A 57,671-nucleotide genomic window follows, 5' to 3' on the forward strand; every position below is an offset into this window, starting at 1 on the left:
CTTATTCTGCTCCACTTCGCGTGAAACTGCGTCTTGTAGTAATGGACAAAGAAGCTCCAGGCACAGTTAAAGACATTAAAGAGCAAGAAGTTTACATGGGCGAAATTCCGCTCATGACCGATACCGGTACTTTTGTAATCAATGGTACAGAGCGTGTTATCGTTTCTCAGCTACACCGTAGCCCTGGTGTATTCTTTGATAACGACCGCGGTAAAACTCACTCGTCAGGTAAAGTGCTTTATAACGCACGTGTAATTCCTTACCGTGGTTCATGGTTAGACTTCGAATTTGATGCAAAAGATAACTTATATGTACGTATTGACCGTCGTCGTAAATTACCGGCGTCTATCATCCTACGTGCACTTGAGTACACGAGTGAAGAAATCCTAGATATCTTCTTCGATACTACTGCGTTTGAAATCGCTGACGGTAAAGTTCTTATGGAACTTGTGCCTTCACGTTTACGTGGTGAAACTGCCGCTTTTGATATCAAGAGCGAAGACGGTGAAGTCCTTGTTGAAAGCGGTCGTCGTGTTACGGCTCGCCACATCAAGAGCATCGAGAAAAAAGGCATTAAGCAATTAGAAGTACCACATGAGTACATCATTGGCCGTGTATTAGCGAAGAACTATGTTGATGAGTCAACAGGTGAAATCATTGCTACTGCAAATGACGAGCTAACGCTTGAAATGATGGCTGAATTGGTTAAAGCCGGTCACACGACCATTGATACACTATACATCAATGAAGTGGACAGCGGCGCTTACATGTCAAATACGTTGAATATTGACTCGTCAAGCAACCGTTTAGAAGCACTAGTAGAAATTTATCGCATGATGCGCCCAGGCGAGCCACCGACGAAAGACGCGGCTGAAGCCTTATTTGAGAACTTATTCTTCTCAGAAGAACGCTATGACTTATCAACAGTAGGTCGTATGAAGTTCAATAGCCGTGTTGGTTACGATTCAGACACAGGCCCTGGCACATTAAGCAAAGAAGACATCGTAGCGGTTATGAAAGTATTGATTGCTATTCGTAACGGTGTTGGCGATGTTGATGATATAGACCACTTAGGCAACCGTCGTATACGTAGTGTTGGCGAAATGGCTGAGAATCAATTCCGTGTAGGTTTAGTACGTGTAGAACGTGCTGTACGTGAGCGTTTAAGCTTAGGTGACCTTGATGCGGTAATGCCACAAGATCTTATTAACGCTAAGCCTATTTCGGCAGCGGTTAAAGAGTTCTTCGGCTCGTCTCAGTTATCACAGTTTATGGACCAAAATAACCCGCTATCAGAAGTAACGCATAAGCGTCGTATTTCTGCATTAGGTCCGGGCGGTCTAACTCGTGAACGCGCTGGCTTTGAAGTACGTGACGTTCACGTAACTCACTACGGTCGCGTATGTCCAATCGAGACTCCTGAGGGTCCAAACATCGGTCTAATTAACTCATTGTCTACGTATGCACGTACCAATGACTACGGTTTCTTAGAAACACCTTACCGCAAAGTGGTAGACGGTGTAGTAACTGATGAAGTTGATTACCTATCAGCCATTGAGGAAGGTCAGTTTGTTATCGCACAGGCGAACTCAAACTTAACTGAAACCAATGAGTTTGTAGATGAACTTATTCCATGTCGTCACAAAGGTGAATCAACCTTTATGGGTCGCATGGACCAGCAATATATGGATGTATCACCACAACAGGTGATCTCTGTAGCGGCAGCACTTATCCCGTTCCTAGAACACGATGATGCTAACCGTGCATTGATGGGTTCAAACATGCAACGTCAAGCAGTACCAACATTGAAAGCGGACAAACCGTTAGTAGGTACAGGTATTGAGTTAACACTAGCAAAAGATTCTGGTGTAACGATTGTTGCTAAACGTGGTGGTGAAGTAATGTATGCCGACGCAAGTCGCATCGTTGTTAATGTACATGAAGAAGAGCGCATCCCTGGTGAAGCGGGCATCGACATCTACAACTTAACCAAGTACACACGTTCTAACCAAAATACATGTATTAACCAAAAGCCGACTTGTATGGTTGGTGAACCGGTTACTCGTGGCGATGTGTTAGCAGATGGTCCTTCGACTGACTTAGGTGACTTAGCCCTTGGTCAAAACCTTCGCGTGGCATTCATGCCATGGAACGGTTACAACTTCGAGGATTCAATCTTACTATCAGAGCGCGTAGTTGAAGAAGATCGTCTAACGACTATCCACATTCAAGAACTACAGTGTATCGCCCGTGATACTAAATTAGGCTCAGAAGAGATCACAGCAGATATCCCGAACGTGGGTGAATCTGCACTAGGCAAGCTTGATGAATCAGGCGTTGTATATATTGGTGCTGAAGTTAAAGGCGGCGATATCCTAGTAGGTAAAGTGACTCCGAAAGGCGAAACGCAATTAACACCAGAAGAGAAGCTACTACGTGCTATCTTCGGTGAAAAAGCGTCTGACGTTAAAGACAGCTCTTTACGTGTACCTAACTCTGTAACTGGTACTGTAATCGACGTACAAGTTTTCACCCGTGATGGTGTTGAAAAAGATAAGCGTGCGTTAGAAGTTGAAGACATGCAGCTTCGCGAAGCGAAGAAAGACTTCAACGAAGAGTTCCGTATTCTAGAAGCTGGTGTTTTAGAGCGTGCTCGCAAGTTACTTGTGGCAGCTGGCTTCGATGAAGACAACTTAGCGTCACTGAATGCTGAAAAGTTACTAACTCAAAGCCTTGCTGAAGAAGACAAGCAAGCTGAACTTGAGCAACTAGCTGCACAGTACGATGAGCTTAAAGCTGAATACGATAAGAAGTTTGAAAACAAACGTCGTAAAATTACTCAAGGTGATGACTTAGCGCCAGGTGTACTTAAAATTGTTAAAGTATACTTAGCTGTTAAACGTCGTATCCAACCGGGTGATAAAATGGCGGGTCGTCACGGTAACAAAGGTGTTATCTCGACTATCGTACCAGTAGAAGATATGCCATACGATGACAAAGGTCGTACGGTAGATATCGTACTAAATCCACTAGGTGTACCATCGCGAATGAACATCGGTCAGATCCTTGAAACACATATGGGTCTAGCTGCACGCGGTATTGGTGAGCGCTTAGAAGAAATGATGAAAGAGCAACGCGAGCTTCATGAGCTACGTGAATTCATCAAACAAGCTTATGAGATCGGTGAATCTCGTCAGGTTGTGGATATCGCTAGTTTCTCTGATGACGAAATTCGTCGTTTAGCTGAAAACTTGAAAGGTGGTTTACCGATTGCTACTCCTGCATTTGATGGCGCGAAAGAAGACGAAATCAAAGACATGCTAGAGCTAGGCGGCTACCCTAGAAGTGGTCAGGTTACACTTTATGATGGCCGTACTGGCGATCAGTTTGAACGTCAAGTAACAGTAGGTTACATGTACATGCTTAAACTTAACCACTTGGTTGATGATAAGATGCACGCGCGTTCTACTGGTTCTTACAGCCTTGTTACTCAGCAGCCGCTGGGTGGTAAAGCACAGTTCGGTGGCCAGCGTTTTGGTGAGATGGAAGTATGGGCACTTGAAGCTTACGGTGCTGCTTACACTCTACAAGAAATGCTAACAGTGAAATCGGATGACGTGAACGGTCGTACTAAGATGTATAAAAACATCGTTGATGGTAACCATAAAATGGAACCAGGTATGCCAGAATCGTTCAACGTATTGTTGAAAGAAATCCGCTCACTGGGTATCAACATCGAGTTGGAAGAAAATTAAGCCAATTAGATGCTGCAGTGAACGCTGCAGCATCTGTTATGGCTGAATAGAATGTAGGGACGAGAACATCCGTCCTCAAGATTAACTCCGACAGGAGAGCTAAGGTGAAAGACTTACTTAAGTTTCTGAAGCAACAAAATAAGACCGAAGAATTCGATGCAATTCGCATTGGTCTTGCTTCACCAGACATGGTTCGTTCATGGTCATACGGTGAAGTAAAGAAACCTGAGACTATTAACTACCGTACTTTCAAGCCTGAGCGCGATGGCTTATTCTGTGCCCGTATTTTCGGCCCAGTGAAAGATTATGAGTGTTTATGTGGTAAATATAAACGCCTTAAACACCGTGGTGTGATCTGTGAAAAGTGTGGCGTTGAAGTAACACTCACTAAAGTGCGTCGTGACCGTATGGGTCATATAGAGCTGGCAAGTCCAGTTGCGCATATATGGTTTTTAAAATCATTACCGTCACGTATCGGCTTAATGCTTGATATGACGCTTCGTGATATTGAACGTGTTCTTTACTTCGAATCATTCGTAGTAACTGAACCTGGTATGACAACGCTTGAGCGTGGTCAGCTATTAGGTGAAGAAGAATACCTAGATGCACTTGAAGAGCACGGCGATGAGTTTGAAGCGAAGATGGGTGCTGAAGCAGTATTAGACTTGCTTCGTGAACTCGATCTTGCTCAATTAATTGCAGAGATGCGTGAAGAGTTACCAACAATTAACTCTGAAACTAAGCGTAAAAAGATCACTAAACGTCTTAAGTTAATGGAATCGTTCCACCAATCAGGTAATAATCCTGAGTGGATGATCATGACAGTACTTCCAGTATTGCCACCTGACTTACGTCCATTAGTACCACTAGACGGTGGCCGCTTTGCGACATCTGATCTAAATGATCTTTACCGTCGTGTTATTAACCGTAATAACCGTCTTAAGCGTCTACTAGATTTAGCTGCACCAGATATTATCGTACGCAACGAAAAACGTATGTTACAAGAAGCGGTTGATGCGCTACTTGATAACGGTCGTCGTGGTCGTGCAATTACAGGTTCTAACAAACGTCCACTTAAATCGCTTGCTGATATGATCAAAGGTAAGCAAGGTCGTTTCCGTCAGAACTTACTTGGTAAGCGTGTAGATTACTCTGGCCGTTCTGTAATCACGGTTGGTCCTACACTTAAGCTTCATCAGTGTGGTCTTCCTAAGAAGATGGCACTTGAGTTATTCAAACCATTCATCTATGGCAAATTAGAACGTCGCGGCATGGCTACGACAATCAAAGCAGCTAAAAAGATGGTTGAGCGTGAAGTAGCGGAAGTATGGGATGTACTAGACGAAGTAATTCGTGAACATCCAGTATTACTTAACCGTGCACCAACACTTCACCGTTTGGGTATCCAAGCGTTTGAACCTGTGCTTATCGAAGGTAAAGCGATTCATTTGCATCCATTAGTATGTGCGGCTTACAACGCCGACTTCGATGGTGACCAAATGGCGGTACACGTACCGCTAACAATTGAAGCGCAGCTAGAAGCTCGTGCGTTAATGATGTCTACAAACAACATCTTATCGCCTGCTAATGGTGAGCCAATCATCGTTCCTTCACAGGACGTTGTATTGGGTCTTTATTACATGACGCGTGACCGCATTAACGCCAAAGGCGAAGGCACCGTATTTAAAGATCCTAAAGAAGCAGAAAAAGCATACCGCAGTGGTAATGCCGACCTTCACGCAAAAGTGAAAGTACGTATTAGCCAATCAGTAGCTAATGAAGATGGTGTTGTAGAAGATTCAATTACTATCATTGATACTACAGTGGGTCGTGCAATTCTGTCTCTTATTTTACCTAAAGGCATGCCGTTTGAGTCAATCAACCAAGCTCTAGGTAAAAAGCAAATTTCTAGCTTATTAAATGAGTGTTACCGTCGTCTTGGTCTGAAAGATACAGTAGTTTTTGCTGACCAAGTAATGTACACCGGTTTCCACTACGCAATGAAGTCAGGCGTTTCAATTGGTATCGATGACTTAGTTATCCCACCAGTTAAAGCGTCAATCATTGAAGCAGCAGAAGCTGAAGTAACTGAAATCAACCAACAATTCCAATCAGGTCTTGTAACGGCTGGTGAAAAGTACAACAAAGTTATCGATATCTGGTCACGTGTAAATGAAAACCTATCACGTGAAATGATGGCTAACTTGTCAAAAGACACCGTAGTGAATGCGCAAGGTGAAGAAGAAGAGCAACCGTCATTTAACTCAGTGTTTATGATGGCCGACTCAGGTGCTCGTGGTAGTGCCGCTCAGATCCGTCAGCTAGCAGGTATGCGTGGTCTAATGGCACGTCCAGATGGTTCAATCATCGAGACGCCAATCACGGCTAACTTCCGTGAAGGTCTAAACGTACTTCAGTACTTCATCTCAACGCACGGTGCGCGTAAAGGTCTTGCCGATACAGCACTGAAAACAGCGAACTCGGGTTACCTAACGCGTCGTCTAGTAGACGTTGCACAAGATTTGGTAATCAATGAAGACGATTGTGGCACAGAAGATGGCTTAACAATGAAACCGCTTATTGAAGGTGGTGACGTTGTAGAAGCACTTCGCGAACGTGTATTAGGTCGTGTTGTTGCTGAAGATGTTGTAATTCCAGGTACTAATACAGTACTTGTAGAACGTAATATCATGCTTGACGAAAAACTGTGTGACCTTTTAGAAGAGCACTCAGTTGATGAAGTTCGTGTACGTTCAGTTATCACCTGTGATAACGACTTTGGTGTTTGTGCTAAGTGTTATGGTCGTGACCTAGCACGTGGTCATATCATCAACGCGGGTGAATCAGTGGGTGTTATCGCGGCACAATCAATCGGTGAGCCGGGTACACAGCTTACGATGCGTACATTCCACATCGGTGGTGCGGCATCAAGAGCGTCTGCTGAAAATAATGTACAAGTTAAAACTAACGGTACATTAAAACTTCACAACGCTAAGTATGTATTAAATACAGACGGTAAGATTGTTATTACCTCACGCTCTACCGAAATCACTATCATTGATAGCTATGGTCGTGAGAAAGAGCGTTATAAAGTACCTTACGGTGCGGTATTAACAGTGCAAGACAATGCAGAAGTTCAAGGTAACGACATTGTTGCTACTTGGGACCCGCATAGTCACCCAATCGTTCTTGAGCATAAATCAAAAGTATCGTTCAGCGATATCGATGATTCAAATACTGAAGCACAGACTGACGAACTAACGGGTTTAACTCGTGTAGTTGTTAAAGATCTTGCTAAAGCGAATGCGAAAGAGCCGAAACTTATCATTGAAAGTGATGAGCGTGGCTTGCAAGAAACGCGTCTTCCTTCATTCACTACGATTGAAGTAACAGACGGCGCGACTGCAAACCCAGGTGACGTATTAGCACGTATTCCGCAAGAAGGTTCGAAAACTCGTGATATCACGGGTGGTCTACCACGCGTAGCCGACTTATTTGAAGCGCGTAAGCCGAAAGATCCAGCTATCTTAGCTGAAATCACCGGTACGATTAGCTTCGGTAAAGAGACTAAAGGTAAGAAACGTTTAGTTATTACTCCAGCTGAAGGCGATCATTACGAAGAAATGATTCCTAAGTGGCGTCAACTTAACGTGTTTGAAGGTGAGCAAGTGTCTAAAGGTGAAGTTATCGCCGATGGTCCAGAGTCACCGCATGACATCTTACGCCTACGTGGTGTGACACATGTTGCTAACTACATTGTTAACGAAGTGCAAGAGGTTTACCGTTTGCAGGGCGTTAAGATCAATGATAAGCACATTGAAACTATTATTCGTCAAATGCTACGTAAATGTATCATTCTAGACGGTGGTGATACTGAGTTCTTAGCCGGTGAGCAAATTGAAGTGGCACGCGTTAATATCGCAAACCGCGACCTTGAAGCTCAAGGTAAGATCCCAGCTAAGTTTGAAATCCAGTTAATGGGTATCACTAAAGCATCACTAGCGACAGAATCTTTCATCTCAGCAGCCTCGTTCCAGGAGACAACTCGTGTCCTAACAGAAGCCGCTGTAAATGGTAAGAGCGATGAGTTACGCGGTCTGAAAGAAAACGTAATTGTGGGTCGATTGATCCCAGCCGGTACCGGTTTTGCGTATCATCAAGATCGTATGGCTCGTCGTAAGCAAAAAGACGTTGTTGAAGAGCAAACGGTAAGTGCAGAAGAGGCGACTCAAGCACTGACTGATGCCTTAAACGCGGATTTATCTGGAAATCAATAAACCGAATCTAATCAATAGATTAGAGTTTAGCAAGGTAGTTATCTACTGCCTTGCGAGCGGTTTAGGTTGACAGGTCAATCTTTGCTCATTAAAATTCCGCCACCCATTTACTTGCACGTTTAATACATGCTCGTAAAACAAGGGCGGATTTTTTATTTTTTTCAGTAGTAATTTTAATTTCAGGAGCTATTTAAATGGCAACTATTAACCAGCTAGTGCGTAAGCCACGTCGTAGCAAGGTTACTAAAAGTAACTCAGCTGCGCTTAAAGCGTGTCCGCAAAAGCGTGGTGTATGTACTCGCGTATATACAACTACACCTAAGAAACCAAACTCGGCGTTACGTAAAGTAGCTCGTGTACGTTTAACTAACGGTTTCGAAGTAACTTCATACATCGGTGGTGAAGGTCATAACCTTCAAGAGCACAGTGTAATCCTAATCCGTGGTGGTCGTGTTAAAGATTTACCAGGTGTGCGTTTCCACACTGTACGTGGTGCACTTGACTGTGCAGGCGTAAGCGACCGTCGTCAAGCTCGTTCTAAATACGGTGCAAAACGCCCTAAAGGCTAATTGTATTCCGTTAGTAAGGCCAAGCACTAAATATTATTAATTATTGTTTTGGGTTATTGTTCCAAAAGGACAAACCTGAATAAACCGGAGATACAAAATGCCTAGAAGACGCGTAATAGGTCAACGTAAAATTCTTCCAGATCCTAAGTTCGGATCGGAACTTCTTGCAAAATTCGTTAACATCGTAATGTTAGACGGCAAGAAATCTACTGCTGAAAAAATCGTTTATGGTGCGCTAGACGTGGCTGCTGAGAAATCAGGCAAGTCGCACCTAGAAATCTTTGAAACTGCACTTGATAACATCCGTCCACAGGTAGAGGTTAAATCTCGCCGTGTTGGTGGTTCAACTTATCAAGTACCAGTTGAAGTACGTCCAGTACGTCGCAACGCATTAGGTATGCGTTGGTTAGTAGACGCTGCACGTAAGCGTGGCGAAAAATCTATGGGCTTACGTTTAGCTCAAGAAATCGTTGACGCTGCTGATAACAAAGGCACTGCGGTTAAGAAACGTGAAGACGTTCACCGTATGGCTGAAGCGAATAAAGCATTCGCTCATTACCGTTGGTAATCTGTCCTTAACCTTTAAGAGGATTTTATGGCACGTACAACTCCACTTGAGCGTTACCGCAATATCGGTATTTGTGCTCACGTAGATGCAGGCAAAACCACCACAACAGAACGTGTTCTGTTCTACACAGGTCTTTCTCATAAGATCGGTGAAGTGCATGATGGCGCTGCAACTATGGATTGGATGGAGCAGGAACAAGAGCGTGGTATCACAATCACTTCTGCTGCAACAACGTGTTTCTGGAAAGGGATGGACGCTCAATTTGACGACCATCGCATCAATATTATTGATACCCCAGGGCACGTAGATTTCACTATCGAAGTAGAGCGTTCTTTACGTGTACTAGATGGTGCGGTAGTTGTTCTTTGTGCTTCATCGGGTGTACAGCCGCAAACTGAGACAGTTTGGCGTCAAGCGAACAAGTACGAAGTTCCGAGAATGATCTTCGTAAATAAAATGGATCGCACGGGCGCTGACTTCTTAACGGTTGTAAGCCAGGTGAAATCTCGTCTTGGAGCAACGCCTGTTCCAGTCCAGCTGCCTATTGGCGCTGAAGACGACTTTAAAGGTGTTATTGACCTTATTAAAATGAAAGCCATTAACTGGAATGATAAAGACCAGGGTATGACTTTCTCTTATGAGGCAATACCGGCAGAACTTCAGGAACTAGCCGAAGAATGGCGCTCTCACTTAGTTGAAAGCGCTGCTGAAGCTACTGAAGAACTAATGGATAAATACTTAGAAGGTGAAGAGTTAAGCGAAGCAGAAATTAAAAATGCTTTGCGTCAACGCACATTAGCGAACGAAATTGTTCCCATGACGTGTGGTAGTGCATTTAAAAACAAAGGTGTTCAAGCTGTGCTTGATTGCGTTGTTGAATATATGCCATCACCAACACAAGTGAAACAAATCCAAGGTATCTTAGAAAATGGTACTGAGGAAGAGCGTCCTGCTGATGATAAAGCGCCGTTTGCTGCTCTTGCATTCAAGATTGCAACAGACCCGTTTGTTGGCACTTTAACCTTTTTCCGTGTTTACTCTGGTACTGTTAAACAGGGTGACGCGGTATATAACCCAGTAAAAAGTAAGCGTGAGCGTCTTGGTCGTATCGTTCAGATGCATTCAAACTCACGTGAAGAGATCAAAGAAGTCCACGCAGGCGACATCGCGGCGGCTATTGGTCTCAAAGACGTAACAACAGGTGAAACACTGTGTGATCCGAACTCTATTATTACGCTTGAGCGTATGGAGTTCCCAGAACCAGTTATCTCTGTTGCGGTTGAGCCTCGCACAATCGCTGACCAGGATAAAATGGGTATCGCGCTAGGAAAACTAGCTGCAGAAGATCCATCTTTCCGCGTACAAACTGACGAAGAATCAGGCCAGACTATTATCTCTGGCATGGGTGAACTTCACCTTGATATCATTGTCGACCGTATGAAACGTGAATTCAGTGTTGAATGTAACGTTGGTAAGCCGCAGGTTGCATACCGAGAAGCTATTCGTTCAACTGTTGAAGTTGAAGGAAAGTTTGTACGTCAATCAGGTGGTCGTGGTCAATATGGTCACGTCTGGCTTAAACTTGAACCGATGGATATTTCGGATGATGAAGCCCCAATTTACGAGTTCGTAAACGAAACCGTAGGTGGCTCAGTGCCGAAAGAATACATCCCTGCGGTAGACAAAGGTATCCAAGAGCAAATGGCTCAAGGTGTACTGGCAGGCTACCCATTACTTGGTGTTAAAGCGACTTTATATGATGGTTCATTCCATGATGTAGATTCGAATGAAATGGCATTTAAAATAGCAGGTTCACTGGCTATGAGACAAGGTGCGCTAGATGCAAACCCTGCACTTTTAGAACCAGTAATGAAGGTTGAAGTACTCACTCCTGAAGCAAACATGGGTGATGTAGTTGGCGACCTAAACCGTCGTCGCGGCATGATCGAAGGCATGGAAGATGCACTTGGTGGCCTTAAGCAAATTAATGCTGTGGTACCACTATCTGAAATGTTCGGTTATGCGACTGCTTTACGATCTGCAACACAGGGCCGTGCCTCATACTCTATGGAGTTTTTGAAGTACGCTGAAGCCTCTAAGCAGGTTGCAGATACAATAATTTCAGCTCGCGCTGTTATATGATTTTAGCTTGTCTGGCTCAATACTGAGTCAGGCTTTAATTTCTTTATTAGGAATTTTTTAAGATGGCAAAAGAAAAGTTTGAACGCGTAAAACCGCACGTAAACGTTGGTACAATCGGCCACGTTGACCACGGTAAAACTACACTAACTGCAGCAATCACTAACGTACTTGCAAAAGTATACGGCGGTGTTGCTAAAGATTTCGCATCAATCGATAACGCTCCAGAAGAGCGCGAGCGTGGTATCACAATCTCAACTTCACACGTTGAGTACGATACACCTACTCGTCACTACGCACACGTAGATTGTCCTGGTCACGCCGATTATGTTAAAAACATGATCACTGGTGCTGCTCAAATGGACGGCGCTATCTTAGTAGTTGCTGCGACTGATGGCCCTATGCCACAAACTCGTGAGCACATCCTACTTTCTCGCCAAGTTGGCGTTCCTTACATCGTTGTGTTCATGAACAAATGTGACATGGTTGATGATGAAGAGCTACTTGAGCTAGTAGAAATGGAAGTTCGTGAACTTCTTTCTGAATACGACTTCCCAGGTGATGACTTACCACTAATTCAAGGTTCTGCACTTAAAGCACTTGAAGGCGAAGAGCAATGGGAAGCTAAAATCGTAGAGCTTGCAGAAGCACTAGATTCTTACATTCCAGAGCCAGAGCGTGACATCGATAAGCCATTCATCATGCCTATCGAAGACGTTTTCTCAATCCAAGGTCGTGGTACTGTTGTAACTGGCCGTGTTGAAGCTGGTATCATCAACGTGAATGACGAAGTTGAAATCGTTGGTATCAAAGAGACGACTAAGTCTACTTGTACTGGTGTTGAGATGTTCCGTAAGCTTCTTGACGAAGGTCGTGCTGGTGAGAACATTGGTGCACTTCTACGTGGTACTAAGCGTGAAGACGTTGAACGTGGTCAAGTACTAGCTAAGCCTGGTTCAATCAACCCACACACAACATTCACTTCAGAAGTATACGTACTTTCTAAAGATGAAGGTGGTCGTCATACTCCATTCTTCAAAGGTTACCGTCCACAGTTCTACTTCCGTACAACTGACGTAACAGGTGACGTACAGTTACCAGAAGGCGTAGAAATGGTAATGCCTGGTGATAACGTTAAGATGACAGTAACTCTAATCGCGCCAATCGCGATGGACGAAGGTCTTCGTTTCGCTATCCGTGAAGGTGGCCGTACTGTTGGTGCTGGTGTTGTTGCAACTATCGTTGAGTAATCAACTGTTGTAATGCGTTAAGCATTAAAAAAACCCGAGCTTAGCCTCGGGTTTTTTAATGCCTGTAATTTATGTAATGTGAAGGTGGCTCTCTTACCTTAGGCATCGGTGCTTTGTTGCAATTATCGTTGAGTAATCAACTGTTGTAATGCATTAAGCATTAAAAAAACCCGAGCTTAGTCTCGGGTTTTTTAATGCTTGAAGAAAAGTGATTAGCTATCAGCTTTTAGCTGCTCGGTGCTAGTGTCAGCTAAGTAGCCTGAGTTAGTATCAACCCCGAGTAGAAGCCAGCGTTTTAAGAACCTCTGAATATCTATAATTTTATGTTTGAGCGGTGTTTTTTTATAGGAGGGAATATGACTATACGCTAAAACTCAGTAAAGGCATGTCTATTCATTGAATAGCTATCGACTCATACAGACTATTAGCCTAAGCTAAAAATAGCTTAAATTTACAACAGGAAATGGGCGATGAATAATAAAAATAATTATCCGCAAGGTATATTTTGCTGGGCTGAACTGTGTACTCATAATTGGAAAGATGGAAAAGCTTTTTATACCTCGTTGTTTGAATGGGGGAATGACGACCAGCCAATTGGCGAAGATGAATATTACACAATGCTTCAAAAGCAAGGTGACGATATTGCTGCCATGTACCAAATGCCTAAAGAGCAAGTGGACGATTCCACACCTAGCTACTGGCTTACCTATATTGCAGTAGATGATGTTGATACATGTGCAATTAAGGCGCAAAAGCTAGGCGCGCAAATTATAGCAGGCCCTCACAATGTTATGAATGCAGGGCGGATGTTAATGCTTAAAGACCCAACCGGCGCCATAGTGGCGTTATGGCAAGGTAAAGAGCACATAGGATGTCAGCGCCCTTGTGAGCTCGGCACGCCTTATTGGCACGAAATGGCAACGCGTGATAGCGAAGCGAGCCGTCACTTTTACTGCGAATTACTAGGTTGGCAAAGTGAAATAAAGCCTATGGAAGGTATGGATTACACCTTGTTCTTAGTTGCAGGTAAGCCTGTAGCGGGCATGCTACAAATGAATAATGAGTGGCCAGAAGACGTGCCTCCCCATTGGATGATTTACTTTGCCGTGGATAACTGCGATAGCTATGTAAACAAAGCGGCGATCCTTGGAGGGCAAGTGTGCGTACCTGCTACAGATATCCCTGATGTAGGGCGTTTTAGTGTTATTTGCGATCCTCAAGGGGCTGTTTTTTCTATGATTGAATCGGCAATGGATGATATTAAAGCTTAGTAATTAGCAATGCTTAGGATTAATTTTAGGCTTTAGTATGGTTATTTAGTCGCAGTAATTATGTGCTTTTTTGCTATAATGGCGGTAATTACACCGCCAGTCAGCAAGAGAGTCCAATGGAACTTGAACAAGATAGCAATTTAACCCTCCCTTTATTTATTCTAGATGAGACACTAAGTACGCGTGACTTAGCGCAGCCTGACGTGGAAATTTCAGTTATTTTAAGTGATGAGCTACTGACTCAGCTATGCCAAAATCCCAGTGCTGACAGTAGTATTGGCATAAGCATTACAGACTATGAATTGAATATCATCAATTCAAGCTTTTCAAGTGTAGTGCAAAGCGAACATAACGCTCAACTAACGCTTACTCAAGGCCCTCTATTAAGCGCTGTAGTGACTACAGTTGATGAGCTGACATTCGTATCACCTCAAGTTGATATGATGCCCACGTTCGATTTGGGCGATGAGGCAGAGTAATGAAAAAGATCATTATAAGTACATTTGTACTGATTATTTTAAGTGGCTGTGCCTACCTAGGAAATGCTCATTATAACGAACTGTTTGGTCCCGAAAAAACACAAGCGCGTATTGTTGACGCTAATAGTGGTGATGGCGCCGAATTTCTTCAACATGTAAAGCCTGTAATAGATACTCGCTGCGTGGTTTGCCATGGTTGTTATGATGCGCCTTGCCAGTTGAAGTTGTCGTCTCCTGAGGGAATAGATAGAGGGCTAAGTAAAGAGCTGGTGTACGACGGTACTCGGTTGTTAGCCTCAACGCCGAGCCGATTATTATTTGATGCAACCACCACTGAGCAATGGCGTGAAAAAGAGTTTAGCCCGGTATTAAACGAGCGAGCACAAAATGAAGAAGCCAATTTAGCCGGTAGTGTGTTATTTAACACGCTGGTATTAAAGCAAAGTTCACCTTTGCCAGAAGATGAAGTATTAGATGAACGCTTTGATTTTTCGCTTAGTCGCAACCAAAGTTGTGCGACCATGGGTGAATTTGACCAATTAGCGGATGAGCAACCGCATGCGGGTATGCCTTATGGCTTACCAGGGGTGTCGGCTGCTGAATTTCAGCATCTACAAAATTGGATTAAAAAAGGTGGGAAAATGGCGCATATCAAGCCGCCATCAGCTGCTGAGCTTGCAAAGGTAAAAAACTGGGAAGCATTTTTAAATCAAGATGGTTTGAAGTATCAGTTATCAGCGCGTTATATTTATGAACATTGGTTTTTAGCGCACATCTATTTTAGTGATGCGCAATCACCAAACTTTTTTAAGTTGGTGCGTTCAAGTACTCCTCCTGGGGAAGATATTAAGTTAATTAGCGCTCGTCGCCCTTATGATAACCCAAATGTTGAGCGTGTTTATTATCGACTGCTTCACGACCGTTCTACTATTTTGTCAAAAACGCATTTGCCACTTAAGTTAACGGATGAGAAGTTAACGCGCTTATATCAGCAGTTCATCGCACCAAAATACACTGTATCTAGCTTACCAAGCTATGAGCCAGCACTTGCATCGAACCCATTTAAAACTTTTGAAGCACTGCCTATTGATGCTAAGTATCAATTTATGCTCGATGAAGCTGAGTTAATTATTATGGGCTTCATTAAAGGACCTGTTTGCCGTGGTCAAATAGCACTGAACGTGATTAATGACCATTTTTGGGTGGCATTTGCCGATCCTGAAAAAGTGGCGACTCCAGAGGTTGGTAAAATGCTAATGCAACATGAAGACGCATTAGAGTTACCAGCAGCCGAGGAGAGTAATGCGTTACCTATTTCTAACTGGGTAAAATACTCAGTTCGCGAAAAACGCTATTTAAAAGCCAAGGTAGAGCTAGCTAATAAAATGTTCAAAAATGGCGAGCACTTAACTACTGATTTACTGTGGAAAGGGGAAGGGCATAACCAAAATGCGGCGCTGACAATTTTTCGCCATTTTGATAGTGCAACAGTTGTAAAAGGGCTTGTTGGCCAGCAACCTAAAACGATGTGGGTACTTGATTATGCATTGTTTGAGCGTATTCACTACTTACTAGTGGCAGGCTTTGATGTGTATGGCAATATTGGCCATCAATTGATAACACGTTTATATATGGATTTTTTACGCTTGGAAGGTGAGCAAAACTTTCTTGCGTTATTACCAGAGTCACAACGCGAAGCTATTAAGCAAAGCTGGTATCGTAAATCACCGCCAAGTCTATCGACCTTTTTCGAAAATAACCGTGAGTTTAGTCAGCCCAGCGGTATTAGTTACCAAACTGATAAGCCACAATCAGAGTTATATGGATTAATTAAACAAACGCTTGAGGCGGTATTAAGTCCTCGTTATGACTATAAAAAAGTACCCGCACCATTAAGTGCAATTAACACCATGCCCGCTAAAGCAATTAACTTACTCCCGCAGCTATCGTATGTGTTAGTAAAAGAGCAAGATGAGCACAAGGCTTATACGATTATTCATCATAACGCGCATTATAATATTTCGAGCTTATTAAACGAAGACGGCCAGCGTGCTTATGAAGAAGATACCGTGACAATTGTGCCAGGTTTTATTGGTGATTACCCATCAGCAATTTGGTATTTAAATAACCCGCAACAAGTTGCTGCATTTGCAGAGCAGCTACCGCTTATGCAAGTAGAGGCGGATTATCGGGCTTTAAAGTCTAAGTTTGCGATTCGTCGAACGCACCCTCAGTTTTGGCAATACAGCGATATATTACATCACGTTGCCCGCCAGTATCGAGGGGTTGAATTTGGTATGTTTGATTATAACCGCTTAGAAAATCGTTAATGATATTGTAAGTAGCCCAGCTTTTTAGTTGGGCTTTTTTATATCTAATAATTAGTGAATTAACTGATTAACTTGCTACAGTTAGACTAAAGTGAAAATAAAAAGCAGCTTGGTTTATGTTTAATATTGTAAAGAGTATTCGCACGCGTTATCGGTGGGCATTAATTGCTATTGCCTTGCTGATCAGCGTATCCGCACTACTCATGCAATACGTCTTTTCTGTGCAAAAATACGATGCGAAAATTATCAATATAGCGGGTAAGCAACGTATGCTGTCACAAAAAATAGCGTGGCATAGTAATGCGCTAATTAATCAAACAGCTAACAAAGAACAGCACCTGAAATCGTTAGCCCACTCACTTGGGCTATTCGAGCAAGGACATACTTTTTTACTCACTAAAAATAAGCAAGGTGAGGCGATTTATTTAAATGCTGCTTTAGTTGATTTATATTATGCCGCCCCAGGTAACCTAGATGCCGAGGTATCTAGTTTTATAAAACAAGCAAAAAAATTACTGACCCAACAAGAACAAGTGAATCCCGTGATGTTTTCTGTGGGCGAGATTGAAGCATTATTAAAAAAATTAGACACCGCGGTGAGCTTATTTGAGCAGCAAGCGGTGACAAAGGTTAATTGGGTAGCCAATATTGAGCTGTTGTGTTGGTTTTTGACTCTAGCGTTATTGCTTCTAGAGTTAAGATTTGTGTTTATGCCAATGGAAAGGCAAGTTTTGCAGACTCTGCTTGAGTATCAACAACAAAAAGAATTTGCCGAGCAAGTCAGTCAGAATAAAGAGCATTTTATCGCACGCGCCAGTCATGAGTTTAGAACCCCGTTACAGGGATTAATTAGTTCTATAAATGAATTAACCATTCCCAGCTCGCAACAACAAATTCAGCGTCAAGCTCAGTATTGTTCTGTTAGGCTGCTAGCGATGTTAGATGAACTTCAAGATTTGCAAGCGCTTAGTTTAAATCGCTGGTCGTTAAAGCCAACCTCAGACAACCTACTAACAACTTTAAACAAAATACTGGCTGTGTATCAATATGGCTGTACTGAGAAAGGGTTAAAGCTAATTACCGAGTTAGCGCCGAGCTTAGATTGCGCGGTGATTGTAGATCACGCACGCCTACAGCAAATTGTTTCTGAACTACTTAATAACGCATTAAAGTTTACTGAGCAAGGAGAGGTCACCGTCATTGCTACGCTCAATAACCATCAGTTAGAGTTAAGCATAAAAGACAGTGGCTGTGGCTTTAGCCACCCGGTTGATCAGCTCGAATTAGATAACAATCAACAAAGTAACCATTTTCAAGGCCTCAGAACAGGGCTTACCCGCGTGCAATATATTGTTAATGCGCTTAATGGCGACATTCGTTTTGAGAATAATCATCCACAAGGCGCCATTGTATTTTTAAGCCTACCATTAGAGATGGACACAAGCGAAACTATGCCAACGCGCTTGCCTGATGATCTTAAGTGTTTAGTGGTTGAAGATAACCCGCTCAACATGTTGGTACTAACAAAGTTATTAAGCTCTTTGAACATACAGGTTGAATCGGCTGAAAATGGCAAAGTCGCTTGTGAAATGGCGGCTGAAAATAGCTATGATGTTATATTTATGGATTTAAATATGCCGGTTATGGATGGCTTTGAAGCTACAAAGCTGCTGCATGAAAAAGACAAAACACGACCCATTATTGTGGTTACCGCAAACACTTCTGATAGTGATATAGCTCGCGCTAAAGCTTGTGGAGCAATAAGTCATATTCATAAACCTATAGATCAGCAAAGTATAATAGCGGCACTAAACGATGCTCTTCTAACAGAGGTTGATTAAATCTCACTTGCCTAATTGTTATTTTGTACGTTAATTTGAATTTTTAAGCCTTATTTTGGGATCTAGTGTGCGCTCAATTTTACTTCAGCAATTTAATGGTTATTTATCCACCGGTGGCAGTAATCGCTATTATATTAAAGATTTAACTTGGCAAGTAAAACAGGGGGAGCACTGGGTATTGCTTGGCGGCAATGGCGCCGGTAAATCTGCGCTTGGGGCTACGCTTATTGGTGAAGCCAAGCAACAAAGTGGGCAACGTCATAGTACTTTTAACAATCTACAGTTGGTTTCAAGTGATTTACAAAAGCAGTTATTGAGCGCTAATCGCAAAAGTGATAAACCACAAAAAGTAACCGATATACTCTTTTCTGAACCTGAAATAAATAGCGATTTATGCCAACAGCTAATTACGGCTCTTAATTTTGATGCCTTACTTAATCATAATTTTACCGATTTATCGACCGGTGAAACACGTAAATTATTATTGATTAAAGCACTGTCTGCTAACAGTGATTTAGTTGTGCTTGATGAACCATTTGATGGCTTAGACACTAAATCGTCTGGGCAGTTAAACCGCCTATTAAAGCAACTAAGTACGCACACTTGCTTTGTGTTTGTACTAAACCGTGTTGATGAAATTCCTGCGTTTGTTGATCACTTTGCTTATGTGAGCAAGGGTCTTTTACAACATAGCTTAGCAAAACCGTGCGCAGCAAAACGAGCCGATTTGTTTAAGTTACTGCATTTAGAACATACACCTATAACTATTCCAGATTCAACCGAACCCGCTTTTATTTCAAATGTAAACGCGCCACTCGTTAAGCTTACTGATGCGCATGTACGTTATGGTGAACAGACTATTTTTGAGAACTTAAACTGGACAATTAAGCAACACCAACATTGGCAACTTATCGGCAAGAATGGCTCAGGAAAAACCTGTTTATTAAATTTAATCACCGGTGATAACCCTCAGTGTTATAACAATGAGATTGAGGTGTTTGGTTTTAAGCGTGGAACAGGAGAGAGTATTTGGGATATAAAACAGCATATTGGTTATATCTCTAATACCTTGCATTTACAGTATAGAGTGAGTATTTCGGCGCTCAATACTGTTATCTCTGGGTTTTTCGATAGTATTGGTTTATATCAACAAGCCAGCGAGTTACAAATGCGGTTAGCGAAACAGTGGCTGGCATTAATTGGCCTAAGCGATAAAGCAAATTGCGCTTTTACTCAACTATCGTATGGCGATCAGCGCTTATTACTTATTGTACGCGCAATGGTCAAACACCCCGCCTTAGTTATTTTAGATGAGCCATGTTTAGGGCTTGATGAGGCAAATCGTCAACGCGTTTTACTGCTGATAGAAAAGGTGTGTGCGGCAAAAACGAGTACCGTTATTTATGTAAACCATCATGCAGCAGATACCATTAAAGGGATTGAACACACCCTAAAAATGGAAGATTTTAAACCAACTTACTATGAACAGCATACGGCTCATAGTGAGTCGATTATATAAGCTTGTTTATAACTGAGTCACCGTGAATCCTTGGTCACGCAGTTGTTTAATTAAGCCATGTTGCTCAAGTAAATGCAGAGCACCTACAGCTATAAAAATATTGCCTTGTTCAAGTTTTGGGGTGAGCTGAGTGACCCAATTATTATTACGCTCAATTAGCATCACTTGTTCGCTTTGTTGGCCGTATTGGCTGTTATCAAAACTGGTGTGGTAGTAGCTGGTTAGGGTTTTCATATCGCCCTGTTTCCATGCATTTACTAGAGAAATAAAGTAGGTATTAATATCACTGAGTTGTTCAAAGGTTTCTGCCATCATAGCGTTGCTTAATGACTCTAACCCATTAAACATTTGTAGTTGCTGCTCTATGGTTTCAAGCTCTGCAATTTTAATATTATGCTGTTGGGCATAATCTAATATTTGCTTATCAATGCCATTTTTATCTGAATATCCTGCGTTTTGAAACTCAATTTGCATCATGGTTAACATCACAGCCCAAGGTTTAAAGCTGTTGAACATGGCAATATCAATCGACTTTTTAGCAAAGTAGTCTTTCAGGAGTTGATAATTTTCTGTCGACAGCTCACTCTGTAGTGTGTGCCCGTTATTAAGCAGCATATACGGCATAGAGCGTTGCTGCATTTGTAAAGGTGATAGCTTACTAATATCCACTTCAACAACCACTTGCTTGCTGTTATCCAGTGCGTGAGTCACTTTTTGTGGTAGCCCTTTCATGCTGGCATCACCTACATGCACGGTGCCAAATAAATACGAACTAGCGCCTTGTTTTTCTATTTTGAATAGAGCAGGAGCTGCATAGCCATTGACACTAAATGCTAAAAAAACGAACGTTATCAATAAATGACTGATACGCAATGACACTTTCATAAAAAATCCTAGCCATGTTTAAGTTGTTTTATAAATACTAACTTAGTTTACTATATAGGTAACGTAAAAGTGCCAGATCAAAAGCGCTATTGATACCAATTATTGCTGTAGGCCATGTTGCCAAAATTAGTCAAAGCGCGTTCACTTTGTTATGAACTCAAGGCGATTCGTGAAAAGCTTCATAGACTGAGAAAAAACACCACCATGACCTACGGCAGCACTAATGCTTTTTTTACTTTGGCAAATTAAGCCCATAAAACAGACCACCAAAGCAGAACGGTGATGAGCATGGCGATAAAGACACTGGCAGAAGCGATGTCTTTAGCTAGGCCTGATAGTTCATGATATTCGCTACCGATGCGATCAACCACCACTTCGACTGCGGTATTGACCAACTCAGCAAATAACACAAACAATAAGCTGGCAATTAATATTAACTTGCTACTTAAAGTAATTTCTTGCAAGCAGGCAAATACGCCTAGCAAACTAAATAAAACCAACTCTTGCTGAAAAGCAGCCTCAAATCGGCTCATCCATTTTAGGCCGTTAAATGTATGGCTTAAGGTAAAAATTAGGCGCATTAGGCCTTGGCGTTTTATAACGGTTTTATTATTCATATTTTAGCTTCGCTATGGTTAATCGTTTGACATGACGCGAGTAAATCTTCAGAGGTTTGGTAGGTTTTACTCACAACACCGGTTAAGTTTAAAAGGGTATGAAAAATAGCATCGTGTGATTGCGCTAAAGTGCTATTTAAATTGTTGAGACACTTGGCTGTAATGCGCTGATTATGATCATCAGCCCAGATGTAAAGAGGCACATGGGTTTGAGTTGTTGGTGCAAATGCATAGGGAAAGCCATGTAAGTACGCACCATTTTCACCGAGCGACTCGCCATGGTCCGACACATACAGTAATTGCTTATCAATATTGGCTGGTAGTGCCTTTAACTGTTCAATAACTTGAGCGTTGATAAAATCACTATAAGCAATTGTATTATCGTAGGTGTTAACCAGTTCTTCAGCGTTACAGTTCTGAATATCGCTGCGGTCGCAGGTTGGACTAAACTGTTTAAATTTTTCAGGGTAGCGCTTAAAGTAAGTAGGGCCATGTGAACCCATCATATGCAGCACTATAAGCGTATTAGCCTGACTCAAGTTAGCAAGCTTGTGCTTTAGTGGGGCTAGCAACGCTTCATCAAAACAGTATTTACCATCACATAGTCCGGATGCTTTGCTATCAATATTAATGGTAGGTACGCGCGAGCAGACGTTTTTACAGCCACTGTTATTATCAACCCACAAGACATCTGCGCCTGCTTGTTGTATCAAATCAATCACGTTTTGCTGATTATCACTGTCTAAACGAGAAAAATTGGCATGAGTTTGCAGTGAAAACATACACGGTACTGACACTGCTGTGGCCGTGCCACACGACGATACATTATCGAAATAAGTGACATTATGTTTTTGTGTGTATTGGTTGGTATTGCGCTCATAGCCTTGGTAGGAAAAATTTTCAGCTCGTGCGGTTTCACCTACTACTATGACAGTAACTCGTGTTGTACTTGGCGATGCTAAAGTTGGTGTGGTATCAATATTTTTAAATTTAATATCGCTGTAAAGCAACTGGTCACGTGCATACTTATAGCCACTAGAAAGGTATTGAAATGGAATGATTTCTTTTTTCAATATACGGTTATTTCGACCTGTTGCCGCATAATCGGCGTAAAAGTTTACTACCACTAAAGCAATCAAAGCACCGCATGCTAGTAACAGTTTAATACGACTGAGTATTTCTTTGTGTGGGCGGGCACAGTTTACGTTTATACGACTCAAAACAAAGGCAGGTAATGCGCCAAAAAGCAGTAAAAAGCCAACAAGTTGCAAGTTTAAATAGCTTAACGCTTCACTAGAGTCCGTCTCTGCTGCGTTTTGTATCATTGAGTAATCAAATACCACTCCATAGTTTAATGAGCCGTAAAGTGCGGCACTTGAGAGCACGAGTAGTAAGTAGTTGATGGGTTTTAATAGCCCTCGAACAGACACCAAAGAAAAAAAAATAACTAATAAACACACAAGTAGTAGCGGTACAGAAAATAGAAATAACCACGAAAATGTGTGCAGCGAAGTAATAGCGCTAAACGCACCATGCATAAATGGAATATTAATGATTAAGCCGTAATAGCATGCCATTAAAATAACAAATGCATTAGCGCTGCAGTTAAAGTAAAAGCGCTTTTTGGTGTTTGCTTGCGATTGCTTACTGAGTTTGAAAATTGAATTCATAACACATCTCTTTTTAGTGAACGTTGTTATGCTAGGACGTCACACTTAAGAAACGCTTAAGAAGTCAATTTATTTTATTTTATGAGCTATAAAATACAGCGGTTTGCTAAAAATTAATCAAACCATAATTCACCGTTATAAGAATAGTGAATTTCCTGAGTTGAAATGAAGGGATAAAAAATTCACTTTGTTTAGGTTGTTTGAATTTTAAAACCTAGGCCGGCGTGTTTTTATAATTATTTTGGATTGAATTTGATGTTGACTTAGTGCCCTGAGCGCGGTACTAATATAAAAAGACAGCGAAACAAGAGTTTCGTAATTACAGAAATTAAATGGTATTAAATTTTATGCTTAACAATGCACTTAACCTAGTCCTGATTATTATCGTGGTGATTATTCCCGCGAGGGCTTCGTAGTGCTTTAAAAAACTAAGCATTGAAAAGCCCTCCGCACTTAACCGTCCGGGGGGCTTTTTAGTTTTAAGATTAAATTTTAACGGGTTGTCACACAGGAATGAGGATTTACTAATGACAGGCGCAGAACTAACAATTGATTTACTCGCCAAGCACGGCGTAGATGAAGTATTTGGCTACCCAGGTGGTGCTATTATGCCCATTTACGATGCCTTGTATGGTGCGCCTGTAAAACATTACCTCACTCGCCATGAACAAGGTGCAGGATTTGCTGCTGTGGGCTATGCACGCAGTACTGGCCGCTTAGGTGTATGTTTAGCAACATCAGGTCCGGGGGCTACTAACTTAATTACCGCATTGGCTGATGCCATGATGGACTCAGTGCCTTTACTTGCCATCACCGGGCAAGTACCAACCGCAGCTATTGGTTCTGACGCCTTTCAAGAAATAGACGTGTTGGGTATGTCGCTTTCATGTACAAAACATAGTTATATGGTTGAGCGAGCAGAAGATTTAGCCGAAATATTACAAGAGGCGATGCATTTAGCACAAAGCGGTCGACCTGGCCCTGTTTTGGTTGATATCCCCAAAGACATTCAAATGGCGCAAGTACCTTTTAAACCTTGGTTAGCGGTAGATGAATATTTGCCTCAACTAGATCTAAATCAAGTCGCTATTGCTAACCAATTACTCAGTGAAGCCAAGCAGCCTGTTGCCTATGTTGGGGGCGGGGTCCATGCCGCTGATGCGCAAGCGCAGTTAATGCAATTTTTAAATAAAACGCAAATGCCAGCGGTTTCAACCCTTAAAGCATTGGGCAGTGTATTACCTGATTACGAATATGATTTAGGCATGCTAGGTATGCATGGCGGTCAAGCGGCTAATTTAGCGGTGCAAGAATGTGATGTATTAGTGTGTATTGGCGCACGCTTTGATGACCGTGTAACGGGCAATTTAGCTAAGTTTGCTGCAAAAGCAAACGTAATTCATTTAGATATAGATGCAGCCGAGGTCGGAAAACGTAAACCCGCAAAAGCGTCATTAATTGCTGATTTAAAAACTTCTCTCCCTGCACTTGAGTGCGTGGTTACACCAAAAGCGTGGTGCGATCATAGTAAACAAATGAAGGTCAAACACGCGTGGCGCTACGACTACCCTGGTGAAAAAGTATTTGCTCCTTACTTACTTAATCAACTTAGCCAGCGTATGCCAAGCACTAGTGTGGTGTGTTGTGATGTAGGCCAGCACCAAATGTGGGTAGCTCAGCACATGAAGTTTAGCCACCCTTGCAACCATTTGAGCAGTGGTGGTGCAGGCACTATGGGATTTGGTTTACCCGCGGCTATAGGTGCACAGATAGCGCGTAAAGATGACTTTGTGATCACCGTTTCAGGCGATGGTTCAATCATGATGAACATTCAAGAGCTTGCCACTATTCGCCGTAATAATTTACCAGTAAAAATACTGATACTTGATAACCAGCGCTTAGGAATGGTGCGCCAATGGCAAGAACTATTTTTTGAAGGGCGTTACAGCGAAACTAACCTATCAGACAACCCTGACTTTGTACAACTTGCTGCTGTGTTTGGCATTCCTGGGCAAACTATTACCCATGCCAACCAAGTGGATGATGCAATCACTGCCTTATTAAATAGCGATGGACCCTATATTGTTCATGCTTGTATCGATGATAAAGAAAACGTATGGCCACTTGTTCCGCCTGGAGCTGCCAACGATGAAATGATGACGGAGAAAGCACAATGAAACACAACTTAACTATTGCCTTAAAAAGTCAAAGTGTCGCAATCGAGCGCTTTTTACGTGTGGTGCGTCATCGTGGTTTTGACTTGACTCACTTACAGCTCAATATGGACGATGGTCAATATAATATGGCAATGACGGTTGATAGTGATAAACCAATTTACTTGCTTACTAGCCAGTTAAATAAATTGGTTGATGTGAAACATGTGACGCTACAAAGCTTACAGCAACAGGCTGTATAAAATAAATTTAACGAATTTTACGAATAACCGATTATTTGGTTATTCATCAATTTTTAGAATGAGGAATGCCCGCATTAATTGCGGCAAACACTGAGGTAACTATGGCTAAATTAAGAAGTGCAACCACCACTGAAGGGCGAAAACGCGCAGGCGCAAGAGCATTATGGCGTGCAACAGGCATGACTGATACCGACTTTGGTAAGCCAATTATTGCTGTTGTGAACTCATTTACGCAATTTGTACCGGGGCACGTACATCTTAATCAGCTTAGTGAACTGATGGCTGAAACCATTACTCAGGCCGGTGGTGTACCAAAAGAATTTAATACCATTGCTATCGATGACGGTATTGCCATGGGTCACGGCGGTATGCTTTATTCACTGCCATCGCGCGATTTAATTGCCGACTCGGTAGAGTACATGGTGAACGGCCATTGTGCCGATGCGATGATTTGTATTTCTAACTGCGACAAAATCACCCCTGGAATGATGTTAGCGGCGCTGCGTTTAAATATACCCGTTATTTTTGTATCGGGCGGCCCAATGGAAGCAGGTAAAACCAAGTTAGCGAATATCGATATTAAGCTCGATTTGGTTGATGCTATGGTTAAAGGCGCTGATGAATCGGTAAGTGATGCCGACTCTGAGCAAGTTGAGCGATCTGCATGCCCTACCTGTGGGTCGTGTTCAGGGATGTTTACCGCCAATTCTATGAACTGTTTATTAGAAGCAATTGGCCTTGCGCTGCCTGGTAACGGGACCACGCTTGCGACCCATAAAGACCGCAAACAACTATATGTTGAAGCAGGCGCCCGTATTGTTGATTTATGCCGTGAGTATTATCAAAAAGATAACCAAGACGTACTGCCTCGTGCCATTGCTAATAAAACCGCATTTATGAACTCTATGGTGGTTGATATTGCTATGGGCGGTTCATCAAATACGGTATTGCATTTACTCGCAGCAGCGCAAGAAGCCGGCGTTGATTTTGATATGTCACACATTGATGAGCTTTCACGAAAAACCCCGTTTTTATGTAAAGTTGCTCCAGCTACCGCGCAATACCACATTGAAGATGTACACCGCGCTGGTGGCATGATGGCCATAGTACGTGAGCTTGGAAAAGCAGGACTGGTTGATTTATCGGTTAACCATGTTGCTGGTATGACAATGGGTGAGCTGGTTAAAAAATGGGATGCAACCGATCCGAACAACGAAGCCGCGCAAAAGTTTTACCGTGCTGGCCCTGCAGGTATTCGAACTACCAAAGCAATGAGCCAAGATTGCCGTTGGGATGAAGGTGACAACGACCGTGAAAACGGCTGTATCCGCAGTGTTGAACATGCATTTCGTCAAGATGGCGGCCTGGCGGTACTTGCCGGTAACTTAGCGGTTGATGGCTGTATTGTTAAAAGTGCGGGGGTTGTCGATGAAATGCTGCACTTTGAAGGTACTGCGGTTGTGTATGAGTCACAAGATGATTCTGTAGAAGGGATTTTAAATGGCGAGGTAAAAGCCGGCGATGTGGTGGTTATTCGCTACGAAGGGCCTAAAGGCGGCCCTGGTATGCAAGAAATGCTATACCCAACTAGCTATTTAAAATCAAAAGGTTTGGCAGAGCAGTGTGCATTAATTACTGATGGGCGTTTTTCAGGTGGCACGTCGGGTTTATCGATTGGGCATGTATCGCCAGAAGCTGCCAGCGGTGGCGCAATTGCTTATGTTGAAAACGGCGATAAAATTATCATCGATATTGCCACCCGAGAAATTACGCTGGCGTTAAGCGATGAAGAGCTTGAAGCTCGCAAGCAAAAACAACTGGCTCGTGGTAAACAAGCGTATAAACCGCTTAATCGTGATCGTTATGTATCATCTGCGCTTAAAGCGTATGCGCTACTTGCAACTAGTGCCGATAAAGGCGCAGTTCGCGATTTAGCCAAACTGGAGGAGCTTAGCTAGGTATGGTTTCTCAAGAACTCGATTATTTTCGCGCGATTATCCAAGCCAATATGGAGCCTTTAGCTAAGGTGACTGAGGTAAGTGAAATGGCCGAATTGAGTACACGATTAGGTAATCATGTTTGGTTAAAACGTGAAGACCAGCAACCCGTGTACTCGTTTAAATTACGCGGTGCTTTTAATAAATTAAATAAGCTGCCTAAAGGCTCGGTTGTGATCACCGCATCCGCAGGTAACCATGCCCAGGGTGTGGCACTAAGTGCCTCACACTTAGGGCACAAAGCCACCATTGTGATGCCCGTGACCACACCTGAGATAAAGGTTAATGCGGTAAGGGCATTGGGTGGTGAAGTCGTATTGCATGGCCATCAATTTGATGCCGCAAAAGCGTATGCGCTGGAATTAACTGAGCAGCGAAACGGCGTATTTGTACCGCCATTTGATGACCCTGATGTGATTGTTGGTCAAGGTACGGTTGCCCGTGAATTAATGCAACAGCTCAGCGATTTAGATGTGGTATTTATTCCTGTTGGCGGCGGCGGCTTGCTGGCAGGTATGGCGGTATATATTAAGTCGCTGCGCCCCGATATCAAAGTGATAGGGGTTGAGGCGAATGAAAGCGCCTGCTTAAAAGCTGCTTTAGCAGCAGGCGAGCCGGTAGAGCTCGATCGCGTTGGCAGTTTTGCCGATGGTGTTGCCGTTAAAATAATTGGTAGCGAAACATTCAGACTGGCACAAAAGTTTTGTGATGAAGTAGTTACCGTATCAGACGATGAAATATGTGCAGCCATGCAAGATATTTTTGTATCAACCCGTGCTATAGCTGAGCCTTCAGGAGCGCTTGCAACTGCAGGGCTTAAAAAATGGTCTCAGCAGTCGGGTTTAAAGGGGTTAAATTTAGCCGCTATTTTGTCTGGTGCTAATTTAAACTTTGACCGCTTACGTTATGTGGCTGAGCGCACTGCGCTGGGTGAGAAAAACGAAGCTTTATTAGCCGTGACCATTGATGAAAAGCGCGGTAGTTTTAAACAGTTTTGTGCATCTTTAGGTGGGCGTGCTATTACCGAGTTTAACTATCGTTATGCGGGGCCTGGCGAGGCGCAAATTTTTGTTGGTATTGCACTGCGCCAAGGGTTAGCAGAACTTGAAGAGCTTAAACAAAGTCTAACAGATAACAAATATACCTTTTGCGATTTGTCAGATAACGAATTAGCAAAGCTGCATGTACGCTATATGGTTGGCGGTAAAGCGCCAGAGCAGTTACATGAACGCTTACTAAGGTTTGAGTTTCCAGAGTACCCAGGCGCATTGGCGCGCTTTTTAGATACGCTGGGTAGTAACTGGAATATCACTTTATTTCACTACCGCAATCATGGCGGGTCAATGGGGAATGTATTAGCAGGCTTTGCTATTGAACCAAGCCAATATGAGATGTTTAATGAGCACTTAAATCGGCTAGGTTACAGTGTCCAAGACGAAACCGATAATCCCTGTTTTACTCAGTTTTTAACTACCCAACCTCAAGCAGAAAAGCTTGAAAAAATCGCTCTAGCCTAACTCTATCCTAAGCAAGCATCTTATCCCGATGCTTGCTTTATTAGCTGTTTTACATATAGTTATAATTAATTATCATGTTTATGGAAGCCTGCTTTGCTACTTAAAGGAATAATAATTAGCATCTGCTTTTTTTGTAGCCAGTTAATGGCGCAGGAATCAGTCACGTTACAATTAAAGTGGACGCACCAATTTCAATTTGCTGGCTATTACATGGCCAAACAAAAAGGCTTTTATAATGAGGCCGGTTTAGACGTCAATATAGTTCCTGCCGATCCAAAACGGCCAAATAGTTTTGGTGCGGTAGAGCGAGGAGAGGCGCAATTTGGTGTAGCACATTCAGGTATATTAGAACGCCGTATTGCCGGTGAACCCTTTGTAGCCATGGCTGCCATATTACAGTTTTCTCCTTACTGTTGGATGGTAAAAGAAACTTCAGATATTTTTCATGCTCGTGATTTTATTAACAAGCGTGTAAGTGAAGTCAGCAAAGAGAGTAATTCTGAGTTACTAACTATGCTTAAGCGCAGTGGTATTGATACCGAAAAACTGGCTGTTTACAAAGGCGATGAATTACAACAAGCATGGATGGAAAATAAATTAGATGCCATAGAAGTGTATGTTACCGACCTACCTTATCATATGGATCAGCAAGGGGTTGCTCATAGGCTTATATGTCCACAACGTTATGGGATGGATGTATATGCGGATATTTTATTTACCAGCGATAGTATGGTTAAGTATCACCCCGATACGGTAGAAAAGTTTTATCAAGCAAGTTTAAAAGGGTGGCGCTACGCGGTAATGAATATGGATGAAGCCATTGCCATAACCCAACAGTTTTATGCGCCTGAACGCAGTTTTCATCAACTGGCATATGAGGCTGAGGTACTTAAAGACTATATTGCTCCACCGAGTACTACTGTGGGTAATATGTCGATGGCTAAATGGCGTTTAATTGCTGACTTATATGAGATTGATCAAACAAAGTTTGATGAAGTAAAAGCTGATTTTATTTATAAATATAAAAAGCAAGAAACACTGCAGCTTTCTTGGATGCTGATTGCGGCTATTATAATAAGCATTATTTCTATCCCCCTCTATTTACGTTTAATGTTTAAATCGCGCTAGTGGATTACTTACTCCATTCCCTTGCTCTGCGAGGTTAAAAAAATAACTGCTTAATCAGGTGCTATTGTGCTGGTATAATTAAGCGTCTTTTTTATATCCTAAGCTGTTATGACCTTAACTGAGCAATTTTCTGCCCTAGACTCTTTGCTAATGAATACTCGCTTGTATTGGCAGTGTACTGCATTTGATTTTGACGCTTTACCTTGGCCTGAATTACATGCTCCTTTGAGCGCTTTATCCGATCAGGCGGTTGCTGAATTAGACTCTGATCAAGAACAGCTCTATCAGTTTTTTTCATCCTATATTCCTGCTGTTGAGCAACTTAGCCGATTAGTGTCATTGCCTGCCATTACTAACACTCGGAAGGAATACCCGTTTTGGATCAGTAATGGTATTAAAGGTCGAAAGTTTACTCAGCTACAAGATTTTGTTGGCGCATTGCCCACTAGTAATCAGCCTGTATTAGAGTGGTGTGCAGGTAAAGGCCATTTAGGGCGAATGTTAGCTTTTAATGGTGCGCAGAGTGTACACAGCGTTGAGCTACAATCTCATTTGTGTGAACAAGGGAAAAAAAGTGCACAGCAGCAGGGACTTGCAATACAATTTAGCCAAGCCGATGTACTTAAGGATAGCATTCAGGATTTTTTTAGCCCACACACTCATGCTGTCGCTTTGCATGCCTGCGGTGCGTTACACCAAACTTTTATGCATCAAGCCAGTGCAGCAAAAGTACCACAAATTAGCTTTTCACCTTGTTGCTATCATTTATTTACTGATAATAATTACCAAGCGATGAGCGAGCATGCTCAGCAAAGTCGATTAAACTTAACTCACAGAGATTTAAAGCTCGCCCTGCAAGAAACTGTTACAGCTCCTTCGCGAGTAGGCAAAGTGCGAAAAACAGAAGTGGAGTGGCGACTCGGATTTGATGCCTTAAGAAAGTCACTTACTGGTGAGTTAGGGTATGTCAGCGTCCCTTCAGTGAATAAAGCGATATTTTCAGATTCGTTTGCAGCATTTTGTAACTGGGCGGCAGACAAAAAAGCCTTAAAACTACCAAAAGATATTGATTACAATAAGTTTTTGTTGATTGGTCAGGCGCGAAAAAAAGTAACAGAGCGAGTTGAACTGGTTCGACATGTGTTTAGAAGAGCAATAGAAGTTTGGCTTGTGCTCGATCGTGCTTTATATTTGCAGCAGCAAGGCTATGACGTCAGTGTTAATACATTTTGTGAGAAGCAATTAACACCCCGTAATATTTTAATTTTAGCCAGTTTAAAAACGCCCTCAACCTAAAAGAGATGTAATGAGAAATTTAAATAACTTACTAGAAAATAATAAACGCTGGGCATCTAGAACGAGCGAAGCGAACCCTGAATTTTTCAAAATTTTATCGATGCAACAAAACCCAGAGTACTTATGGATAGGTTGCTCTGATTCACGGGTGCCAGCTAATCAAATTGTTGATTTATTACCGGGTGAGTTATTTGTGCACCGTAATGTTGCCAACGTGGTTGTACATACCGATCATAATTGTTTATCGGTTATGCAGTACGCGGTCGAAGTATTAAAAGTAAAACATATTATGGTTGTTGGCCACTACGGTTGTGGTGGTGTGCAAGCGGTACTAAACGAGGACCGCTTTGGCTTTATTGATAACTGGCTCCGCCACGTTGGAGATGTAAAAGAAAAACACCTAGAGCAACTTAATGCTCTGCCAGAAAAACAACGGCTGGATCGTTTAATAGAGCTTAATGTGATTGAGCAAGTGCGTAACGTATCTCGCACTAGCATTGTTCAAGATGCATGGCTAAGAGGTCAAGAACTCACGGTTCATGGTTGGGTATATGGCTTAGAAAATGGTCATTTGCATGACTTAGAATCGGTAGTTAGTTGTGCTGAAGAAGAGTGTGAAAGCTATAAAAAAGCAGTACACCATGTACTAAATAAATCTGCGGACAGTCACCTTTAATATGGCCAAAACGGCGCTAATAATCGGCAGTACCGGCTTAGTTGGCAGCCAGTTATTACAACAGCTGTTAGCATCTTCTAGCTATTCGCAGGTAGTGAGCTTATCGCGCCGCCAATTAGATTTTTCTCATCCTAAATTAATTAGCCATATTATTGATTTTGAAAATTTGACGCATCATGTTGAATTGTTCAAAGGTGACGTGTTCTTTTCTTGCTTAGGGACTACATTAAAGCAAGCGGGCAGTGTGGCTGCACAACGTAAAGTTGATTTTGAATACCAATTTATTTGTGCGCAAATGGCGGCCAATAACGCTGTTCCGCATTATTGCTTGGTATCGTCAAGTGGCGCAAATGCGAATAGTATGAGCCGTTATTTAAAAATAAAAGGAGAGCTTGAGCAGCAGGTGAAGCAGCTTGGCTTTGCACGCTTGAGTATATTGCAACCGTCTTTATTAGTCGGCGAGCGCTCAGAGCTTAGAATTGCAGAAAAGTTCGGTGAGGTGGTACTTCCGCTGCTAACGCGTTTTGGTATCTTTAAACGGTATAGACCCATTACTGGTGAGCAAGTAGCTAATAAATTGCTGAGGGTAAGCATAGAGCAGCAACAAGCAACGGGTTATTATGTGCTGGACGAGCTATTTGAATAACTGAGTAGCGCCATAAAGCAGGTTCGTCTATGGCGTTATATTTATTATTCAGCGTCTGTTTTTGCCGATAATTGCTGTTCAAGTATCGCTACTTTTGCTTCTAATTCAGTTAGCTTTTCACGTGTGCGGATCAGCACTTGGCTTTGAATATCAAACTCTTCACGGCTTACAAAGTCCATTTCGGCAAGCTTATTTTGTAACACTTGCTTAGTTTTACCTTCAAGTGTATCAGCCAGGTTTTTTACACCTTGTGGCATGTTATTAGTGATCTGTTTCGCAATTTCTTCAAGTTTTGCTGGGTTAATCATAGTCGTCCCTTGCCTGTTGCCTAAAATGATAATAACTAATATTACCTTATTGGCTAGGCGTATTGTAGTGATTACGTTAAAATTGCCCGTCTTTTTGCAATCAGCTGGTCGTTATGAAACTCAATCCTAAACAAGATGAAGCGGTAAAGTACATTAGTGGTCCTTGCTTAGTATTAGCCGGCGCAGGCTCGGGTAAAACGCGAGTTATCACCAACAAAATTGCTTACTTAGTACAAAAATGTGAGTATCAAGCGCGTAATATTGCGGCGGTTACCTTTACCAATAAAGCGGCTAAAGAAATGCGCGAGCGGGTTTTGCAAACCTTGGGAAAACAAGAGTCTAAAGGTTTATGGGTGTCTACCTTTCATACACTAGGACTTGAGATCATTAAAAAAGAGTTAAAAACATTGGGTTTTAAACCCGGTTTTTCGTTGTTTGACGACCAAGATACTAATCAATTACTCGGTGATTTAACCGAAGACGAGCTTAAAAAAGACAAAGACTTACTAAATCTACTTAAAATGCAAATTGGTAGTTGGAAGAATGAGCTTATTTTACCAGAACAAGCTATTCGCGAAGCCAGAGAGCCGCAAAAGGCATTGTTTGCTCAGTTGTATGCGCGTTACCAAAATCAATTAAGAGCGTATAACGCGCTGGATTTTGATGATTTAATTATGATCCCCACGCTGCTTTTAAGTAGTAATGCCACATCACGCGAGCGATGGCAGCAGCGTTTTCGTTATTTACTGGTGGATGAATATCAAGATACCAATACCAGCCAATATCAATTAGTGAAATTACTGGTAGGCGAACGAGCACGCTTTACTGTGGTGGGAGATGACGATCAGTCAATTTACTCTTGGCGTGGTGCTCGTCCACAAAACTTGGTGTTATTAAGTAAAGATTACCCTGGGCTTCGATTAATAAAACTAGAACAGAACTATCGTAGTGCTGGGCGCATTCTTAAAGCGGCCAATATCTTAATTGCAAATAACCCCCATGAGTTTGAAAAAAAGCTCTTTAGTGAGTTGGGCTATGGTGAGCAAATTAAAGTCATTGGCTGTCGTGATGAAGAACATGAATCAGAACGTGTGGTCGCAGAGATTATTTCTCATAAATTTATGAAACGCACCAGCTATAAAGATTACGCTATTTTGTACCGGGGTAACCATCAAGCGCGGGGCTTTGAAAAGTCGTTAATGAGTAACCGAATCCCGTATAAAATTAGTGGTGGAATGTCGTTTTTTTCACGTTCTGAAATTAAAGATATCATGGCTTACTTACGTCTTTTAGTGAATCAAGATGATGACAATGCTTTTTTAAGAATTGTGAATACCCCACGTCGTGAAATTGGTACAGTCACGCTTGAAAAGCTTGGCACCTTAGCTAATGAAAAACACCAAAGCTTATTTGCGACCTGCTTTGATAACGACTTAGGATACAGACTAAAAGGACGTGGTTTAAATGCATTAGCTGGGTTTGCCCGTTGGGTGGTTGAGCTTTCAGATAACGCAGTGCGCAGTGATACACTGGAGGCGGTGAAGGATTTAGTACGTAATATTAATTACGAAGCTTACTTGTATGAATCATCGCCTAGTGCCAAAGCTGCTGAAATGCGGATGAAAAATGTGTCCGAGCTGTATCGCTGGATAACAGACATGTTAACAGGCGATGCCGATAATCCGCCAATGACACTGGCTGAAGTAGTTAGTAAATTGACCCTTCGGGACATGCTAGAGCGAAACGAAGAAGAAGATGAAGCTGATGCCGTACAATTATTAACTTTGCATGCCTCAAAAGGACTCGAGTACCCCTATGTATTTATGGTCGGTATGGAAGAAGGATTGTTACCACACCAAGTAAGCATTGATGAAGATAATGTGGATGAAGAGCGCCGCCTTGCCTATGTAGGTATTACCCGCGCGCAACAAGAGCTGACTTTAACCTATGCTAAAATCCGCCGTCAGTTTGGTGAAACATCACAAACAGAGCTCAGTCGATTTGTGCAAGAGTTACCGCAAGATGACTTAGCCTTTGAAAACAAAAAAGCGCCTAACACCCAAGCTGAACGTATGGAAAAAGGCCAAGCTCGGGTTGCAAATTTAAGAGCAATGCTGAAAAAGCCACAATAAGGTGTGTTTAGCGCTATTTTAATTCTGAGTTTTTAAGTGTAGCTGGTATAGCGCTGGTTAGTGGGTGCTGTTTAGCAACGAATAGGTTTATGCCGTGTTTATCTAAAAGAGCTCTAAAGTTTAATATTGATGGGCCTTTAGCTATCACTTTTATCTGTTTAAGCTTAGTAATAGCCAACACCCCCTGCAACTGTAAATCGTAGCTTTCTTGTTGTAATACTCGTTTACTGAAGGTGGAGCTAAGGAGTAAATAATCACACTCTATTTCAGTCACCAAATTAAGCTCGCATTTGTCTTTTGCGAAATTGTTTAAGCCAATCGAATGACCGAGTTTTTTAAGCTGTTTTAAGTTCTCTAATTGCTGTGCGCTGGCATAACGCAGCTCCTGCTCATCAAACAACAAGCAAAGCTGTTCATTGTTTACCGGTTGTTTTAGTGTCGCTTTTAGTAAAGAAAATTCATGCTCTTCTAACAGTAAACTGGAGCAAGGCAATAGCGCAACGGCTATCTCTGCATTTTGTGCTTGTTGGTAAGCTTGTTGGATGAGTTGTAGTTCAACTTTGGTATGTTGTTCTTTATCATTCGCAAATTTCTTTAAAATATCAAAACTGGTAAAGCCAAGGACTGGGTGTTCACCAAAAGCCTCAAATAACGATGCACTCTGATAATGCTCATCCAAGGTGATAATATCTGAGCTACGAAACGTCATAGGCAATACATCAAGGTGATGCAATGTTTGTGACTCATGTTGCAACATAGGCTCAGTGAGCAGTGGATGAAATAACTCAAAGCGGTTTTTACCTGAATTTTTAGCATAATACATAGCAGCATCGGCGTCGCGAATGATTTCATCGGTATGTTTATAGCTTTGCTTTGAATAGGTTATCCCAATACTGGCGCCACTTTGTACACACACGCCTTTAGTACAAAACGGCTTTTGCATAATTTTTATAATGCGATTGGCAACATCTTCTGCCTGATTTGGCTCAGTTAAATGGGTTAGTAATACTACAAACTCATCTCCGCCTAGACGGGCTAATAAGTCATGCTCACGAATACATTGTGAGAATAGTTTACTAACACTAATTAAAAACTCATCGCCGGCATGATGCCCGAGCTGATCATTGATATCTTTAAACTTATCAAGGTCAATAAACAATACAGCAAAGTGCTCATTTGGATTGCGTTGATAATATTGCAGGGTTTTTTCTAGTTGAGTTAAAAATAAATTCCGATTTGGTAAGCCTGTTAGTGAGTCATGGTGAGCATCGTGATAAAGCTGTTGTTCTATTTTTTTACGTTCATCAATTTGCATTTGCAAATGTAAATTTGCTTGGCTCAATTCTTTAGTTTTTTCATTAACTCGTGAGGCAAGTTCTTGGTGGCTCTTTTTTAGTGCCTGTGAAGCTAATTTTGTTTGTAATACCGTGGCAATTTGATGCGATACAAAGGTGATTAGCTCTGCATCATCATGTGTAAAAAGGTGTTCATTATTATAAGCTTGGCAAACAATTAATCCTATAACGCCTTGCGAAGTTTTTAGCGGAGCGCCTAGCCAGCTGGTGGCTCTCTTGGATTCATCAATTGGTTTTTCACGCTCTACAATGCCACTATTTAATAACTCTTGAGCTCTTTTCGGATGAATTATTTGTGTTTCTTCGGTGCTTATAACCAGTTCACTGTAGCCTTTTGCAAAGCGCCGTGGTTGAGTGCTGCCTTGGAATTCATCGACACTGTAGGGAAAACTGATCCAACCTGATTCTTTATCATACAAGGCAATATAAAGGTTTTTTGCGTAAGTAATGGTTTTTATTATTTCGTGTATTTGAAAATAAGCATCATCTAAATTTTTGGCTTGGGTTGTCAGCTCTGAAATTTTGAATAATATTTGCTGGCGTTGCAGGGCACCTTTTCGCTGTTGTATTTCAACATTTAAAGCGTCATTACTTTGCGTTAATGCTCGGGTTCTTAATTTTACTTCTGATTCGAGTAACTCTCGTTTTTTAACCCGTTCAATTGCGGTGGCTAAATAGAGTGACATGGCCTCAAGCAGGTTTATTTGTTGCGAACTGTAACCTTGTTCTGTGTCGTAACTTTGCGCGGCTAACACACCAATAATGTTTCTTTCTTGATAAACAGGAACGCCTACCCAGTGTTCTGCAGGTGTACCCAATGCTTTAAATAAGCCTTGCTGGGCAGCATCATGCATTTGCTGTTTGGTAAAGTAAGTGGTTTTCCCTTGCTTGAAGACATAACCCGTTGCGCCTTCTTCAAAATTATTATCTCGATTAAGTGGTACTGCAATGCCATCTTTTTCATCAGAAAAATAAGATAATTCTAACTGTTGTGACTGGGGATCAACCAGCACCACATAAAAGCTTTTACTCGGAACATACTTTTGTAAAATGTCATGAATAGCAGGGTAAAGTAAGGTTAGCTCGGCAACAGTACTTGCTTGCTCTGATAATTGTATCAGGGCATTGTGGAGGTGGTAGGCATGTTTGTACTTTTTTAATAGTGCTTTTAGTCGTTTATTTTGGCGCACTACGCTATTAGGTACAATAAGTTTATCTTCCAATGATGTTTAACCAGTTATAATTTTTTGTATAGTTATTAATCATTATAGTTCCACTTTTAACATTTTGCGTCAAGTAGATATTTTTCTTAATTATGTAGCTAAAACTCATGAATTAGAAACAAAAAAGGCTTACTAAAACGTAAACCTTTTATTTAAAGCATTTTGATTTGGCTAATTTTAGTTAGCGGTCATGAAATCGATTGCTGCGCTTATTTCATCATCAGAACAATCCATACACGTTCCACGCGGTGGCATGGCATTAAAGCCATTGATCGCATGATCTAATAAGGTGTCTTTTCCTTTAGCGATACGAGGAGCCCAATCGTCAGCTGATTTAGGAGCGCCTAAAGCACCTGTGCCGTGACAAGCAAAACAGGCTGCTTGATATACTTGCTCGCCTGAACGAGGACCTGTTGGTGCAGCAACCGCTACTTTCTCACCTTCAAGGTAAACAGCACCAATAGGCGCTAAACGTTTTTTAATTGCATCTTCAGTCATAGAGTTATCATATGGCTGTGCGTATGCGGTGGTTGCTAGCACAAGTAATGCTGCAGCTGATAGTTTTTTCATTTTGCCTTGCCCACTTCAATTTGAACGTGATCAATCACGATTTTAAATGACGGAATTTAGACCAATTATAACTCCACTCAGTGATTTATAAAATGCTCAGAGTCGATTTTATTTATAAATACGACTAATGATTGTCTTAACTCAATAAATTACCTAAATAAAACGGGATCATTAGACATCTAAATGCGATCAGAACCCTAATAATTAGCTAATGGCCAATACGTTACGTACTAGTTTTTCGATTCCTGCATCGGCATCCATAATTGATTGTGCCAACATATAAGCAGGTGTTGTAACCAGCTTATTATTTTTATCAATAACAATATCATCCACTTTACACTCAATATGCTCAGCGCCTAATGTGGTTAAAGCATCGGCCGTGTCGCTATCATTACCAATAGTGAGCTGTGGTTTATTATAAATGAATGGCAATAAAGCGGGTGCAATACACATATAACCGGTGGCTTTATTTGCTTTTGCAAATGCTTTACAAGCGCTCAGTACTTCGTCATTTACTTTCGCGTTAGTGCCATTAATAGCAAAGTCAGATAAGTTTTTAGCTACACCAAAGCCGCCAGGAATAATTAAAGCGTCAAATTGTGTAATGTCTAATTCAGCGAGTGACTTTATATTGCCACGGGTGATTCGAGCCGATTCCACTAATACATTACGCGACTCTGCCATTTCTTCACCAGTAATGTGATTAAGAGTATGGTACTGCGTAATATCGGGTGCAAAACACTGATATTTCGCGTTGTTTTTTTCAATGTGTAATAAAGTAAGCACTACTTCATTAATTTCACTGCCATCAAATACGCCACAACCTGCTAAAATTACCGCTATATTTTTCATATTATTTTGCTCCATTGAAGTCATTTTAATAAAGTTTAACACGACGAATCAGCCTATCTAAAAATTTATTTGCTGGTTTTTTAGCCGCAAAGTAAGTTGTTATGCGCTATATGCCATTTGATAACTAGTAAGGGTAAAAAAAATTATAAAGGATCGCTATGATCTTTGATCCATTATGCTAGAATGCTCATCCAGTTATTTAAATGGACGTAAATAATCAAAGTGGGTTACAACACCAGTAACGGTTTAAATGCCTTTTCCACATTGATAGAAGAATAATAAAAAAGAACCTCGAATTATCTTTTTTTAAACAAAACAATAAATTACAAACTAATCTAAGCATTTTGCTATGTTTCGGATGGATAGTTTGTGGGTGTTATCTACATAGTTATCCACAAGTTGCTAAAAATGTAGCGCCCTTAATCACATTAATTCACAGTCGTTTTATTTACTGCCTTATGGCATGCTTATACTTATATTACTTTTTTGTATTTAGGATCCAATTTTACCATGGCTCAGATCCCCGAAAACCCGCTTATTCTTGTTGATGGCTCTTCATATTTGTTTCGTGCTTATCATTCGCCACCTCATTTAACTAATTCTAAAGGTGAAGCCACTGGCGCCATTTATGGCGTGGTAAACATGTTGAAAAGTTTGATCAAACAATACGATCCTTCACATATGGTAGTGGTGTTTGATGCCAAAGGTAAAACTTTTAGAAATGACATGTACAGCGAGTATAAAGCGAATCGTCCGCCAATGCCTGATGATCTGCGTACCCAAATAGCGCCGCTACATAGCATTATTAAAGCGATGGGCTTTCCATTAATTAGTATTGAAGGTGTAGAAGCCGATGACGTGATTGGTACATTTGCGCGCATTGCTTCTGAGCAACAACGCCATGTATTAGTATCAACTGGTGATAAAGATATGGCACAGTTGGTTAATGAGCATGTCACCTTGATCAATACCATGACCGACAGTATTTCAGATCCCGACACTGTGGTTGAAAAGTTTGGTGTTGGACCTGAGCTTATTATCGATTATTTAGCCTTAATGGGCGATAAAGTAGATAATATTCCTGGTGTTGAAGGGTGCGGGCCTAAAACTGCGGTTAAATGGTTACAAAAGTACGGATCGCTTCAGGGCGTAATTGATAATGCTGCTGATATCAAAGGTAAAATAGGTGAAAAGCTTGCAAAAGCGATTGATCATTTACCATTGAGCTATGAACTTGCCACTATTAAGTGTGATGTGGAGGTTGAATCCGATCTTGATACTTTTAAATTGCAAACACCGAATAAAGACGAATTAATTGCCTTATACGGTGAGTGTGAATTCCGTCGCTGGCTAGCTGAATTACTAGACAATCCAAAAGATGCTGACACACATTTAGCGGTCCCAACCCAAGAGAATGAGTTGCCAAAAGTTGAAGATGCGCACTATGAAACGATTTTAACTGAGGCCCAATTTAATACATTGATAGAGCAGCTCAATGAAGCTGAGCTATTTGCTTTTGATACTGAAACAACCAGTTTAGAGTATATGAAAGCGCAGTTGGTAGGGATGAGTTTCGCAGTAAAAGCAGGGGAAGCCGCCTACTTACCGGTTGCACATGATTACCCAGGTGCGCCTGAACAGCTAAGCCTTGAATTTGTGATGCAAAAGCTTGGGCCAATATTAGCTGACGAAAATAAAGCTAAAGTTGGTCAAAATTTAAAATACGATAAAAGTGTGCTTGCCAATGCTGGCTATGAATTAAATGGTATTAAGTTTGATACTATGTTGGAGTCTTATGTTTTTAACAGCGTAGGTACTCGTCATGATATGGACTCATTAGCACTTAAATATTTAGGCCACAAAAATATTAGCTTTGAAGACATTGCAGGTAAAGGTAAAAAGCAGCTCACGTTCAATCAAATCGAACTTGAAAAAGCGGCGCCTTATGCCGCAGAAGATGCCGATATTACTTTGCGTTTACACCAAGTACTATGGCCGAAACTTGAAGCGGATGAAAAGCTTAAATCGGTGTTTGAAAATATAGAAATGCCACTAGTAAGCGTTATTTCTGACATTGAGCGCACCGGTGTTGCTATCGACAGCAACATGTTGGCCACGCACAGCCAACGTTTAGGTGAACGATTACTTGAGCTTGAAAAAGAAGCGTTTGAAATCGCAGGCGAACCGTTTAACTTAAGCTCGCCAAAGCAATTACAAGTACTGTTATTTGAAAAGCTAGAATTGCCCGTTATCAAAAAAACACCCAAAGGCGCGCCTTCTACAGCAGAAGAAGTACTGCAAGAATTAGCACACGATTACCCATTGCCTAAAGTGATTATTGAGCATCGCGGTTTATCTAAGCTTAAATCAACTTACACAGATAAATTGCCACTGATCGTGAATGAGCAAACCAAGCGTGTGCATACTTCTTATCATCAAGCGGTAACAGCAACGGGTCGATTAAGTTCAAGCGATCCTAACCTACAAAATATTCCTATTCGTTCAGAAGAAGGGCGCCGTATTCGTGAAGCCTTTATTGCTGCTGATGGATATAAAATTGTGGCGGCCGATTACAGCCAAATAGAGCTGCGTATTATGGCGCATCTTTCACAAGATAAAGGGTTGCTCAATGCCTTTGCAAATGGCTTAGATGTGCATAGCGCTACAGCTGCTGAGGTATTTGGAGTTGAGCTTGAAGAGATTACATCTGATATGCGCCGTAAAGCTAAAGCCGTTAACTTTGGCTTAATTTATGGCATGTCGGCATTTGGTTTGGCACGTCAACTTGATGTACCACGCCATGAAGCGCAGCATTATATTGATAAATATTTTGAGCGTTTCCCAGGTGTTTTAGAATACATGGAAACAACCCGTGAAAAAGCAGCAGAAAATGGTTACGTAGAAACTATTTTTGGCCGCCGTTTACATTTACCAGAAATAAATGCCCGCAATGGAGCACGCCGCAAAGGCGCTGAGCGCGCAGCAATTAATGCCCCTATGCAAGGCACTGCTGCTGATATTATTAAAAAAGCCATGTTAACAGTACATGCATGGGTTAATCAGCAAGCGCCTAATACGGTTAAGCTACTTATGCAGGTACACGATGAATTGGTATTTGAGATTAAAACAGAGTGCACTGAGCAATACACTCAGCAAATTTGTGAGCTGATGTCACAAGCGGCACAGCTAGATGTACCACTTATAGTTGAAGCTGACGAAGGTGATAACTGGGAACAAGCGCACTAATTTAGTATGCCAAGGATGACTTGTCTTAGGTAAACACAACAGTTAAAAAGAATTATTTAAAAGCGCCAATAGGCGCTTTTCTTTTAGCTTGCAGGTTAAAAGAAAGTTAAATTAAACAGCAGTTTGTATTAAATCGTTAGAGGTTCGTCAATTCGCTTCGAATATCGATAATATGCTTGTATTTTTACGCTTGCTTTTGGTAAAGTGCCGCCCGTCCTCATCCTGTAGGACATCCTGTTGATGATGCATCGTAAGATGCAACGTATTGATAGCTTCTCCCCAGTTTGCTATATCGGCCTATCATATATTTGATGGGCCGTTTTTTTATAGCTTTACTCCTAAGCGTTAAATTTATTCTCTAATTGCACTTAGCGTTTCAAGTGATACCATCAGTTTACTGTGCGTTTTCTTTTTAACTCAGCGTATTAGTGATTTTCAATTTGACTGATCAAAGTATTATTTTTTCGGGTATAAATCTTTTATTTTAGGAGTGCATTATGTTTAAAACATTAGCTGTAGCAGGTTTATCTTTATCATGTTTACTAGTTTCAGGTGTTGCATCGGCAAACTGGCAGTTACTCAATGATAAAAGCCAATTAAGTTTTGTCTCAATTAAAAAAAATAGCATTGCTGAGGCAAGCCATTTTACTCAGTTATCAGGGCAATTGAGTGAGCAAGGTCAGTTTAGCGTAAATGTTGATTTAACCTCAGCTGAAACGTTTATTCCTATTCGTAACGAGCGCCTAAGCAAAATTTTGTTTGAATCTGACACTTTTGCAAATGCAGTATTAACCGCTGACTTATCTGATAAATTGTCACTTATTAAGCAGCCTGGGCAGTACGTATTAAAAGGTGTTAGCGCCGAGCTAGACTTTCACGGTCATAAAAAGCCACTTGCAGTTGATGTACTTGTTAGTAGTGCGGAAAACGGGGATTTAAGCGTAGCATCATTCAAGCCTATTATTATTAATAGCGATGACTTTAAAGTCACCGAAGGGATAATGCAGTTACAAAAACTAGCCGGCTTACCTTCGATTGCTACTGCGGTACCGGTTACTTTTGCACTGACCTTTAAAAAACAGTGATTTCTCTTAACGAACTTAGTAAGCAACTAAGCGAGCCAAGTAAACCTTTTGAACAATGGCAGCCTGCTCATTGCGGGCAATTGCCACTGCTGATTGACGTGCAAGGTAAATGGTTTTATGCGGGTAGTGAAATTACCCGCCAAGCCATGATAAAGCTGTTTGCTAGTGTGTTGTGTCGCGAAGATGGACAGTTTTATTTAAAAACGCCAGTAGAGAAAATTGCGATTGAGGTTAAGGATGCGCCATTTATTATTGTAAGTTGGCATCGTGAGTCGACATCTGATGGTGATGTTATTTGTTGTATTGATAACCTACAGCGTACCTGGCTACTAAGTCGTGCTGAGCCGCTATATATTAATAATTACAAAGGCGCTGCAGTGCCTTATATGCAATTACCCTATGGTTGTTTTGCGCGAGTTGCCAGAAATGTGTTTTATCAGTGGGCTGAAATAGCCGAAACAGATGAGCTCGGCTATTTTATTACCTCCGCGAATGAGCGGTTTTATTTAGGGTAATTACTCTGTGTCAGCAGGTGGAATTGCTACGATTGGACCTAAGTACCACTCATCTAACTTTTTAGCGACTTCTGGTAAGCCTGTGCCTTTAAGTGATGAAAATGCATGAACTGTTATATCGCCATCTAATTCACTCAATTCACGACGAACACTAAGTACCTGTGATTTACGTGGACCTTGCTTGAGCTTATCTGCTTTAGTTAATAGTGCCAATACTGGAATTTCACTACCTACAGCCCAATTAATTAAATCACGGTCTAAATCTTTTAATGGATGACGAATATCCATCAACACCACAATACCTTTTAAGCTTTGACGTTTTTGTAGGTATTCGCCTAGCGACTTTTGCCATTTCTTTTTCATTTCAATTGGCACTTTCGCAAAGCCATAACCTGGTAAGTCAATTAGGCGCATGTCATCGACATCGGCAAGTTCAAATGTGTTGATCAGCTGAGTACGGCCAGGTGTTTTACTAGTACGTGCTAACTTTTGATCGGTAAGGGCATTAAGCGCACTTGATTTACCTGCATTTGAGCGACCGGCAAACGCGACTTCAATTCCCGTATCAGCAGGTAATTTAGTGATGTCTGGCGCGCTTGTAACAAAAGACGCAGTGTTATACTTGATACGAGATTTGAGCACAGGCTCTCCTAAAACTAAAAAAAATAACATTGGGTAAACCAAATTCACCCGTGGCGCGTATTTTATACTATAAAGTAGCTATTAAAAAGTGTATTTGAGCATGTAAAACCGTTGCTGATGGTACATTTTAACTGGCTTAGCGATTAATTTTACTCAAAACCCTATAATTTATAGGTTTAATGTGTGTAGAAAACGTGCCAGAGAATTTAATATCGTGTAGAATATAAAAATCACAACATCCATATTGTAGATGATACAGGGTCGGAAACAGAGAATTCACCATGAAAAAAATAGCACTATCTTTAACTATATTGCTTGGTGCGTTGTCAGCAAGCAACGCAACAGCATTTGATGGCGATGTAAACGCAGGTAAAGAAAAATCAGCAACGTGTGCGGCTTGTCACGGCCCAGACGGTAATGCGCCGGTTAACATCTACCCAAAAATTGCAGGCCAACACGCAGATTACATATACAAACAACTTACTGAATTTAAATTAGGTATGACTTCGGGCGGTAAAGAAGGTCGAATGAATCCAGTAATGAGCGGTATGGCAATGCCATTGAGCGATCAAGATATGAAAGACTTATCTGCTTATTTTGCTTCTTTGAATATGTCTGAAGGTGCTACACCTAAAGATGTTCAAGAAACAGGCGCTATGTTGTACAAAGCGGGTGACGCTGAACGCGGAATTCCATCATGTGCGGCTTGTCATGGTCCACGTGGTAATGGCTCTTCATTAGCTAAATTCCCAAAAATTTCTTTTCAACATCCTGAATACATCAAGTCACAACTTGAACAGTTCAGAGATGGCACTCGTAATAACGACCTAAATGGTGTTATGCAAGATATTGCTCAGAAATTAACTGATAAAGACATTGAAACATTATCTAAATACCTAGGTGGTCTACACTAAAGTCGTATTTATTTAGATATTGTTAACATAATACAATGTTAAATAGACAAAAAGCAGCTTTGGCTGCTTTTTTTGTTTCTGAAATGACCGATAAAGCCCCTTCACTTGTAAGACATTGACCATACTTTAATGTAAGAAAAGTCTCATTTTATTTTTATTTTTTAAGTTAACTTATTGTAATTTATAATTTTTAACGTCTTTTGTTATGTTTTACATAAGAAAAAAGATATAAATTAGTTGTAACAAAATTATTAACGAGTAAATTAACCCCTGTCGCAACAATAATAACAAATAGGAAAACGTTATAAGGATCGTAGCGCGGCACGACTGAATAGCACATTGAGAGTGCTACTAAAGGAAATAACAAAAAAGTGTCAGGAAAGACCGAAAATAATAAAAACTCATGGAAGTTTAATAATAAAAACAAAATGGAATGCTACACGGAAGATAAATAATAATAATACGGATAAAGAAATAATAATAAAAATAATAAAGACTAAAAAGTCGAAGGGAGAAGTGTCCATATAATGGCGCTCAGATTAGCAGGCGGTAGAGATGTTTTCTCTACCGCCTTTTTATTTGTCCTGTTACAATACCCCCCGTTTAAAAAAAGCATCTAAATATGCTTTGGCGTATATATAGAGAAACCCAACCTCTAAAACGCAAACCGAATTCTTCTGGCTAGGCCAGCATCGCGATGCCCATTGAGTTGCGCCTCGCTCAAAACCTCTTAAGTGAGACGATCAAGATATGAGTAGAAAGAAAAAGTCACGTAAAATTCCATCAAATGGACCCGTTCGTTTAAGCCAAGATAAGCTTAAAGAAATGCGTGCATTGAAAGAGCAACGTGTAAAAAAAACCAAAGGCGCTAAGCCTGGTTCACGTAATGCACCTGATGCATTGAGTAATGACACTCAAAAAACAGGTTCGGCTGCTAAAGACAAACGTGTTGGTAGTAAAAAAGCAGTACCATTAGTTGCCCCAGCCGCTGAACCAAAAGTCGAAATGAAACGTAACCTTAAGCCTGTAGCAGAGCTTAAAAAGGCGATTGAGCCTGAGTTAACGCCTGAGCAAGAATTAGAGGCGCTTGAAAATGATGAGCGCTTGCTTAAATTAGTTGAGCGTCATGAGCAAGGTGAAATGCTAACGGGTAAAGATGCTAAATACTTTAATAGCCGTATAGCGCGTCACCAAGTGCTGTGTAAGTTATTAGGCATTGAAGATGAAGAAGAATTTGAAGATGACTTCAGTGATGAAGAAAGTAATTCAGATTTTGATCAATACCTATCAAACGACCTAGCTAATGAATGGCTAGATGACGACGAAGATAAGTAATAAGGATACGCAATGAGTACAGCAGTGATCTTAGCCTTAGTTGTAGGTGCTGCTATTATAGCGGGCTTGGCATTTTATGCGGGTCAGTTGCTCTACAAGCTAAATGTGCAAAAAAAGCTAATTAGCAAACAACAGGCAGAGCAACAGCAAAAACTTAAGCAGTCGCGTTTAAAACGTAATGCAAAGCTAGCCGATAGTATTCATTTAATTGCACGTGCGATGAATGAAAAGCAATGTGATTACTCTGAGGGCTGTTTACGTATTTGGGTGCTGATGTCGCAATATAGTTTTGATACTGAGCGTGACTTAACAACTGCATACCCAGGCATTTATAAAATGTACGACGTGGTAAAAGAAATGCCAACTCACGATTCGCGCAAAAAGTACGCTAAAAAAGAAATTTTTAAGCAAGATACCGCACGCTGGCGCGCAGAAGAATCACTGAGTGATGAAATTGAAGCTGACTGTAAAAAAATTATTGTTGAATTTAAAGCAGCCCAAGGCAGCGAAAACGTGGTTTTTAACTAGCACTTAAATTTTACAGCATAAAAAAAGCAGACCTAGGTCTGCTTTTTTTATGCGCGCTATTTTTTAAATTATATAACCCGTGAGAAGCGAGTGGCATTTATTTGTTTTTGTAAGTGCGCATCAAAGCACATACAAATAATACGAATAAATAAATTCCCTTTTGGTGTTACGCTAATTAGGTTGTTTTCTATTGTTACCATTTCATCGGCAATTAATGGTGCGAGTGCCTCTAAGGCATCTTTAAAGTAGTCATTAAAGCTGATTTTATGCCTGTTCGCGAATACGCTCATATCAAGCTCAAACTGGCAAATAAGTTGTTTAATTGCATCCGCTCGAATAAGGTCATCTTGGGTTAAATGCATGCCTTTATTAATGGCACTGCCTGCTTGCTCATCGATTGTTTGGTAATAGTGTTTTAGCTCTTTCTTATTTTGTAGTATGGCTGTGCCTATTTGCGATATTGACGAGACCCCTAAGCCTAGTAAATCACATTCTCCATGGGTAGTGTAACCTTGAAAGTTACGATGAAGTTGGCCGCTATTTTGAGCAATAGCCAATTCATTATCAACTTTTGCAAAGTGATCCATACCTATAAATTGATAGCCCGCCTGTGTCATTTGCTCTAGGGTATTTTTGAACATAGTGAGCTTATTATGGGCACTGGGTAAATCAGCATCTTTTATTTTACGTTGAGCGGCAAAACGATCAGGTAAATGAGCGTAGTTAAATACTGAAACACGGTCGGGGTCTAAAGCAATCAGTTGCTCAATAGTTTGCTTAAAACTCTCAGGTGTTTGTAATGGCAGTCCATAAATCATATCTGCATTAATTGATTTAAAGCCTAATTGTTTTGCTTGGGTAATTAACTGCTTTACCTCATCAACATGTTGAGGGCGGTTAACAGCTAGCTGAACTTGATCATTAAAATCTTGAATACCAAATGACACACGATTAAATCCCATCTCGCTTAAGTCAATCAGCATATTGTCAGCCAGTGAGCGAGGGTCTATTTCTATACCGCGCTCACAGGTATCGCTAAAGTTAAAGTGTTGCTCTAGTAGCTTTACTAAGCGAGTCATTTGGGCTGCGGTCAAAAAGGTTGGAGTACCGCCTCCTAAATGTAATTGCTCAACCCGATAGTCTTGAAATAGCGGCGCTTGTGCCACGATTTCTTTAGCTAAAAAATCTAGGTAGGTATCAGCTTTAGATTGATGGCGAGTAATGACTTTATTACAGCCACAGTAATAGCAAAGCTGGCTACAAAAAGGAATGTGAATATATAAAGACAAAGCACGGGTTTGCGATGATTCAATAGCGCTAATCAAATCTTGTTGCTGATAGCCGTCAGCTAACGAAAGTGCAGTCGGGTAAGACGTGTAACGCGGGCCCGATACATTGTATTTGTTTATTAAAGTTTGATCCCATTGAGGAAGTTTAATCATCACGCGCACCTTATCTTTTTAGTTGCTGCGTATTGTAAAAAAGGAAAGGGGAAGGGGTTTTGATCTACAACAAAAAAAGATGCCGTAGCATCTTTTTAGTATGTAACGTGGCTGCGTTACATTATGGCGTCTTTTAAATACTGAAATAGCTCTTTGTAGCCTCTCGCAGGCTTTTCTGCTTTTACTTCTTTGGCCGCATTACGCACCAGTTGGCGCATTTTTTGGCGCTCAAGAGCTGGGTATTGTTCAATTGTTTCGTTGATTAAGTCATCGCCTTGCTCAATTAAATCACTGCGCAGCTGCTCAATCTTTTTGATCATAACCTCTGCTTGGTTATTTTTATTAAGCATTACATCAATGATCGCTTTAATTTCTTCAATATTTTCTACTGTACGAAGGGTTTTTGCTATGTAATTTAAGTGGCGGCGGTAGGCATCACTTTTATTACTAATTTTATCGGCAACAACCATTGCTTCTTTTAAATCATCATTAAGCGGTAAGCGTTCGCGCTGCTTTTTACCCATTTTGGCAATTTCAGACCCTAACTGATGAAACTCCTGCGCTTCGCGCTTAAGTTCACTTTTTGATACATATATAATTTCTTCTTCAATTTCAGCAGGCTTGCCTTTTTTCTTCGCCATGGGGTGCTCTTAAGTAAAAATAACTTTATCTATTATACGCGATTCTTTTAGTGATTAATATTAGCTGATGTGGTGCAGTGAGTGTGTTAGCATTTAAATATAAAAAATGTGTGCAACATGGCCTTCAGGGCTCAGGACAGAATTTATGAAAAGCCAACACCAAGATCCAATATATTCGCAAATTTCTCAAGTAAAAGATGCCGTTTCTGAAGTACTCGAACATGCTAAAAAGCTAGGCGCTACTGCTGCAGAAGCTGCTATGTCAAGCACATCAGGGCTGTCGGTAAGTACGCGCATGGGCGAGGTAGAAACCATTGAGTTTAATCAAGACGGTGGTTTAGGCATTAGCGTGTATGTTGGTAATAACAAAGGCTCCGCCTCTACGGCTGATTTAAATCCAAAAACATTGCGAACTGTGGTCGAAAAAGCCATAGATATTGCTAAATTCACTTCAGACGATCCGTGCAATGGTATTGCTGATAAAGAATTACTTGAGTTTTCGCCTAAAGATTTAGATTTATTTCATCCTTGGGATGTAAGCCCTGAGCAAGGAATTGATTTATGTCATGCTGCTGAGCAAGCCGCATTAAATGCGGATGAGCGAATTGTAAATTCTGATGGTGCTAGCTTTTCTTCACACCAAGGGCTGCGAGTGTATGGCAATAGTCATGGTTTAATTGCAGGCTACCCAAGAACACGCCATAGCATAAGCACTATGGTAATAGGCAAAGAGGGTGAGCATATGCAGCGCGACTCAGCCTACACAATTTCTCGCGATCAAGCAGGGCTAAAAGATGCTGCAAGTGTTGGGCTTGAAGCCGCTGCAGAAACCCTAGCTAAACTAAACAGTCGAAAACTAGGTACCATGAAAGTGCCGGTTATTTTTAGAGCCGATATTGCTAACTCATTGTTTGGCCATTTAGTGTCTGCAATCGGCGGTGGCGCACTGTATCGTAAATCCAGTTTTTTACTGGATAGCTTAGGTACACAAGTGTTCAGCAAAACCGTTAATATTTCAGAGCGCCCACACTTACTAAAAGGGTTAGCATCATCACCTTTTGATAGCGAAGGGGTTAAAACTCTAGACAGAGAAATAATACACGGTGGTGAATTGCAAACATATTTATTAGCGAGCTACGCAGCGCGTAAAATGAATATGACGCCAACAGGCCATGCCGGTGGTATTCATAACTGGTTGGTTGAGCAAACCCATCAGGACTTAGCTACACTATTGAAAACCATGGGCACGGGTTTGTTAGTCACTGAACTTATGGGGCAGGGTGTAAATACCGTGACTGGTGACTACTCTCGTGGTGCAGCTGGTTTTTGGGTTGAAAATGGTGAAATACAGTACCCAGTAAGTGAAATAACTATTGCTGGTAACTTAAGAGATATATTTAAAGGTATTTCAGCTATTGGTGGCGATATAGAGCGACGTGGTGGTATTCAAACGGGCTCAGTGCTGATTGAGCAAATGCAAATTGCGGGTGCTTAATACCCATCCACAATAATACTTAATTCAGCGAATTGGTATACACCCACTTTGTTTGCTTAAATTAAGCTTAATTTAAGCAAACTTTCCTTTGAGGTTTTTAAGGTGTGATATGGCTAAAGATAGATATGCGCCAAAACCATTAACCGACATCATGGCCGGGCTAAACAACCGTTTAGCAGCCTATGCGGGAAAAAGCCAAGCATTGGATACACAGCAACAGCTGTTACGCGATTTTTTAGGGCCTAAGCTAGGCGATAAATGTCGAGTAAGTAATTATCGTGACGGCACACTGATGATAGAAGCTGTTTCAGCTCCTATTGCTCTTAGGCTTAATTATTTAAAAATGGATATACAGTCTCATTTTAGAGCCGCAGGTATGGCAGAGCTTGGACAAATAAAAATTACCGCCAATCCACAAGCAACTCAACGATTAAGTAATCGTCCTAAAGCGACAGATAGCCAAGCGACTAACTCTCTTAAAATGAGTGAGCAAACGGCTGATTATTTGAATGCGATCGCCGATTCTGCTCCTCCTTCATTAAAAGAAAAGCTGCAGCGCTTAGCATTACATGGCAAAAGTAAGCCCTAGCTAGCCCTCATGCTAGGCTCTTTTTCACGCTTTGAACAAACGCAAAATACTTTGTTACATATTCGATTTTATTGTTATTTAAATCAGGTTTATTATGCTTAGCTAGTGCTTCCTAAATTAGGTTGTAGCTGATGCGTATTTCATTAAGCAGGTAATAGACTGCATCCTATTGTTGTTTTTTTGAGTTATCAAATCTTAATGAAATGCGTATTTATTCTAATTAATATACGGAATTCTTATGAAAAAAATAACAATGACTGCCGCCAGTATTGCATTGGCGTTAGGTTTGGTTGGCTGCGGCGAAAAGCCACAACAAATGAAAGCAGAATCAACCACAGTAACTGCACCGGTGGCGGCTCCTGGTGCGCTAGGTGTTGATTTACAAAATATGGATAAAAGTGTTCGTGCACAGGATGATTTTTATTACCATGTTAATGGTCAATGGTTAGCAAAAACTGAGATTCCAGGTGACAAGTCTAACTATGGGTCGTTCTCACAGTTATATGATGAATCGCAAAAAGCAATGAAAACAGTGCTTGAAAACGCCAGTGCTAATAGTAGTGCAAAACCAGGTTCAGATGAATATAAGATTGGTGCATTTTATTCTAGCTATATGGCTGAAAATGCTCGTGAAGAGTTAGGTATTTTGCCACTTGAGCCAGCTATTAAAAGCATTGATACAGTGAAAGATAAAGCCGCGTTGGTCACACTGATGGCACAGCTACAAGTTAAAGGTGGCGATCTTCCTTTTGGCTGGTATGTTAATAATGACGCTAAAAACTCAAGTGAAAATGCGCTTTATGCCTATCAAGCGGGACTTGGTTTACCTGACCGCGACTACTATTTAAAAGATGATGAAAAATTCACAAAAATTCGCGCGGCTTATCAAACGTATATCACCGATATTTTAGCTAAAGCTGGCGTTAATAATGCCGCTGATGCAGCCAAAGCGATATTAGCACTTGAAACGACACTTGCTGATGCACAGTGGAGCCGAGTGCAAAGCCGTGATGCAACTAAGTCATACAATAAAATGACGGTAGCTGAAGCTAACTCGCTAATGGGTGAGTTTGATTTAAATGCCTATTTCGAAGCAGTTGGCGTTGATGCTCAAGAGTTAATTGTGCGCCAACCAAGTTACTTTGAAAAATTTGCAGAGATTTTCAACAATACTGACTTAGCTGTTTGGCAAAACTATTTAAAATTCCATTTTGTTAGTAATTACGCGCAGCTACTTAATAAAGATTTAGTGGATTTGAAGTTTAATTTTTACAGCACCACGTTGCGTGGTGTTGAAGAGCAAGCACCACTTTGGAAGCAAGCCGTTGATGCATCAAACAGTGTGCTGGGTGAAATTTTAGGTAAAGTCTACGTTAAAGAAAACTTCCCGCCAGAAGCAAAAGCACGTATGGAAGAGTTAGTTGATAATGTGATTAAAGGCTATTCAGTGGCAATTGAAAACCTTGAGTGGATGAGCCCTGAAACAAAAGTGGCGGCGCAAGAAAAACTCAATAAGTTTACCCCTAAAATTGGTTACCCAGATAAATGGAAAGATTACTCAGATTTAGCGATTAACCCTGATGAACTGGTAGGTAACTATATTCGCTACAGTGAATGGGCTTATGCAGATATGATTGCTAAATTAGGTAAGCCAGTTGATCGATCTGAGTGGCATATGACGCCACAAACAGTGAATGCTTACTACAATCCAGTGAATAACGAAATAGTATTCCCTGCGGCGATTCTGCAGCCTCCTTTCTTTAATTTAGAAGCGGATGATGCTGTTAACTATGGTGCTATTGGTGCGGTTATTGGCCATGAGTTAGGCCATGGCTTTGACGACCAAGGGGCAAAATACGACGGTGATGGCAATTTACGTAATTGGTGGAGCGAGTCAGACCTTAAGCAGTTTGAACAGCGAAGTGCTGCCCTAGTTGCACAGTATAATCAATATAAACCGTTTGAAGATGCCAGCGTTAATGGTGAGCTGACACTGGGTGAAAACATTGGTGATTTAGGCGGCTTAACCGTCGCTTATAAAGCGTATCAGCTATCGCTGGGTGATTCGAAAGCGCCCATTATTGAAGGTTATACGGGTGACCAACGCTTCTTTATGGGATGGTCGCAAATTTGGCGTCGTAAATACCGTGATGAGGCATTACGTAATCGTTTAATGACCGATTCACATTCACCTAGTCATTATCGCGTAATTGGTATTTTGTCGAACATGCCAGAATTTTACCAAGCGTTTGATGTTAAAGAGGGCGATAAAATGTATATCAAGCCTGAAGATCGCGTAAAAATTTGGTAATTTGAGCTTAAACTAATCGCAAAATAAAAAGCCAGTGAGCATGATGCTCACTGGCTTTTTAGTTACTTATATACTTGATGATAAAACTAGCTATATTTCGTTTTTATGGCGCTGATTATCTCAACATTAGCAGCAGGAAAATCATAGTTATCAAGTTCGTCTATGCTGACCCATTCGCTTGGTTGTCCTTCTGCGCCATGAGCTTGACCATTAAAGTTACTGACCACATGCACATTAAGTCGTACGCATTTATCGCCATAGTCATGCTCTATAATGATAAGTTCGCTTGAACTATGAATAGTCAGCCCTACTTCTTCTAGCAGTTCACGTTTTAGGGCTTGAAATACACTTTCTCCAGCTTCAACTTTGCCACCAGGAAACTCCCATAACCCACCTTGATGTTGCTCATCTGCACGTTTACAAATAAACAAATTGTTATTTTTTTTAATTACACCCACAGCAACATTGATGATTACTTTAGTCATTACCTCTCCCTTAAATAGCATAAAAAAAGCGACGCAAGCGTCGCTTTTTATCTAACGTAACAAAGTGGTGTTATTTTAATTTACCACAACATTGTTTGTATTTTTGACCTGAACCACATGGACATGGATCGTTACGGCCAACTTTTGGCTCGCTACGCGCCATAACCTGAGCGCTTTGCGGTGCTTCACCACCTACGTGTTCTGCTTCTTCATGTTGATATTCGCGAGGGGCATTTTCACTTTTACGGTGTTGCTCTTCTACTTTTTCAACATCTTCTTCAGCGCGAACTTGCACTTTACTTAAAATACCGACCACATCGACTTTTAAGTTTTCTAGCATTTCAGAGAATAACTCAAACGACTCACGTTTGTATTCTTGCTTAGGATTCTTTTGTGCGTAACCACGTAAGTGAATACCTTGGCGTAAGTGATCCATTGCAGCAAGGTGGTCTTTCCAATGTTGGTCAAGACTTTGAAGCATAATGGCTTTTTCAAACTGACGAAGTACAGAATCGCCGACCATTTCTTCTTTTTGCTTGTAAGCTTGTTCAACCGCTTCTTCAATACGCTCACGAAGTTTTTCTTCGTACAGTTTATTGTCATCAGCTAACCACTGAGTAATTGGTAACTCAATTAGGAAATCTTGCTTTAAGCGCTCTTCAAGCCCTGGGACATCCCACATTTCAGCTAAGCTTTGTGGGGCAATGTATTGATCAATTACACCCGCGAGCACATCACCACGGATAGCGGTAATCGTTTCTGAAATATCACCTTCTTCAAGCAATTCGTTACGTTGAGAGTAAACAACACGACGTTGATCGTTTGCTACATCATCGTACTCAAGTAGCTGTTTACGCACATCAAAGTTACGTGCTTCTACTTTACGCTGGGCGTTTTCGATTGCGCGGTTAACCCATGGGTGTTCAATGGCTTCGCCGCGTTGCATACCTAGTTTACGCATCATGTTGGTCATGCGCTCACCGGCAAAAATACGCATTAACGCATCATCCATCGATAGGTAGAAACGGCTTGAACCGGCATCACCTTGACGGCCAGAACGACCACGTAATTGGTTATCAATACGACGTGATTCATGACGCTCTGTACCAATAATGTGTAAACCGCCGGCATCAATTACTGCGTCATGGCGAATCTTCCATGCGGCTTTAATTTCGGCAATTTGTTCGTCAGTTGGGTTTTCAAGTTTTTCAACTTCACTATTCCAATTACCACCAAGTACAATATCGGTACCACGACCGGCCATGTTGGTGGCAATGGTGACTGTGCCTGGTAAGCCCGCATCAGAAACAATGTCTGCTTCTTGTGCGTGGAATTTAGCATTAAGTACATTGTGCTTAATTTTTTCTTTGCGTAAAAACTGCGACAAGTACTCAGAGCTTTCAATTGAGATAGTACCTACAAGTACTGGCTGACCACGTTCTTGACAGTCTTTAATGTCTGCTAAAATGGCTTCGTACTTTTCTTCTTGCGTTAGGTACACCAAATCTGCGCGATCATCACGGATCATTGGCTTATTGGTTGGCATAACAACTGTGTCTAAACCGTAGATAGACTGAAACTCAAACGCTTCTGTATCGGCTGTGCCAGTCATACCTGCTAGCGTTTCGTACAAGCGGAAGTAATTTTGGAACGTAATAGAAGCTAACGTTTGGTTCTCGTTTTGAATTTTCACACCTTCTTTTGCTTCTACAGCTTGGTGTAAACCTTCTGACCAACGGCGTCCTTCCATAGAGCGACCTGTGTGCTCATCAATAATGATAACTTCGTTTTCTTTAATAACGTAGTCAACATCTTTTTGGTAAAGCTTGTGCGCACGAAGAGCTGCATAAACGTGACTGAGTAGCGTGATGCTCGCTGCTGAGTACAGTGAATCACCTTCTTCAATTAAGCCGCGCTCTGTAAGTAGCTCTTCAACTTTTATTTGCCCACGCTCAGTTAGGTGAACTTGCTTAGATTTTTCATCGATAGTGAAATCGCCATCACCTTCAATCCCTTCCTCATCTTCTTTTTCTTGTAGTTCAAGTAAAGGAACAATGGTATTTATTTCAGTGTAAAGCTCTGAGCTGTCTTCAGCTGGGCCTGAAATAATAAGCGGCGTTCGCGCTTCATCAATTAGGATTGAATCCACTTCATCCACTACGGCATAAAATAATGGGCGTTGAACGCGCTCATCAATGCTAAATGCCATGTTGTCACGTAGGTAGTCAAAACCAAACTCGTTATTGGTACCGTAAGTGATGTCAGCTGCATAAGCTTGTTTTTTCTGTTGTGGCATCATGCCCGGAACATTACAACCAACGGTTAAGCCTAAAAACTCAAATAGTGGACGGTTGGTTTCAGCATCACGCTTAGCCAAGTAGTCATTTACGGTAATGACATGAACGCCTTTACCTGTTAAGCCATTTAAATATGCTGGAAGTGTCGCGGTTAGGGTTTTACCTTCACCAGTACGCATTTCTGCAATACGGCCTTGTTGTAAAACCATACCACCTAATAATTGCACGTCGAAGTGACGCATACCGTTTACACGCTTTGACGCCTCACGTACCACAGCAAATGCTTCTGGTAGAATATCGCTTAGGCTTTGTCCGTTATCGTAACGTTCTCTAAACTCAGCTGTTTTAGCTTTTAAATCTTCATCTGAAAGCGCTTCTAGTTGCGTTTCAAGTGCATTGATCAGTGCGACCGTCTTTCTTAGGTTTTTAATAGTGCGGTCATTGCGACTACCAAAAATCTTGGTAAATAAATTAGATATCATGATAAAACCGTTACAATGTGTTTTTTTGCTAGCCGTGCATCGGCTAACCCATTTTTTACAATTGATAATTAATGTATTCTTTGAATTAACCTTTAGGACACATTAATTAGCAATTTTGTATTAAGCTGCTTAAAAAGCACTGTTTATTACCTGCGCTACTATACCAGACTCTGCTAAACATCAAACTACCTCAATAAAAAGATCTTCATTTAAAACAGAAAAATGAGATCTCGCTCATAAAAATAGCATTATGTAGCTAAAGTTGATTAGAAATGCCTTAAAGATATGGTGTTGAATAAATTAAAAACAAGAGCAAAGCGCTTAAATTTCACCCTTAAATGCCTTGTTTGTCGCTATCGTTTTTTAATCCTTAAATTG

Annotated in this window: 41 protein-coding genes (1 of these 41 cut by a window edge); 29 read left to right on the forward strand and 12 right to left on the reverse strand. The window is 41.2% G+C overall.

What is annotated here, in order from left to right; translation table 11 throughout:
• From rpoB to PUND_RS01240, 11 genes are all read left to right on the forward strand, one after another.
• Positions 1 to 3,755 carry the 3' portion of a DNA-directed RNA polymerase subunit beta gene (rpoB, locus tag PUND_RS01190; RefSeq protein ID WP_010392125.1) on the forward strand. The gene continues 271 nt to the left of window position 1, outside the view, so only the last 3,755 of its 4,026 coding nucleotides appear in the window; the start codon falls outside the window, past its left edge; the stop codon is at positions 3,753 to 3,755.
• Between the two features lie 104 nt (positions 3,756 to 3,859).
• Entirely contained in the window at positions 3,860 to 8,032 is a 4,173-nt protein-coding gene (rpoC, locus tag PUND_RS01195; RefSeq protein WP_010392126.1) for a DNA-directed RNA polymerase subunit beta', read from the forward strand.
• A 194-nt stretch (positions 8,033 to 8,226) separates the two neighbouring features.
• Positions 8,227 to 8,601: a 30S ribosomal protein S12 gene (gene rpsL / locus PUND_RS01200; protein ID WP_002958885.1), complete on the forward strand. Its 375-nt coding sequence runs from the start codon at positions 8,227 to 8,229 to the stop codon at positions 8,599 to 8,601.
• A 97-nt stretch (positions 8,602 to 8,698) separates the two neighbouring features.
• Positions 8,699 to 9,169, forward strand: a complete 471-nt coding sequence (gene rpsG, locus PUND_RS01205) for a 30S ribosomal protein S7 (protein ID WP_010392135.1) — start codon at positions 8,699 to 8,701, stop codon at positions 9,167 to 9,169.
• A gap of 27 nt (positions 9,170 to 9,196) precedes the next feature.
• Complete coding sequence (gene fusA, locus PUND_RS01210; protein ID WP_010392137.1) at positions 9,197 to 11,311, forward strand: elongation factor G; 2,115 nt, start codon at positions 9,197 to 9,199, stop codon at positions 11,309 to 11,311.
• Between the two features lie 62 nt (positions 11,312 to 11,373).
• Entirely contained in the window at positions 11,374 to 12,558 is a 1,185-nt protein-coding gene (gene tuf / locus PUND_RS01215; RefSeq protein WP_109875886.1) for an elongation factor Tu, read from the forward strand.
• A gap of 470 nt (positions 12,559 to 13,028) precedes the next feature.
• Entirely contained in the window at positions 13,029 to 13,829 is an 801-nt protein-coding gene (locus PUND_RS01220; protein WP_010390335.1) for a VOC family protein, read from the forward strand.
• A gap of 116 nt (positions 13,830 to 13,945) precedes the next feature.
• The gene (locus PUND_RS01225; protein ID WP_010390337.1) at positions 13,946 to 14,308 is read left to right on the forward strand and encodes a hypothetical protein; all 363 of its coding nucleotides are present in this window, start codon (positions 13,946 to 13,948) and stop codon (positions 14,306 to 14,308) included.
• Positions 14,308 to 16,638, forward strand: a complete 2,331-nt coding sequence (locus PUND_RS01230) for a fatty acid cis/trans isomerase (protein ID WP_010390339.1) — start codon at positions 14,308 to 14,310, stop codon at positions 16,636 to 16,638. Before PUND_RS01225 ends, PUND_RS01230 begins: the two co-directional genes overlap by 1 nt.
• Before the next feature lie 116 nt (positions 16,639 to 16,754).
• On the forward strand, positions 16,755 to 18,479 hold the full coding sequence (locus PUND_RS01235) for a response regulator (protein ID WP_010390342.1): 1,725 nt from the start codon (positions 16,755 to 16,757) through the stop codon (positions 18,477 to 18,479).
• A gap of 67 nt (positions 18,480 to 18,546) precedes the next feature.
• Positions 18,547 to 19,998 (forward strand): ATP-binding cassette domain-containing protein, encoded by a 1,452-nt coding sequence (locus PUND_RS01240; RefSeq protein WP_010390344.1) that lies wholly within the window; start codon positions 18,547 to 18,549, stop codon positions 19,996 to 19,998.
• 6 nt (positions 19,999 to 20,004) lie between these two features.
• Here the strand turns inward: PUND_RS01240 and PUND_RS01245 are convergent, their stop codons facing one another.
• The 3 genes from PUND_RS01245 to PUND_RS01255 all read right to left on the reverse strand — a co-directional run bounded on the left by PUND_RS01245 (position 20,005) and on the right by PUND_RS01255 (position 23,170).
• Positions 20,005 to 20,883 carry a TraB/GumN family protein gene (locus PUND_RS01245; protein WP_010390345.1) on the reverse strand — a complete coding sequence of 293 codons (879 nt, stop codon included), beginning with the start codon at positions 20,881 to 20,883 and terminating at the stop codon, positions 20,005 to 20,007.
• A 245-nt stretch (positions 20,884 to 21,128) separates the two neighbouring features.
• Positions 21,129 to 21,500: a diacylglycerol kinase gene (locus PUND_RS01250; protein ID WP_010390346.1), complete on the reverse strand. Its 372-nt coding sequence runs from the start codon at positions 21,498 to 21,500 to the stop codon at positions 21,129 to 21,131.
• On the reverse strand, positions 21,497 to 23,170 hold the full coding sequence (locus PUND_RS01255) for a phosphoethanolamine transferase (protein WP_010390347.1): 1,674 nt from the start codon (positions 23,168 to 23,170) through the stop codon (positions 21,497 to 21,499). Before PUND_RS01255 ends, PUND_RS01250 begins: the two co-directional genes overlap by 4 nt.
• 527 nt (positions 23,171 to 23,697) lie before the next feature.
• On the opposite strand from PUND_RS01255, the gene ilvG reads away from it, so the two are divergent.
• From ilvG to PUND_RS01295, 8 genes are all read left to right on the forward strand, one after another.
• Positions 23,698 to 25,347: an acetolactate synthase 2 catalytic subunit gene (gene ilvG, locus PUND_RS01260; RefSeq protein WP_010390348.1), complete on the forward strand. Its 1,650-nt coding sequence runs from the start codon at positions 23,698 to 23,700 to the stop codon at positions 25,345 to 25,347.
• The gene (gene ilvM / locus PUND_RS01265; RefSeq protein WP_008112745.1) at positions 25,344 to 25,586 is read left to right on the forward strand and encodes an acetolactate synthase 2 small subunit; all 243 of its coding nucleotides are present in this window, start codon (positions 25,344 to 25,346) and stop codon (positions 25,584 to 25,586) included. The genes ilvG and ilvM overlap by 4 nt, the downstream gene beginning before the upstream one ends.
• 101 nt (positions 25,587 to 25,687) lie before the next feature.
• Positions 25,688 to 27,544 (forward strand): dihydroxy-acid dehydratase, encoded by a 1,857-nt coding sequence (gene ilvD, locus PUND_RS01270; protein ID WP_010390349.1) that lies wholly within the window; start codon positions 25,688 to 25,690, stop codon positions 27,542 to 27,544.
• A 2-nt stretch (positions 27,545 to 27,546) separates the two neighbouring features.
• On the forward strand, positions 27,547 to 29,100 hold the full coding sequence (ilvA, locus tag PUND_RS01275; RefSeq protein ID WP_010390351.1) for a threonine ammonia-lyase, biosynthetic: 1,554 nt from the start codon (positions 27,547 to 27,549) through the stop codon (positions 29,098 to 29,100).
• A gap of 144 nt (positions 29,101 to 29,244) precedes the next feature.
• Positions 29,245 to 30,228: an ABC transporter substrate-binding protein gene (locus PUND_RS01280; RefSeq protein ID WP_010390353.1), complete on the forward strand. Its 984-nt coding sequence runs from the start codon at positions 29,245 to 29,247 to the stop codon at positions 30,226 to 30,228.
• Between the two features lie 108 nt (positions 30,229 to 30,336).
• Complete coding sequence (locus tag PUND_RS01285) at positions 30,337 to 31,524, forward strand: methyltransferase (protein ID WP_010390355.1); 1,188 nt, start codon at positions 30,337 to 30,339, stop codon at positions 31,522 to 31,524.
• Positions 31,525 to 31,534: 10 nt separating this feature from the next.
• Positions 31,535 to 32,200, forward strand: coding sequence for a carbonate dehydratase (can, locus tag PUND_RS01290; protein ID WP_008112739.1), 666 nt, complete (start codon positions 31,535 to 31,537; stop codon positions 32,198 to 32,200).
• 1 nt (position 32,201) lies between these two features.
• The gene (locus PUND_RS01295; protein WP_010390357.1) at positions 32,202 to 32,846 is read left to right on the forward strand and encodes a Rossmann-fold NAD(P)-binding domain-containing protein; all 645 of its coding nucleotides are present in this window, start codon (positions 32,202 to 32,204) and stop codon (positions 32,844 to 32,846) included.
• A gap of 44 nt (positions 32,847 to 32,890) precedes the next feature.
• Here PUND_RS01295 and ubiK read toward each other — a convergent pair whose 3' ends face one another.
• On the reverse strand, positions 32,891 to 33,154 hold the full coding sequence (ubiK, locus tag PUND_RS01300; RefSeq protein WP_008112735.1) for a ubiquinone biosynthesis accessory factor UbiK: 264 nt from the start codon (positions 33,152 to 33,154) through the stop codon (positions 32,891 to 32,893).
• Between the two features lie 113 nt (positions 33,155 to 33,267).
• On the opposite strand from ubiK, the gene rep reads away from it, so the two are divergent.
• A complete protein-coding gene (gene rep / locus PUND_RS01305) occupies positions 33,268 to 35,286 on the forward strand; it encodes a DNA helicase Rep (RefSeq protein WP_010390360.1) in 2,019 nt (672 codons plus the stop codon).
• A gap of 13 nt (positions 35,287 to 35,299) precedes the next feature.
• Here the strand turns inward: rep and PUND_RS01310 are convergent, their stop codons facing one another.
• From PUND_RS01310 to elbB, 3 genes are all read right to left on the reverse strand, one after another.
• Positions 35,300 to 37,864: a bifunctional diguanylate cyclase/phosphodiesterase gene (locus PUND_RS01310; RefSeq protein WP_010390361.1), complete on the reverse strand. Its 2,565-nt coding sequence runs from the start codon at positions 37,862 to 37,864 to the stop codon at positions 35,300 to 35,302.
• A 177-nt stretch (positions 37,865 to 38,041) separates the two neighbouring features.
• Complete coding sequence (locus PUND_RS01315) at positions 38,042 to 38,434, reverse strand: c-type cytochrome (RefSeq protein ID WP_008112730.1); 393 nt, start codon at positions 38,432 to 38,434, stop codon at positions 38,042 to 38,044.
• Positions 38,435 to 38,638: 204 nt separating this feature from the next.
• Positions 38,639 to 39,286 (reverse strand): isoprenoid biosynthesis glyoxalase ElbB, encoded by a 648-nt coding sequence (gene elbB, locus PUND_RS01320; protein WP_010390362.1) that lies wholly within the window; start codon positions 39,284 to 39,286, stop codon positions 38,639 to 38,641.
• Positions 39,287 to 39,796: 510 nt separating this feature from the next.
• Between elbB and polA the strand changes: the two genes are divergently transcribed.
• The 3 genes from polA to PUND_RS01335 all read left to right on the forward strand — a co-directional run bounded on the left by polA (position 39,797) and on the right by PUND_RS01335 (position 44,132).
• Positions 39,797 to 42,532, forward strand: coding sequence for a DNA polymerase I (gene polA, locus PUND_RS01325; RefSeq protein WP_010390364.1), 2,736 nt, complete (start codon positions 39,797 to 39,799; stop codon positions 42,530 to 42,532).
• Positions 42,533 to 43,029: 497 nt separating this feature from the next.
• A complete protein-coding gene (locus PUND_RS01330; protein WP_010390366.1) occupies positions 43,030 to 43,617 on the forward strand; it encodes a YceI family protein in 588 nt (195 codons plus the stop codon).
• Positions 43,614 to 44,132, forward strand: coding sequence for a DUF1285 domain-containing protein (locus PUND_RS01335; RefSeq protein ID WP_010390369.1), 519 nt, complete (start codon positions 43,614 to 43,616; stop codon positions 44,130 to 44,132). The genes PUND_RS01330 and PUND_RS01335 overlap by 4 nt, the downstream gene beginning before the upstream one ends.
• On the opposite strand, the gene yihA is transcribed toward PUND_RS01335, so the two are convergent.
• Entirely contained in the window at positions 44,133 to 44,774 is a 642-nt protein-coding gene (gene yihA, locus PUND_RS01340; protein WP_041709727.1) for a ribosome biogenesis GTP-binding protein YihA/YsxC, read from the reverse strand. It lies immediately after the preceding gene.
• Positions 44,775 to 45,055: 281 nt separating this feature from the next.
• Between yihA and PUND_RS01345 the strand changes: the two genes are divergently transcribed.
• From PUND_RS01345 to PUND_RS01355, 3 genes are all read left to right on the forward strand, one after another.
• On the forward strand, positions 45,056 to 45,688 hold the full coding sequence (locus PUND_RS01345) for a c-type cytochrome (protein ID WP_010390373.1): 633 nt from the start codon (positions 45,056 to 45,058) through the stop codon (positions 45,686 to 45,688).
• Positions 45,689 to 46,438: 750 nt separating this feature from the next.
• A complete protein-coding gene (gene yihI / locus PUND_RS01350; protein ID WP_008112715.1) occupies positions 46,439 to 47,023 on the forward strand; it encodes a Der GTPase-activating protein YihI in 585 nt (194 codons plus the stop codon).
• A gap of 12 nt (positions 47,024 to 47,035) precedes the next feature.
• Positions 47,036 to 47,551: a DUF2489 domain-containing protein gene (locus PUND_RS01355; RefSeq protein ID WP_010390378.1), complete on the forward strand. Its 516-nt coding sequence runs from the start codon at positions 47,036 to 47,038 to the stop codon at positions 47,549 to 47,551.
• A 68-nt stretch (positions 47,552 to 47,619) separates the two neighbouring features.
• Here PUND_RS01355 and hemN read toward each other — a convergent pair whose 3' ends face one another.
• Together hemN and yjgA are read right to left on the reverse strand one after the other, a co-directional pair.
• On the reverse strand, positions 47,620 to 48,993 hold the full coding sequence (gene hemN, locus PUND_RS01360) for an oxygen-independent coproporphyrinogen III oxidase (RefSeq protein WP_010390381.1): 1,374 nt from the start codon (positions 48,991 to 48,993) through the stop codon (positions 47,620 to 47,622).
• 116 nt (positions 48,994 to 49,109) lie between these two features.
• Positions 49,110 to 49,634 (reverse strand): ribosome biogenesis factor YjgA, encoded by a 525-nt coding sequence (gene yjgA, locus PUND_RS01365; protein ID WP_010390384.1) that lies wholly within the window; start codon positions 49,632 to 49,634, stop codon positions 49,110 to 49,112.
• Positions 49,635 to 49,779: 145 nt separating this feature from the next.
• Here yjgA and pmbA point away from each other — a divergent pair, with 145 nt between their 5' ends.
• The 3 genes from pmbA (at position 49,780) to PUND_RS01380 (ending at position 54,029) form a co-directional block, all read left to right on the forward strand.
• Positions 49,780 to 51,129 carry a metalloprotease PmbA gene (gene pmbA, locus PUND_RS01370; RefSeq protein ID WP_010390387.1) on the forward strand — a complete coding sequence of 450 codons (1,350 nt, stop codon included), beginning with the start codon at positions 49,780 to 49,782 and terminating at the stop codon, positions 51,127 to 51,129.
• Between the two features lie 109 nt (positions 51,130 to 51,238).
• Entirely contained in the window at positions 51,239 to 51,718 is a 480-nt protein-coding gene (locus PUND_RS01375; protein WP_010390388.1) for a DUF721 domain-containing protein, read from the forward strand.
• Positions 51,719 to 51,956: 238 nt separating this feature from the next.
• The gene (locus PUND_RS01380; protein ID WP_010390389.1) at positions 51,957 to 54,029 is read left to right on the forward strand and encodes a M13 family metallopeptidase; all 2,073 of its coding nucleotides are present in this window, start codon (positions 51,957 to 51,959) and stop codon (positions 54,027 to 54,029) included.
• A gap of 86 nt (positions 54,030 to 54,115) precedes the next feature.
• On the opposite strand, the gene mutT is transcribed toward PUND_RS01380, so the two are convergent.
• The gene (gene mutT, locus PUND_RS01385) at positions 54,116 to 54,514 is read right to left on the reverse strand and encodes an 8-oxo-dGTP diphosphatase MutT (RefSeq protein WP_010390390.1); all 399 of its coding nucleotides are present in this window, start codon (positions 54,512 to 54,514) and stop codon (positions 54,116 to 54,118) included.
• A 70-nt stretch (positions 54,515 to 54,584) separates the two neighbouring features.
• Positions 54,585 to 57,293: a preprotein translocase subunit SecA gene (gene secA, locus PUND_RS01390; protein ID WP_010390391.1), complete on the reverse strand. Its 2,709-nt coding sequence runs from the start codon at positions 57,291 to 57,293 to the stop codon at positions 54,585 to 54,587.
• Positions 57,294 to 57,671: the final 378 nt, after the last annotated feature.

It is taken from the genome of Pseudoalteromonas undina, from assembly GCF_000238275.3.
Lineage (GTDB): Bacteria > Pseudomonadota > Gammaproteobacteria > Enterobacterales > Alteromonadaceae > Pseudoalteromonas > Pseudoalteromonas undina.

Bases quoted from the DNA above. Each gene is read 5' to 3' on its own strand.
- PUND_RS01230 (WP_010390339.1), top strand. From the start codon at position 14,308: ATGAAAAAGATCATTATAAGTACATTTGTACTGATTATTTTAAGTGGC.
- mutT (WP_010390390.1), bottom strand. From the start codon at position 54,514: ATGACTAAAGTAATCATCAATGTTGCTGTGGGTGTAATTAAAAAAAAT.
- PUND_RS01220 (WP_010390335.1), top strand. From the start codon at position 13,029: ATGAATAATAAAAATAATTATCCGCAAGGTATATTTTGCTGGGCTGAA.
- secA (WP_010390391.1), bottom strand. From the start codon at position 57,293: ATGATATCTAATTTATTTACCAAGATTTTTGGTAGTCGCAATGACCGC.
- PUND_RS01345 (WP_010390373.1), top strand. From the start codon at position 45,056: ATGAAAAAAATAGCACTATCTTTAACTATATTGCTTGGTGCGTTGTCA.
- ilvG (WP_010390348.1), top strand. From the start codon at position 23,698: ATGACAGGCGCAGAACTAACAATTGATTTACTCGCCAAGCACGGCGTA.
- PUND_RS01375 (WP_010390388.1), top strand. From the start codon at position 51,239: ATGGCTAAAGATAGATATGCGCCAAAACCATTAACCGACATCATGGCC.
- PUND_RS01225 (WP_010390337.1), top strand. From the start codon at position 13,946: ATGGAACTTGAACAAGATAGCAATTTAACCCTCCCTTTATTTATTCTA.
- rpsL (WP_002958885.1), top strand. From the start codon at position 8,227: ATGGCAACTATTAACCAGCTAGTGCGTAAGCCACGTCGTAGCAAGGTT.
- PUND_RS01285 (WP_010390355.1), top strand. From the start codon at position 30,337: ATGACCTTAACTGAGCAATTTTCTGCCCTAGACTCTTTGCTAATGAAT.
- ilvD (WP_010390349.1), top strand. From the start codon at position 25,688: ATGGCTAAATTAAGAAGTGCAACCACCACTGAAGGGCGAAAACGCGCA.
- hemN (WP_010390381.1), bottom strand. From the start codon at position 48,993: ATGATTAAACTTCCTCAATGGGATCAAACTTTAATAAACAAATACAAT.
- pmbA (WP_010390387.1), top strand. From the start codon at position 49,780: ATGAAAAGCCAACACCAAGATCCAATATATTCGCAAATTTCTCAAGTA.
- ilvA (WP_010390351.1), top strand. From the start codon at position 27,547: ATGGTTTCTCAAGAACTCGATTATTTTCGCGCGATTATCCAAGCCAAT.
- PUND_RS01380 (WP_010390389.1), top strand. From the start codon at position 51,957: ATGAAAAAAATAACAATGACTGCCGCCAGTATTGCATTGGCGTTAGGT.
- elbB (WP_010390362.1), bottom strand. From the start codon at position 39,286: ATGAAAAATATAGCGGTAATTTTAGCAGGTTGTGGCGTATTTGATGGC.
- tuf (WP_109875886.1), top strand. From the start codon at position 11,374: ATGGCAAAAGAAAAGTTTGAACGCGTAAAACCGCACGTAAACGTTGGT.
- PUND_RS01355 (WP_010390378.1), top strand. From the start codon at position 47,036: ATGAGTACAGCAGTGATCTTAGCCTTAGTTGTAGGTGCTGCTATTATA.
- can (WP_008112739.1), top strand. From the start codon at position 31,535: ATGAGAAATTTAAATAACTTACTAGAAAATAATAAACGCTGGGCATCT.
- PUND_RS01315 (WP_008112730.1), bottom strand. From the start codon at position 38,434: ATGAAAAAACTATCAGCTGCAGCATTACTTGTGCTAGCAACCACCGCA.
- PUND_RS01245 (WP_010390345.1), bottom strand. From the start codon at position 20,883: ATGAAAGTGTCATTGCGTATCAGTCATTTATTGATAACGTTCGTTTTT.
- ilvM (WP_008112745.1), top strand. From the start codon at position 25,344: ATGAAACACAACTTAACTATTGCCTTAAAAAGTCAAAGTGTCGCAATC.
- rpsG (WP_010392135.1), top strand. From the start codon at position 8,699: ATGCCTAGAAGACGCGTAATAGGTCAACGTAAAATTCTTCCAGATCCT.
- ubiK (WP_008112735.1), bottom strand. From the start codon at position 33,154: ATGATTAACCCAGCAAAACTTGAAGAAATTGCGAAACAGATCACTAAT.
- fusA (WP_010392137.1), top strand. From the start codon at position 9,197: ATGGCACGTACAACTCCACTTGAGCGTTACCGCAATATCGGTATTTGT.
- PUND_RS01235 (WP_010390342.1), top strand. From the start codon at position 16,755: ATGTTTAATATTGTAAAGAGTATTCGCACGCGTTATCGGTGGGCATTA.
- yjgA (WP_010390384.1), bottom strand. From the start codon at position 49,634: ATGGCGAAGAAAAAAGGCAAGCCTGCTGAAATTGAAGAAGAAATTATA.
- PUND_RS01330 (WP_010390366.1), top strand. From the start codon at position 43,030: ATGTTTAAAACATTAGCTGTAGCAGGTTTATCTTTATCATGTTTACTA.
- PUND_RS01250 (WP_010390346.1), bottom strand. From the start codon at position 21,500: ATGAATAATAAAACCGTTATAAAACGCCAAGGCCTAATGCGCCTAATT.
- polA (WP_010390364.1), top strand. From the start codon at position 39,797: ATGGCTCAGATCCCCGAAAACCCGCTTATTCTTGTTGATGGCTCTTCA.
- yihI (WP_008112715.1), top strand. From the start codon at position 46,439: ATGAGTAGAAAGAAAAAGTCACGTAAAATTCCATCAAATGGACCCGTT.
- PUND_RS01280 (WP_010390353.1), top strand. From the start codon at position 29,245: ATGGCGCAGGAATCAGTCACGTTACAATTAAAGTGGACGCACCAATTT.
- PUND_RS01295 (WP_010390357.1), top strand. From the start codon at position 32,202: ATGGCCAAAACGGCGCTAATAATCGGCAGTACCGGCTTAGTTGGCAGC.
- PUND_RS01255 (WP_010390347.1), bottom strand. From the start codon at position 23,170: ATGAATTCAATTTTCAAACTCAGTAAGCAATCGCAAGCAAACACCAAA.
- rep (WP_010390360.1), top strand. From the start codon at position 33,268: ATGAAACTCAATCCTAAACAAGATGAAGCGGTAAAGTACATTAGTGGT.